Raw genomic sequence first — 57,671 nt, forward strand, 5'->3', positions numbered from 1 at the left:
ATGCGCCCCAGCTGGGACAACCTCCCGGCACCTGCCGAGCAGTCATACCGATCTAACGTCAACCTGAAGCACACCTTCGATAACTTCGTAGAAGGTAAGTCGAACCAGCTGGCACGCGCGGCGGCACGCCAGGTGGCAGACAACCCGGGTGGCGCATACAACCCTCTCTTCCTTTATGGCGGCACGGGTCTGGGTAAAACGCACCTGCTGCATGCGGTGGGTAACGGCATTATTGCCCGTAAGCCGAACGCCAAAGTGGTGTACATGCACTCTGAACGTTTCGTTCAGGACATGGTGAAAGCCCTGCAGAACAACGCCATTGAAGAGTTCAAACGCTATTACCGTTCGGTCGACGCGCTGCTCATCGATGACATTCAGTTTTTTGCCAATAAAGAGCGCTCACAGGAAGAATTCTTCCATACCTTTAATGCCCTGCTTGAAGGTAACCAACAGATCATTCTTACCTCGGATCGTTATCCAAAAGAGATCAACGGTGTTGAGGATCGTCTGAAATCCCGCTTCGGCTGGGGGCTGACCGTTGCGATCGAACCGCCTGAGTTAGAAACTCGTGTGGCGATCCTGATGAAAAAAGCCGATGAGAATGACATTCGCCTGCCGGGCGAAGTGGCCTTCTTTATTGCCAAGCGCCTTCGCTCTAACGTACGTGAGCTGGAAGGGGCACTGAACCGCGTCATTGCCAACGCCAACTTTACCGGGCGCGCCATTACTATCGATTTCGTGCGTGAAGCGCTGCGCGATCTGCTGGCGCTGCAGGAAAAACTCGTCACCATCGACAATATCCAGAAGACGGTGGCCGAGTATTACAAGATTAAGGTTGCTGACCTGCTGTCCAAGCGTCGTTCTCGCTCCGTTGCCCGCCCGCGTCAAATGGCGATGGCACTGGCGAAAGAACTGACCAACCATAGCCTGCCGGAAATCGGCGATGCCTTTGGTGGCCGCGACCATACCACCGTGCTGCACGCCTGCCGTAAAATCGAGCAGCTGCGTGAAGAAAGCCACGACATCAAAGAAGACTTCTCCAACCTAATCAGAACATTATCTTCGTGACGCTATGAAATTTACCGTTGAACGTGAAACTTTATTAAAACCGCTGCAACAGGTGAGTGGCCCATTAGGCGGCCGTCCGACGTTACCGATTCTCGGCAACCTGCTGTTGCAAGTCGCGGAAGGTGCGCTCTCTTTAACCGGGACCGATCTGGAAATGGAGATGGTTGCGCGCGTCGCCCTGGTGCAGCCGCATGAGCCGGGTGCCACTACTGTGCCCGCCCGCAAATTCTTCGATATCTGTCGTGGCCTGCCTGAAGGCGCTGAAATTGCCGTTCAGCTGGAGGGCGACCGCATGCTGGTTCGCTCCGGCCGCAGCCGTTTCTCGCTCTCTACGTTACCGGCGGCAGACTTCCCGAACCTGGACGACTGGCAGAGCGAAGTTGAATTTACCCTGCCGCAGGCGACCATGAAACGTCTGATCGAAGCCACGCAGTTCTCTATGGCTCATCAGGACGTGCGCTACTACCTCAACGGCATGCTGTTTGAAACCGAAGGGGAAGAGCTGCGCACCGTTGCCACCGACGGGCACCGTCTGGCCGTCTGTTCCATGCCGATTGGTCAGGAACTGCCGAACCATTCGGTGATCGTGCCGCGAAAAGGCGTGATTGAGCTAATGCGTATGCTCGACGGCGGCGACACCCCGCTGCGCGTACAGATCGGCAGCAATAATATTCGCGCCCACGTCGGCGACTTTATCTTCACTTCGAAGCTGGTTGACGGTCGTTTCCCGGATTATCGCCGCGTATTGCCGAAGAACCCGGATAAACACCTTGATGCAGGCTGCGATCTGCTCAAGCAGGCTTTTGCCCGTGCGGCCATTCTGTCCAACGAGAAATTCCGCGGCGTGCGCCTGTACGTCAGCCAGAATCAAATCAAAATCACCGCCAACAACCCGGAGCAGGAAGAAGCAGAAGAAATTCTGGATGTCTCCTACGACGGCGCTGATTTGGAAATCGGCTTTAACGTCAGCTACGTGCTTGATGTGCTCAACGCGCTGAAGTGCGAAAACGTGCGCATCCTGCTGACCGACTCCGTTTCCAGCGTGCAGATTGAAGATGCGGCTTCGCAAGCGGCTGCCTATGTTGTGATGCCAATGAGACTGTAGATGTCGCTCACCCGACTGTTAATCAAAGATTTTCGCAATATAGAAAACGCGGATCTGGCTCTCTCTCCTGGCTTTAACTTCCTGGTCGGTGCCAACGGTAGCGGTAAAACCAGCGTGCTTGAGGCGATTTATACCCTCGGGCACGGCCGTGCTTTTCGCAGCCTGAAAATCGAGCGCGTGATCCGTCACGAACAGGAATCTTTTGTGTTGCACGGGCGGTTAAAGGACGGCGAAAGGGAAACCTCCGTCGGCCTGACCAAAGACCGCTCGGGCGACAGTAAAGTGCGCATCGACGGCAGCGACGGCCACAAAGTGGCGGAACTCGCGCTGCTCATGCCGATGCAGCTGATTACCCCCGAGGGGTTTACATTGCTCAACGGCGGCCCCAAATACCGTAGAGCCTTCCTCGATTGGGGATGTTTCCATAACGAACCCGGTTTTTTTGTTGCCTGGAGCAACCTCAAGCGCCTGCTTAAGCAACGAAACGCCGCGTTGCGGCAGGTCACACACTACGCGCAGCTGCGTCCATGGGATAAGGAACTCATCCCGCTGGCCGAGCAAATAAGCCGCTGGCGCGCTGAATACAGTGCAGCTATTGCGGATGATATGGCTGATACCTGCGCACAATTTTTGCCCGAGTTCTCACTGAGTTTCTCTTTCCAGCGCGGCTGGGAAAAGGAGAGTGATTACGCTGAGGTACTGGAACGCAGCTTCGAACGCGATCGCATGCTGACCTATACCGCTCACGGCCCTCACAAAGCTGATTTTCGAATTCGTGCCGATGGCGCGCCCGTCGAGGACACCCTGTCTCGCGGACAGCTTAAATTACTGATGTGCGCCCTAAGACTGGCGCAGGGTGAGTTTCTCACCCGACAGAACGGGCGGCGTTGCCTGTATCTGATAGATGATTTTGCCTCTGAACTAGACGACGCTCGGCGTGGTCTATTAGCCAGCCGGTTAAAGGCAACGGAATCACAGGTTTTTGTTAGCGCGATAAGCGCGGACCATGTGATGGATATGGCGGACAAAAATTCAAAGATGTTCGCCGTAGATCAGGGTAAAATAGCGGATTAACCCAAGAATAAATGAGCGAGAAACGTTGATGTCGAATTCTTATGACTCCTCCAGTATCAAAGTCCTTAAGGGGCTGGATGCGGTACGTAAGCGCCCGGGCATGTATATCGGCGATACGGACGACGGCACCGGTCTGCACCACATGGTATTTGAGGTCGTGGATAACGCTATCGACGAAGCACTCGCTGGCCACTGTAAAGATATCGTTGTCACCATCCACGCCGATAACTCCGTTTCCGTAACGGATGATGGCCGTGGTATTCCGACCGGTATTCACCCGGAAGAAGGCGTGTCCGCAGCCGAAGTCATCATGACCGTGCTGCACGCGGGCGGTAAATTCGATGACAACTCTTATAAAGTTTCCGGTGGTCTGCACGGTGTAGGTGTATCGGTAGTCAACGCCCTGTCCCAGAAGCTGGAACTGCTGATTCGCCGCGAAGGCAAAATCCATCAGCAGACCTACGTCCACGGCGTGCCGCAGGCCCCGCTGGCGGTCACTGGCGATACCGATGTTACCGGTACGCAGGTGCGCTTCTGGCCGAGCCACGAAACCTTCACCAACGTGATTGAGTTCGAATACGATATCCTGGCAAAACGCCTGCGCGAGCTGTCGTTCCTGAACTCCGGCGTGTCTATCCGCCTGATCGACAAACGCGATGGCCGTCAGGACCACTTCCATTATGAAGGCGGTATCCGCGCATTCGTTGAGTACCTCAACAAGAACAAAACCCCTATCCACCCAACCGTGTTCTATTTCAGCACTGAAAAAGACGGTATCGGCGTGGAAGTGGCGCTGCAGTGGAACGACGGTTTCCAGGAAAATATTTACTGCTTCACCAACAACATTCCGCAGCGCGACGGCGGCACGCACCTCGCTGGTTTCCGTGCGGCGATGACGCGTACCCTTAACGCGTACATGGACAAAGAAGGCTATAGCAAAAAAGCGAAAGTCAGCGCCACCGGCGACGACGCCCGCGAAGGCCTGATTGCCGTGGTTTCCGTGAAGGTGCCGGATCCGAAATTCTCCTCGCAGACCAAAGACAAGCTGGTTTCCTCCGAGGTGAAATCCGCGGTTGAGCAGCAGATGAACGAACTGCTGGCCGAATACCTGTTGGAAAACCCGAGCGACGCGAAAATCGTCGTCGGCAAAATTATCGATGCCGCTCGTGCTCGTGAAGCAGCGCGTCGCGCGCGTGAAATGACCCGCCGTAAAGGCGCGCTGGACCTGGCAGGCCTGCCGGGTAAACTGGCGGACTGTCAGGAACGCGACCCGGCCCACTCCGAACTGTACCTCGTGGAAGGGGACTCTGCGGGCGGCTCTGCAAAACAGGGGCGTAACCGTAAGAACCAGGCGATCCTGCCGCTGAAGGGTAAAATCCTTAACGTTGAGAAAGCGCGCTTCGACAAGATGCTCGCCTCTCAGGAAGTGGCAACGCTTATCACCGCGCTGGGCTGCGGCATCGGCCGTGACGAATACAACCCGGACAAGCTGCGCTACCACAGCATCATCATCATGACGGATGCGGACGTCGATGGTTCTCACATCCGTACCCTGCTGCTGACCTTCTTCTACCGCCAGATGCCGGAAATCGTTGAGCGTGGCCACGTATACATCGCCCAGCCGCCGCTCTACAAGGTGAAGAAAGGCAAGCAGGAGCAGTACATCAAAGACGATGAGGCGATGGACCAGTACCAGATCTCCATCGCGCTGGATGGCGCTACGCTGCACGCCAATGCCCACGCTCCTGCTCTGGCAGGCGAAGCGCTGGAAAAACTGGTTTCTGAGTACAACGCCTCCCAGAAAATGATTGGTCGCATGGAGCGACGCTACCCGCGCAACCTGCTGAACAACCTCGTTTATCACCCAACGCTTACCGAAGCCGATCTGGCTGACGAAGGCAAAGTGGGCGAGTGGGTGACCGCGCTGGTGACCCAGCTGAACGAAAAAGAGCAGCACGGCAGCACCTGGAACTCCATCGTGCGTGAAAACCGCGAGCTGAACATCTTCGAGCCGGTCATCCGCGTGCGTACCCACGGCGTCGATACCGACTACCCGCTGGAGCACGAGTTTGTCGTCGGTGGCGAATACCGCCGTCTGTGCTCGCTCGGCGAGAAGCTGCGCGGCCTTATCGAAGAAGACGCGTTTATCGAACGTGGCGAACGCCGTCAGCCAATTGCCAGTTTCGAACAGGCGCTGGAGTGGCTGGTGAAAGAGTCCCGTCGTGGCCTGTCTATTCAGCGCTACAAAGGTCTGGGCGAAATGAACCCAGAGCAGCTGTGGGAAACCACCATGGACCCAGAAAGCCGCCGTATGCTGCGCGTAACCGTAAAAGATGCGATTGCCGCCGATCAGCTGTTCACCACCCTGATGGGCGATGCGGTTGAACCACGTCGTGCCTTTATCGAAGAAAACGCCCTGAAAGCGGCGAACATCGATATCTAAGTCTGTCCCTGCTGGTGGGCGTCTTGCCCGCCAGCATCTTCTGCAGCAAAATCCCTTTATTTCCGCGCTAAATCCCCGCTGTGACATACACTTCTAAAGCACACGTCGTAATCGCAAGAGGACACAACTATGGGTCTATTCGATCAGGTTACCGGCATGCTCGGGGGTGGCGATGCGGCAAAATTCAAAGTCATCCTCGAGTGGATAAATCAACAGGGCGGGATTCAGGCCATTCTTGAGAAGTTCCGCGAGAAAGGATTTGGCGAAACCGTTAACTCCTGGCTGAGCGGCGCGCACAACCAAAGCGTTAATCCTGAACAAATTCAGGAAGTTTTTGGTATTCCGGCGCTGAGCGGGCTTGCTCAAAAGCTGGGCATTGACGTCGGCGGCGCGTCGATTCTGCTGTCCGAGCAGTTCCCTAAAATCGTCGATGCGCTTTCACCCGCGGGCGAAGTCAAACACGACGACGAAGACCTGCTAACCAAAGGGTTCCATATCCTGCGTGATAAGTTCTTTAGCTAACCGATAAACGCCACCGCGAGTTCTGTACTCGGGTGGCGTTTTTTTATCGAAAACGGACCTTTTTCACATAAATCCAGGTACTATTTTTGCAGGCGCAATCGCGTTAGCATGGAATAAATTCATTACCTCAGAAAATACTATGCCTATAAAATTGATTGCGATTGATATGGACGGCACCCTATTGCTGCCAGACCACACGATTTCCCCTGCCGTTAAAGCCGCCATTGCCAGCGCCCGCCAGCGCGGCGTGAACGTTGTGCTTTGCACCGGCCGCCCTTATGCAGGCGTTGAGAACTACCTGCGCGAGCTGCATATGGACCAGCCAAACGACTACTGCATCACCTATAACGGCGCGCTGGTGCAGAAAGCAAACGACGGCAGCACCGTCGCGCAGACCGCGCTCAGCTATGACGACTACCGTTATCTGGAGCAGCTTTCCCGCGAAGTCGGCTCTCATTTCCATGCGCTGGATCGCCACACGCTCTACACCGCCAACCGCGATATCAGCTACTACACCGTCCACGAATCCTTTATCGCCAATATCCCGCTGGTCTTCTGCGAGGCGGAAAATATGGCGAAAGACGGCCAGTTCCTGAAGGTGATGATGATCGATGATCCGGTAATCCTCGATAAAGCCATCGCAAAAATCCCCGCAGAGGTTTACGACCGCTACACCCTGCTTAAAAGCTCCCCGTATTTCCTGGAAATCCTTGATAAGCGCGTGAATAAAGGCACGGGCGTGAAAGCGCTGGCTGAATCGCTGGGCATCAAGCAGGAAGAGGTGATGACGCTGGGCGATCAGGAAAACGACATCGCGATGCTGGAGTACGCGGGCATCGGCGTGGCGATGGAAAACGCCATCGATAAAGTTAAAGAGGTCAGCAACTTTGTCACCAAATCCAACCTGGAAGACGGCGTGGCTTACGCCATCGAAAAGTTCGTGCTGAACTGATTTTTCCGTGGGTTTATCGGGTAGCGCATACGTCTACCCGATAACGCTAAACGCCGTCGCGGCTAATCCTCATAAGCGAGCGGCACGTCGGCGATCCTGCTTTTCATCACCAGCCTGCGCGACCACGCGGAGGTTAAAATCCGCGCTTTAATCACCTTTGTGAAAAGCTTCCTTCTCAGCTTGCCTGTTCCTTTCCAATAGGCGACGTTCGGCGTCACATGCCGTTCGTTAAAGATATTTGCCAGAATTTCCGCGCTGTCCAGCGCGTAGCTAATCCCTTCCAGCGAGCTGGCGCTGATAAAGCCTGCTGCTTCGCCAATGAGAAAAGCGTTGTCCCTGCCGCACACAAAATCGCGCCATCTGGACGGGCAAAGCACGATGCATTTTTCCTCTTTTACCGGTTCGGTAAAAACAAACGAACGGGCCGCCATCCTCGCCTTCAACGCACCGTAGCGCTGCCTGCCCTCCTTCATCGGGAAAGCACCGCCAAAAATAAAGTAGCCATCTTTCGACATGCTCCAGGCGTAGCAGTCCGTAATGTCATTATCAAAAATGCATGAATAGAACGGGCGCGCGTGTTTTTCGGTAAACCACTGCTGGATCGCCTGATATTTGCGGATGCTGTGCTGTGGATAAACCGTGCGGCGAACCAGCGAGTTTGCACCGTCCGCGCCGACAAGATAGCGCGCGCTCACCTCATGCGTTTTTCCCCCATCGACAAACTGAATCCGATAAGTATCACCGTTCTTTTCTATACGCTTGCACAGGGCGTCGTGGCGAACATCCACCGAATTTGGGATCAGCGTTTTAAGCCATAAATCAAAGGTATGGCGATTAATATTGATGTACGTTCGCTGGTAGTTGCATACCACGTCCGACTGCAAATCGAAGGTTTTTACGCTGAATATCTGCGGGTTGGCCAGCACGTGCACGGGTAAATTTATTCCCGATCTTATAAATGAGCGCTGGGCATCCGGTGCCAGTAAACCGCCGCAGGGTTTCTGAAAACCCTCTTCGCCTTCCCGCTGCTTTTTATCAAGAGCCAGCACCCGCCAGTGCGGGGCCAGGGTGCGCGCAAGGGTCGCGCCCGCCGGGCCAAGGCCGATAATTGCAATATCGTAATGTTCCACTGAGATTTCCCGTTGCAGACGTTAATAAACGGAAAATAGTGGGCTTTTGTGAAGTGGGTATGAAGTGTACTCTGAGGCGACTAATGCTTCAGGGTAATCATTTTCGTGACTAAACAACTCACCTTTGCACCGCGAAATCACCAGCTCACCAATATCAACGCCTGGACGCCGGACGGCGAGTGGCTCGCCTTTGACGTTCGTCCTTCCGGCGCGTCGTTTACCGGCCAAACCATCGAACGGGTGAATATCCATTCCGGCGAAGTCGAGGTGGTTTATCAGGCTCCGGCTGGCGCACACGTTGGCGTGGTAACGGTGAACCCGCAGACGCCAAACCGCTACGTGTTTATCCACGGCCCGGAAAACCCGGATGCGGACTGGCATTACGACTTTCACCATCGTCGCGGCGTAGTGGTGGAAAAAGGCGCAGTAAGCAACCTGGATGCGATGGATATCACCGCACCCTTTACGCCGGGCGCGCTGCGCGGCGGCAGCCACGTTCACGTCTGGAGCCCGGACGGTTCGCGTCTGAGCTTCACCTATAACGACCACGTTATGCACGAGCTTGACCCGGCGCTGGACCTGCGCAACGTCGGCGTCGCGCTGCCGTTCGGCCCGGTTAATCCCGTCAAACAACATCCGCGTGAATACGACGGCAGCCATTTCTGCGTGCTGGTCAGCCGCACCACGGCGTTACCACGGCCCGGCAGCGATGAGATTAACCGCGCCTATGAAGAGGGCTGGGTTGGCGCAAACGGCTATCGCAAGCCGGACGGCAGCACGCAGCGCTGGGCGCTGGCGTTTATCGGCGACACGCTTTCCGCCCAGGGCGAGAAAGTGCCCGAACTGTTTATTGTCGATCTGCCGGAAGATGAAACGTTATGGCGCACGCCGTGCGGCGCGCCGCTGGAAGGCACCGAAACCACGCTTCCCGCGCCGCCCGCAGGCGTGGCGCAGCGCCGCCTGACGTTCACCCATCAGCGCCGCTTTCCGGGCCTCGTCAGCCAGCCACGGCACTGGGTGCGCGGCAATCCGCAGGGCAATAGGCTGGCGTTTTTGATGAAGGATGAAGACGGCGTGGTGCAGGCGTGGCTGATATCGCCAGGCGGCGGCGAGCCGCAGCAGCTCACGCGCGGGGAAACGGATATCCAGTCCGCGTTCAACTGGCATCCTTCCGGGAAGGCTTTGGGATTCGTGCTGGATAATCGAATTGTGCTGTGCGACGCGCAAAGCGGAGAAATCACGCCGCTAACGCAGCAGGGCAGCGCGGTGCCGTCTGCCGATGCGGTCGTCTTCTCACCGGATGGCAGGCACATCGCCTGGATGCAGGACGTTGACGGATACCGTCAGATTTTTATCACCGAAACCGGGCTATAGCAGCGCCGGACTGAATTACTGGGCGGGCGGGATGACGGAGTTGGTCGCCAGATTCTTGCTTTCGCTGGCCTCAACCTGTGACTTGAGCGATTTGTCGTTGCGGAACATATCCCAGGGCAGCAGCACGGTATCCATTACCGCCGTGAACGGCATATCCAGCGCGACAAAGGGTTTGTATCCCCAGCTTGTTTCGCTGTCCGCCAGCATATCGTAGCTGGCGCGCGTACCGGGATAGTAGCCCTCTTGCCCGCCGGTATGGGTCATCACGCTTGAACAACCGCTCAAAACGAGCAATCCGCTGCTCAGAATAATTTTTGGGAAATAGCTTTTCATCATCGCTGTTATGTTCATTTTAAAGGACCATTTTCCGGCCAGGCTACAGGGCGGTTATAGCACCCGCGTAGAGAAAAAATAGGCTGAAATCACCGCTCTGTGGCGGCTGTCGCAGATAATTCTGGTTTACATCTTGTTTCAGTCTATGTGTTGACCGCGAAACCCGCAAAAAATTTCCATTAAGTCGTCTTGAAAAGTATGACTTAGGAACCATTTTAGGAATGTGACCGTAAGAGAGTACGCCGGAAGGGTGCTCTGGTTTCCCGGCCTGTCCACGACGGAAGGCCAATTTAAACCTCGCTGATTTCAGGAGCTTTTAACTATGCGTAATTTCGACCTATCCCCGCTTTATCGTTCTGCCATTGGTTTCGACCGCCTGTTCAACCTGCTTGAAAACAACCAAAGCCAAAGCAACGGTGGCTATCCTCCGTACAACGTTGAATTAGTCGACGAAAACCACTATCGCATTGCGATTGCCGTCGCAGGCTTTGCGGAAAGCGAGCTGGAAATTACCGCCCAGGACAATTTGCTGGTGGTCAAAGGCGCGCACGCCGGCGAGCAGCCAGAACGCACCTATCTCTACCAGGGCATCGCCGAGCGGAACTTCGAACGCAAATTCCAGCTGGCGGAAAACATCCACATCCGTGGTGCCAACCTGGTGAACGGCCTGCTGTATATCGATCTCGAGCGCGTTATCCCTGAGTCGATGAAGCCTCGTCGCATCGAAATTAACTAATTTATCCGGGCCGCCCGGTGCGGCCTTAAACATCCGGCTCGCCGATTGGGAGCTAATGGCAATCCGCATATTGCCAGGTATCAACTCGCTTCAAAGAAGGAGAAAACATATGCGTAACTACGATTTATCACCTCTGCTGCGTCAATGGATCGGCTTCGACAAACTGGCCAACGCCCTGCAAACCGCCAACGAAAGCCAGGGGTTCCCGCCTTATAACATCGAAAAAGGCGACGACAACCATTACCGCATCACCCTTGCGCTGGCAGGGTTCCGCCAGGAAGACCTGGATATCGAACTCGAAGGCACGCGCCTGGTCGTGAAGGGCACGCCGGTTAAGCCTGAAAAAGAGCCAACCTGGCTGCATCAGGGATTGGTTATCCAGCCGTTCAGCCTGAGCTTCACGCTTGCCGAGCATATGCATGTCTCCCGCGCGAGCTTCACCAACGGCCTGCTGCACATTGACCTGGTGCGCGAAATCCCGCAGGAAATTGCGCCGCAGCGCATCGCGATTAATACCGAGCGCCCGGCCATCGAAGGTTAATACCGGTGGATTGCGCTGGCGCTTATCTACTCTACAAACCGCATTCGTAGGTCGTACAAGCGTTAGCGCCCTCCGACAGCAAACCTCGTTAAGCCCCCATTTTTGGGGGCTTTTTTGTGCTCCAGACCCCATTAAGACGCCTGCCGCTCTGCCAGAATCCTTAGTAACAATAATGTTATTCACAAGGAACCGGGTATGAGTGGAATAGCGTTAACCGTCAGCATGCTCGCGCTGGTGGCAGTCGTTGGCCTGTGGATTGGCAATATCAAAATCCGCGGCGTTGGCTTTGGCATCGGGGGCGTGCTGTTCGGCGGCATTATTGTCGGCCATTTTGTGGATCAGGCCGGGATCAGCCTGAACGGCGACATGCTGCACTTCATTCAGGAATTCGGCCTTATCCTCTTCGTCTATACCATCGGCATTCAGGTCGGGCCGGGCTTCTTCTCTTCTCTTCGCGTCTCCGGCCTGCGGCTCAACCTTTTTGCCATCCTGATTGTGGTCATCGGCGCGCTGGTCACCGCGATTATCTACAAGCTCTTCGACGTGCCGCTGCCGGTGGTGCTGGGGATTTTCTCCGGCGCGGTCACCAACACGCCCGCGCTGGGGGCGGGGCAGCAAATCCTGACCGATTTAGGCACGCCCGCGAATCTCGTCGACCAAATGGGCATGAGTTACGCTATGGCCTACCCGTTTGGCATTTGCGGGATTCTGCTCAGCATGTGGCTGGTGCGCATGGCGTTTCGTATCAACGTCGACCGTGAAGCGCAGCAGTTCGATATCAGCAACGGGCACAGCCATGCCCAGCTGCACACCATGAATATCTGCGTGGTAAATCCCAACCTGAACGGGCTGGCGATTCAGGATGTGCCGATTCTCAATAGCGACGACATTATCTGCTCGCGCTTAAAACGCGGCGAGGAACTGATGGTGCCCGCGCCGGGCACGGTCATCCAGACCGGCGACCTGCTGCACCTTGTCGGCATGGAAAAAGATCTGCACAAGGCGCTGCTGGTGATCGGTCAGGAGGTGGATACCTCGCTCTCCACGCGCGGCACGAACCTGCGCGTCGAACGCGTGGTGGTGACCAACGAAAAGGTGCTTGGCAAAAAAATCCGCGACCTCCACCTGAAGCAGAAATACGACGTGGTGATCTCCCGCCTGAATCGCGCAGGCGTCGAGCTGGTGGCCAGCAGCAACGCCAGCCTGCAGTTTGGCGATATCTTAAATCTGGTCGGCCGCCCGGAATCCATCGAGGCCGTGGCGAATGAGGTAGGCAACGCCCAGCAGAAACTCCAGCAGGTGCAGATGCTGCCGGTGTTTATCGGTATCGGGCTGGGCGTGCTGCTCGGGTCGATTCCGGTGTTTATTCCAGGCTTCCCGGTGGCGCTGCGTCTGGGGCTGGCGGGCGGGCCGCTGATTATGGCGATTGTCCTCGGGCGAATCGGCAGCATCGGCAAGCTGTACTGGTTTATGCCGCCGAGCGCTAACCTGGCGCTGCGCGAGCTGGGGATCGTGCTGTTCCTGGCGGTGGTCGGCCTGAAGTCGGGCGGGGATTTCATCGAAACGCTGGTGCACGGCGACGGCGTGAGCTGGATTGGCTACGGCATTCTGATCACCGCCATTCCGTTGATTACCGTGGGCCTGCTGGCGAGAATCTTCGCCAAAATGAACTACCTGACGCTGTGCGGCATGCTCGCCGGGTCGATGACCGATCCTCCTGCGCTGGCCTTTGCCAACGGTCTTCACGCCACAAGCGGTGCGGCCGCGCTCTCCTACGCCACGGTTTATCCGCTGGTAATGTTCCTGCGTATTATCACGCCGCAGCTGCTGGCGGTGATTTTCTGGGGCGTGCTTTAATCCTCCGGCGGGTGGCGTTTCGCTTACCCGCCCCGCTTTACAGACCTTGCGGCACTTCCTTCACGTGCTCCCGCCGCAGATGGTAATCCACCTGGTATTCGCTGGCGTTTCTGAACATCACGGAATAATTCACGTAATCGCCGCTGTCGCTGTACGACAGGGACGTGATGCGCAGGATGGGCGTCAGCTCGTCGATATTCATCAGCTTCGCCATTTTCCTGTCCGCCAGCACCGGCGTCAGGCTTTCGTAGTTGCCGCGCACGACGATGTGGCACTCGTCTTCTATATAGCTGAACTTCGAGCCTTCAAGATGCGCCACCGACAGGTTGCGGAATAATTTCACCGGCATATAGCTGTCCTCAACCATCAGCGGCTTTCCGTCGACGGAGCGAACGCGGCGCGAGAAGTAGATCCGTTCATCAATATTAATCCGCAGCTGGCTGGCGATGGCGGGCGGCGCGGGCATCACGTTGAACTCCAGCACCTCGCTCACCACCTCTTTTCCCTGATTGCGCATCACCTCAATAAAGCCGGTCAGGTTGGTGGTTTCGTGGTGTACGTCTTTTTTTGCCACGTAGGTGCCGCTGCCGTGGCGGCGAATCACCAGCCCCCAGCCCACCAGCAGATCCACCGCTTTGCGCACTGTCATCCGCGATACGCCGAACTCTTCGGCCAGGCGCTTTTCGGCGGGAAGCGGGCTGCCGATGCTAAAATCGGCGGAATTGAGCCGAATACGTAACCGATCGGCGATAGATTTGTAGATCACCAGTAGACCTCTTAGCGGCTTCGCGCTGCGCTTAATGAACCTTCATTTCAACATTCAAACAATTGATTGTTATGATTTTTATTGTTCATTCATCCAGCCAATATTAAGCGGGAAATCACCCTGTCTAAATTTAACCTAAAAAGTAGACAACTAAGGGTAAATAAAAACCATGAAAGCGATCACGAATCGCTACGTCGGCCAAAGATAAGTCCCCCGCGCCTCCCTACTCTCAGTCTCAGACCAGCTTAAAAAAATAAGGTCACTTACCCTACAGGTTGTTACGTGAGGATTTAAAAATGCTCAGTCAAATACAACGTTTTGGTGGCGCGATGTTCACCCCCGTCCTGCTGTTCCCGTTCGCCGGGATTGTTGTCGGCATCGCCATTATGCTGCGCAACCCGATGTTCGTCGGCGAAGCGCTAACCGCACCCGATAACTTATTCGCCCAAATCGTCCACATCATTGAAGAAGGCGGCTGGACGGTGTTTCGCAACATGCCGCTGATCTTCGCCGTCGGCCTGCCGATTGGCCTCGCAAAGCAGGCTCAGGGCCGCGCCTGCCTCGCCGTGCTGGTCAGCTTTATGACCTGGAACTACTTCATTAACGCGATGGGCATGACCTGGGGCCACTACTTCGGCGTGGATTTCAACGTCGATCCGGTTGCGGGCAGCGGGCTGACGATGATTGCCGGGATCAAAACGCTCGATACCAGCATTATCGGCGCGATTGTGATTTCCGGGTTCGTCACCGCCATCCACAACCGCTATTTCGATAAGCCGCTGCCGGTGTTCCTCGGCATCTTCCAGGGCAGCTCCTTCGTGGTGATTGTCGCCTTCTTCGCGATGATCCCCTGCGCCTGGATCACGCTGTTCGGCTGGCCAAAAGTGCAGATGGGCATTGAATCCCTTCAGGAATTTCTGCGCAACGCCGGGTCGCTTGGCGTGTGGGTTTACACCTTCCTTGAACGCATCCTGATCCCAACCGGCCTGCACCACTTCATCTATGGCCCGTTCATCTTTGGCCCGGCGGTAGTGGAAGGCGGTATTCAGGTTTACTGGGCGCAGCATTTGCAGGAATTCAGCCAGAGCACGCTGCCGCTGAAAACCCTGTTCCCGGAAGGCGGATTTGCGCTTCACGGCAACTCGAAAATCTTTGGCTGCCTGGGGATTGCGCTGGCGCTTTACGCCACGGCGGCACCGGAAAACCGCGTCAAGGTTGCAGGTCTGCTGATCCCGGCCACGCTCACCGCCATGCTGGTCGGCATTACCGAGCCGCTGGAGTTCACCTTCCTGTTTATTTCCCCGGTGCTGTTTGCGGTGCACGCCTTCCTGGCCGCCACCATGGCGACGGTGATGTACATGTGCGGCGTGGTCGGCAACATGGGCGGCGGGCTGCTCGACCAGTTCCTGCCGCAGAACTGGATCCCGATGTTCCATAACCACGCGTCGATGATGTTCACCCAGATTGGCATCGGCCTCATCTTCACCGGCATCTACTTCGTCGTGTTCCGCACGCTGATCCTGCGCTTCAACCTAAAAACGCCGGGCCGCGAAGACAGCGAAATCAAGCTCTACAGCAAGGCGGATTACAAAGCCTCGCGCGGGCTGACCACCGCCGCCGCGAGCAAAGAAACCAAGCTTGGCCAGGCCGCAGGCTTCCTCGAAGCGCTCGGCGGCAGCGGCAACATCGTCAGCGTGAATAACTGCGCCACCCGCTTACGCATCACCCTTGCGGATATGGCGATGACCCAAAGCGACGAAATCTTTAAAGCCCTCGGTGCCCACGGCGTGGTGCGACGCGGCAACGGTATTCAGGTGATTGTCGGGCTGCACGTCCCGCAGGTCCGCGACCAGCTAGAAACCCTGATGAAAGACACTTCTTCGACCGAACTTAAATCCATGACGGAGGCAGTATCATGAAAAAATTCTCTGTAGTTGTAGCCGGCGGCGGCAGCACGTTCACCCCTGGTATCGTTTTGATGCTGCTGGCGAACCAGCACCGCTTCCCGCTGCGCGCCCTGAAGTTCTATGACAACGACGGCGCGCGCCAGGAAACCATCGCCGAAGCCTGCAAAGTTATCCTTAAAGAACAGGCTCCGGATATCGAATTTAGCTACACCACCGATCCGCAAGAAGCCTTTACCGACGTGGACTTCGTGATGGCGCACATCCGCGTCGGCAAATATCCGATGCGTGAAAAAGACGAGAAAATCCCTCTGCGCCACGGCGTGCTGGGCCAGGAAACCTGCGGGCCGGGCGGGATTGCCTACGGTATGCGCTCCATCGGCGGGGTATTAGAGCTGGTTGATTTTATGGAGAAATATTCGCCGAACGCGTGGATGCTTAACTACTCCAACCCGGCGGCCATCGTGGCGGAAGCGACCCGCCGCCTGCGTCCTCGGGCCAAAATCCTCAATATCTGCGATATGCCGATCGGCATCGAAAGCCGCATGGCGCAAATCGTCGGCCTGAAGGACCGCAAAGAGATGCGCGTGCGCTACTACGGTCTGAACCACTTCGGCTGGTGGACGTCCATTGAAGATCGCGACGGCAACGATCTGATGCCGAAAATCCGCGAACACGTGTCCAAGTTTGGCTATGTTCCGCCAACGGACGAACACGGCACGGAAGCGAGCTGGAACGACACCTTTGCCAAAGCGAAGGACGTTTGGGCGCTGGACCCGGATACCTTCCCAAACACTTACCTGAAATACTATCTGTTCCCGGACTACGTGGTAGAGCACTCCAACCCCGAACGCACCCGCGCCAACGAGGTAATGGATCACCGCGAGAAACACGTGTTTGGCTCCTGTAACGCCATCATTCAGGCGGGTAAATCCTCTGCGGGCGAGCTGGAAATCGACGAACACGCGTCGTACATCGTCGATCTGGCGGCGGCCATCGCCTTTAACACCCAGGAACGCATGCTGCTGATTGTGCCGAACAACGGCGCTATCAATAACTTCGACCCGGAAGCGATGGTCGAAATCCCGTGCCTGGTCGGCAAAAACGGCCCGGAACCGCTGGTGGTCGGCACTATTCCGCAGTTCCAGAAAGGCCTGATGAGCCAGCAGGTGGCGGTAGAAAAACTGGTGGTGGACGCCTGGGAACACCGCTCGTACCAGAAGCTGTGGCAGGCGATTACGCTGTCGAAAACCGTGCCGAGCGCGTCAGTCGCTAAGGCGATTCTTGACGATTTGATCGAGGCCAACAGAGAGTACTGGCCTGAGCTGAAGTAAGTTGTTGAGAGGCTGAAGCCAGAACGGGGCGAGGACGAAAGGTTCCCGCCCCGTTTGCTTTGCTGGGCTATTTCGCTTTCGCGAGGTACTGCGCCATCTCTTCTTCCGGCACCATGCCGCCGCCCGTTGCCCAAACGATATGGGTGGCGTTTTGCATTTGCTCCTCGGTGAAGCCGTGCATCCGACGATAGGCTTCGCCTGCGCTAACGTGCAGCGGGCCAGGCATTCCCGCCAGCGCAGAAGGCTCGAGGCGGATATTCTCTTCGTGTGCCAGCCAGCCGAGCAGGCTGTACATCGTCTGGTCTTCCAGCGTGTAGAACCCGTCGAGCAGCCGCTGCATGGCCCGGCCAACAAAGCCGGATGCGCGCCCCACGGCCAGGCCGTCGGCGGCGGTCAGGTTATCGATCCCTAAATCCTGCACGGAAATCGTATCGTGCAGCCCGGTATAAACGCCCAGCAGCATGCACGGCGAGTGGGTCGGCTCGGCGAAGAAACAGTGAACGTTATCGCCGAACGCCATCTTCAGGCCAAAAGCGACCCCGCCAGGCCCGCCGCCCACGCCGCACGGCAGATAAACGAACAGCGGGTGCTGCGCGTCAACCACGCGCCCCTGGCTGGCAAACTGGTCCTTCAGGCGCTGGCCGGCAACCGAATAGCCGAGGAACAGCGTGCGCGAGTTCTCGTCGTCGATAAAAAAGCACTTCGGATCGGCTTCGGCTGCCTTGCGCCCCTGCTCGACGGCAACGCCGTAATCCTCAGCGTATTCAACGACCTTCACGCCGTGGCTGCGCAGTTTGGCCTTTTTCCATTCGCGGGCATCGGCTGACATATGGACGGTAACGTTGAAGCCGATGCACGCGCTCATGATGCCGATGGATAAGCCCAGGTTGCCGGTAGAGCCGACGGCAATGCTGTACTGGCTAAAGAAGGCTTTGAACTCCGGGGAAAGCAGCCTGCTGTAATCATCTTCCAGGCTCAGCAGCCCGGCCTCCAGCGCGAGCTTTTCCGCGTGCGTCAGCACTTCATAGATACCGCCACGCGCCTTGATGGAGCCGGAAATCGGCAGGTGGCTGTCTTTCTTCAGCAGCAGCTGGCCGCTGATTTTTTGCCGGAACCCCTCTTCCAGGCGCTTTTGCATGGCCGGAATAGCGACCAGCTCGGATTCGATGATGCCCCCGGTGGCCGCCGTTTCCGGGAACGCCTTCTCGATGTAGGGCGCAAAGCGCGTCAGGCGCGCGTGGGCGTCCTCGACGTCTTTTTCATTCAGGCCGACATACGGCAGCCCTTCGGCAAAGGTGGTCGTTTGCGGGTTAAACCAGCAGGTTTCTCGCAGGGCGATCAGGTCACCCACCAGCGGAAAATCTTTAACTAATGTGTTTATTTCAGCGTTTTTCATAGGAACATCTCTTTGCGCTTAGATGATAAAAGAAAGCAGGAACGTCGCGCCCAGCGCCAGCAGGGAGGCGATAAAGGTCGCCGTTGTATAGTATTTGAACGTCTCGCTAAGCGTGGCGCCGCAGTACTGCTTCACCAGCCAGAACAGGGAATCCGTCACGATGGTGCAGCCGATAGCTCCGGAGCCAATGGCGATGGCGATAATCTCCGGGCTAACGTTCGGATACAGCGGCAGCATGGGAGCCACAATCGCCGTCGCGCCCATCATGGCAACGGTGGCGGAGCCTACGGCGGCGTGCAGGATCAGCGCCACCAGCCAGGCCAGCAGAATCGGGTGCATATGCAGATCCGAAAGCAGCACCGCCAGCGTATCGGCGAGGCCGCTGGTTTTCAGGATGGCGTTAAACGCGCCCCCGGCACCGATGATCAACAGTATATTGGCGATTGAGCCGAAGCCATTTTCAGTATGCGTGAGCAGCGCGCCCATGCCGATGTGCTGGCGGATGCCCAGAATGTAGTAGGCCACAAACACGGCGATAAACATCGCGGTTATCGGGTTGCCGATAAACTCCAGCAGACCATACAGCGTGCCGCCCTTCGCCATATTCAGCTCGGCGACCGTTTTTACCAGCATCAGGCCGATGGGCAGCAGAACGGTGAATAGCGTCGCGGCCAACGAAGGCAGCGTTTTCTCATCGCGCACCTTCAGGTCAGAGAATTCAGCGGGTACGGCCTTAAACGGCAGGCGATCGCCGATGAGCTTCAGGAACAGCGGCCCGCCGACCAGCGATGCCAGCAGCCCCACCAGCAAACCATAAACGATCACGGTGCCCACATCCGCGCCCAGCTTGTTGGTGACAAACAGCGCCGCCGGATGAGGGGGAACCACGCAGTGCACCGCCATTAGCGCGGTACACAGCGGAATAGCCAGCTTAAGCAGCGAGGTCTGGGTCTTTTTGGCGATTGAAAATGCCAGCGGGATCAGCAGCACAACGCCGACCTCCACAAACAGCGTGATGCCGCAGATTAGCCCCACCAGCACCATGATGACGTCGGCGGAGAGCCAGCGGCAGCGCTGTAGCGTCAGGCCGATTCGCTCGGCCGCGCCGGACACCTCCATCATTTTGCCCAAAATGGTGCCAAGCCCGATGACGGCGGCGAGGAACCCCAGCGTGCTGCCGATGCCGCTTTCAATGGCGTTGACCATCTCAAGCGGGCTCATGCCCATCATCACGCCGACGTAAAAGCTGGCTAGCAGCAGCGCGAGGAAAGGGTGGAACTTCATTTTGACGATGGTTAACACGATTAAAATGATGCTACTCAGCAGCGTACCCACGACCCACAGTTCAGTTGCCATACCCCACCTCTCCCGAGAATTTGTCTGTGGCTATTGGATAAAAATCACCGTGGGCTGACAAACGATATAAATGGCACTTCACATGTTTTAAATTGAATCAAAAAGGTGATTTAGCTTATAAAAAGGCCGTGAAAGTAGACTTTGATTCAACTTTTATCATCTTAAGGCTGAGTTTTCGGGCAAGTCTTTTACACTATTGCGACGATTTATCTTCCAGGAATACGCTATGGATCCGCTTCGCGACGTCAGAAACCGCCTGCTTAACGGCTGGCAGCTTTCCAAACTGTATACTTTTGAAGTGGCCGCCCGGCACCAGTCCTTTGCCATGGCGGCGGAGGAGCTTTCCCTGAGCGCCAGCGCGGTCAGCCACCGCATTAACCAGCTTGAGCAGGAGCTGGGCATCCAGCTCTTTGTGCGCTCGCATCGTAAGGTCGAGCTGACCCATGAGGGAAAACGGGTTTTCTGGGCGCTGAAATCCTCGCTGGATACGCTCAACCAGGAGATCCTGGATATCAAAAATCAGGAGCTGTCTGGCCTGCTGACCGTTTATTCGCGGCCATCTATCGCCCAGTGCTGGCTGGTGCCCGCGCTTGGGGACTTCACGCGGCGCTACCCTTCGATTTCCCTCACCGTTCTTACCGGCAACGACAACGTCAACCTGCAGCGTGCGGGAGTCGATCTCGCGCTCTACTTCGACGATGCCCCGTCATCGCAGCTCAGCCACCATTTCCTGATGGATGAATCTATCCTGCCCGTGTGCAGCCCGGAGTATGCGCAACGCTTTGAACTTGAAAGCAAGACGTCACACCTGCGGCACTGTACCCTGCTGCACGATCGCCAGGCGTGGAGCAACGATTCCGGGAGCGACGAATGGCACAGCTGGCTGCAGCACTTTGCCATCGAGCTGCCATCGGCCGCAGGGATTGGCTTCGACCGTTCGGACCTGGCGGTGATCGCCGCCGTTAACCATCTTGGCGTGGCGATGGGTCGCAAAAGGCTGGTTCAGAAACGCCTGGATCGCGGCGAGCTGATCGCGCCCTTCGGTGAAATGACGCTGAAATGCCACCAGCATTACTACGCTTCCACTTTGCCGGGGCGGCAGTGGCCAAAAATCGAGGCGTTTATCCAGTGGCTGCAGTCGCAGGCAGCAGGCTGAGCATCGCGCCGCGCCTCACAATTGGGCGACGCGGTTACGTTTTATTTCACTCCGCATTCCCCGCATTTATGTAAACCGTGCTAAATATTAGTTTTTCCGCCACCGTCATAAAGTTAAAGCCGATGCTTAAGCCCATTCTCGTTGTGACAGCCCTCTGTTTTAGCACCGGCGTGCTGGCTGCATCGCCGCCTGCCAACGCCGCGCAGACCTATACCAGCCAGCTTGGCGTGGGGATGATTGTCGACTGGGCAATTACCGAGCGCGGCATCCGCGAGTTCGATCCGCTGGCGGTGAGGGATTTTAAGCAGCGCGGCATCGGGCACGTGCGCATTCGCGTGGCGGGCGAGCCAACGCACCAGCGGCTGGTGCATCTGAAAAAAATCGTCGAAGCCTGCCAGCAGTATAACGTTGTGCCGATAATCAGCTATCAGGCGGCGAACGGCGCAGAAAGTGATGGGAAAATTGTGGCATGGTGGACAACCGTGGCGCGATTCTTTGCCCAGAGCGATCCGCAGCTGGGCTTCGATATCCTCTATGAACCTTCGGACAAGCTCACCCGCGCCCAGCTCAATGGCCTTTACGACCGGACCGCGAAGGCTATCCATAAAATCACCCCGCAGCGCATGATATTCATCGCGCCGCAGAACCATACCCAGCCGGACAGCCTGAAGTGGCCCGCGCAGAACCCGGCCCAGGTGCTCGCAAACTGGCATCTGTTCCCCTATGGCCCGGTGGCGAACGGCGGCAAGCGCGGCTGGACGACCGGCACCCCGGCGGAAAAAGCCGCCATCCGCGCCAGAATCAACAACGTGCTGCGCTGGCAGCAGAAAACCGGGCATCTTAGCTGGGTTGGCGCGTGGTCCGTGGGGGACGTGGTGAAGAACGCGCCGGGCAAGCAGCAGATCGCCTTCGCCACCTTCGTTGCCTGCGAGCTGCAAAAAGATCACCTTCCCTACGCCGTGAGCAACGACAGCAAATATTACGACGGCGAAGAGGGCGCGTGGCGACCTGAAACGCAGCCGCTGCTGGACGCAATTCTCAAACCCCAGTGTGGAAACTGAGCCGACACGCGAATTTGTGGTTGCCGCGCTCCGTCAAATTATGTATTTTTATGCAAATAAACTGCATAAATACATAATATATCGGAGCGCCCTATGATCAGGAAGTTAGCCAGGACAGTCGTTTTTGCCGGATGCATGGCGTCCGCCGCTCTCACCTCAGCTTTCGCCGCACAGCAGACCTACGTGGTCGGCTCCGGCGGCACCTATCGCCCGTTCGAGTTTGAAAACAGCCAGAAACAGCTGGAAGGTTTTGATATCGACATCATCAAAGCTATCGCCAAAGCAGAAGGCTTTGATATCAAACTGGTTAACACGCCGTGGGAAGGGATTTTCGCCACGCTGAACTCCGGCGACCGCGACATTATTATTTCCGGCATCACCATCACCGACAAGCGTAAGGCAATGGTGGCGTTCTCCACGCCTTATTTCCCGGCCGAACAGTCCATCGTGGTGCCCGACGATTCGAAAGTGGGGTCGGTTGCCGCGCTGAAAGGCAAGAAGGTGGGCGTGGTGAACTCCAGCGCGGGCGACATTGTGGTTTCCGATACGCTGGGCAAAAACAGCACCGATATCAAACGCTTTGATAACACGCCGCTGATGCTTCAGGAGCTTGCGGAAGACGGCATCGACGCCGCCGTTGGCGACGTGGGCGTTATCAAGTACTACATCAAATCCCACCCTGAAAAAGCCCTGAAAACCGTTTCTGACGACAAGTTTGAACGCCAGTATTTCGGCATCGCCGTGGCGAAAGACAACCAGGAGCTGCTGGGCAAAATTAACGCCGGCCTGAAAAAGATCGTTGCCGACGGCACCTACGCGAAGATCTACGCCACATGGTTTGACAGCAACGTTCCCACCCTTCCCGCTGAATAAATTTGCATCATAAGGGGCCGTTTTGGCCCCAAAAGGACAGGTATGACCGGATTTCGCTGGGAGATAATCTCAGAATACGCGCCGCTCTTTATGCAGGGCGCGATCATGACCATCAAATGCACCATCATCTGCGTGATTTTAGGCACCACCTGGGGTTTGCTGCTTGGGCTTGGCCGTATGGCGCATGCCGAGGACGGCCCGTGGAAACACGTTCTGCGTTACGCCGTGCAGTGGCCGGTGCGCGTTTACGTCAGCGCGTTTCGCGGCACGCCGCTGTTTGTGCAGATCATGGTGGTTCACTTTGCGCTGGTGCCGCTGTTTATCAACCCGCGCGACGGGATTATGGTCACCAGCGGCCTGATGTCGGTAGATTTCGCCCGCGAGCTGCGTTCTGAATACGGCGCGTTCCTCTCGTGCGTGGTGGCGATAACGCTCAACGCCGGGGCGTACGTTTCTGAGATCTTCCGTGCGGGCATTCAGTCAATCGATAAGGGCCAGATGGAAGCCTCACGGGCGCTGGGCATGGGCTGGGGCAAAACGATGCGCAAGGTGATTTTGCCGCAGGCGTTCCGCCGCATCCTGCCGCCGCTGGGCAACAACGCCATCGCGATAGTCAAAGACTCGTCGCTCGCATCGGCCATTGGCCTGGCGGATTTGGCCTACGCCGCGCGTACCGTTTCCGGCGCGTATGCGACCTACTGGGAACCGTACCTGACGATTTCGCTGGTTTACTGGGTGCTGACGTTCCTGCTCTCGCTGCTGGTGCAACACATGGAAAAGAGGTTTGGCAAAAGTGATTCACGTTAAGGACTTACAGAAACAGTTTGGCAAAACCCATGTGCTGCGCGGTATTTCATGCGACGTCGCGCCGCAGGAAGTGGTGTGCGTTATCGGGCCGTCAGGCTCCGGCAAAAGCACCTTTCTGCGCTGCCTGAATGCGCTCGAAAAGCCGGACGGCGGCGAAGTTATGGTGAACGGGTTTGCGGTTCACGACCCGAAAACCAACCTCAACTCGCTGCGCGAAGGCGTGGGCATGGTGTTCCAGCGCTTCAACCTGTTCCCGCATATGACGGTGCTGGAAAACCTGATCATGGCACCGATGTCCCTGAAAGGACTATCGAAAGCCGAAGCGGTATCGCGCGCGGAGAAGCTGCTGCAAAAAGTGGGGCTGATCGACAAAATCGACGCCTGGCCTTCAAGCCTGTCGGGCGGGCAGCAGCAGCGCGTGGCGATTGCCCGTGCGCTGGCCATGGAGCCGTCGATCATCCTGTTCGACGAACCGACCTCCGCGCTTGACCCGGAGCTGGTGGGCGAAGTGTTGGCGGTAATGAAACAGCTGGCGCTGGAAGGCATGACGATGGTGATTGTGACCCACGAAATGGGCTTCGCCAGAGAAGTGGCCGACCGCGTGGTGTTTATCGATCAGGGCGTGATTCAGGAGCAGGGCCCGCCGTCGCAGCTTTTTACCGCGCCGACGAACCCGCGTACCAGGGAGTTTTTGAGCAAGGTGCTTTAGGCGAGATTGTGTCGGGTGGCGGCTTGCGCCTTACCCGACCTACAAATAACCGTAGGGTGGATAAGCGATAGCGCCATCCACCGCTTTACACCGCCTCGCCGTGCTGCTGAAACTTATGCGACAGCGGCAGCCAGCAGAACAAAATCATCACGCCCATCGCCGTCATCAGCATGCCGAGGCTGAACTGCCCGGTCTGCGGCAGCAGGGCGGAAAACCACGCCATCGCCCCGGAGCCGATATTTTGCAGGCCGCCAACCAGCGCGCCGGCGGTGCCCGCAAGGAACGGGAACGGCTCCATCGCGCCGCTGGTTGCCAGCGGGAACAGCATGCCCGCGCCGAAGAAGAACAGCGCGGCGGGCACGATGAGCGTCCAGATATTCATAAAGCCGAACCAGCCCGGCAGCCACATTAAAATTCCGGCGAACAGACAGCTCAGCACCGCCTGCCACATCAGCGACGAAAAGCGCGCGTTCTGGCGGCCCGCGTACCACGATCCGAAAAACGCCGCCGGAATCGGCAGAATAAACAGAATGCTCACCACCACGCCGTTTAGCCCGAGCACGCCGCCCATCAGCACGCCGGAACAGGCTTCAAACACCGCCACGCCCGCCAGGCCGCCGACCAGCATCAGCAGATAGCAGCTAAACGCACCGCTGCTGAACAGCGTTTTATAGCTGGCGAGCAGCCGCTGCGGCTGTGCCTGCACCGGGCGAGTTTCCGGCAGCCAGCGCAGCATGCAGAATGCCACAATGGCGCACAGCACCAGCAGGAAGCCGTAACAGGCGCGCCAGCCCCATACCGAATCAAGCATCCCACCGATGACCGGTGCCAGCAGCGGGCTAACCAGAATCCCCATGTTCAACAGGCTGTTGGCCTGGCGAAGCGACGAGCCTTCGTACAGGTCGCGCGGCATGGTTCGCGCCATCACGCCCGCGACGCCGGTCCCCATCCCCTGTAGCGCGCTGGCGATCGTCAGTGCCGGCAGGCTAGAGGCGAACAGCGCCCAAACGGTGGCGGCGATGAAAATCCCCATGCCCGCCAGAATCACCGGGCGGCGGCCAATGCGGTCTGAAATGGGGCCATAGAAGAGCTGCGACACGCCGTAGGTCAGCAAATAGGCCGCCATCACGCGCTGAATTGCGCCGTCGCGCACGCCGAGATCGTGGGCCATGTCCGGGATAGTGGGGATATAGATGGTTTGCGTCATCTGCCCGACAGCGACCAGCAGAATGAGCATCATCAGCAGGTGGATATTGGCTAGCTTCTTCATCTTCTCAGGTTGTTTGTGTGGGTAATTGGCTTGGGTGTCAGATGATGTTGCTGACACGGTCTTAAATTCGAGTGGAATCTACCACAATGGGCGCGGGAAGCCAGACGGCGAGGGGCTTTAGTGAACATGAAAAATCGTGCAGTTCGTAAAGAAAAAGTGGCAATTTTTATTGCCAGTGACAATGCTCATTCGCAGGATGATGGAAAGTGAGAAGGGATGATTATCGTTTTGAAACCAGGGGCATTTATAACGGAGCCTCTATTTTAAGGAGTGCCCTATGAAACGTTTTTTACCCTTACTCGCCCCGCTGGGAGGAATATTCTGTTTTATGCCGTCAGCACACGCAGCCGACGGCCAGACTAACGTAGTCTGCGGCTACCATCATACCCTTGGCGACGACGCCATTATGATGTACGGCAAACCAAACGAAGCCATGCTGCATGACTTCTTCGGCAACACGGCGACGGACGCGTTTTCTACCTACGACAGCCTGCGTACCCATATCAGCACAACCTGCGATAATAAGGCGGACTCTTCCGCTTACTGGGCACCGAGCATGCGCCTGCCGGACGGGCAGATCCTCAAGCCGTCTTACCAGAAGACCTATTACCAGGCTAATCAGGTCGAAAAATACCCGTTGAACCCGTTCCCAAAAGGGCTTGAGCTGCTGGCGGGTGACCATCACGGTACCGGCCCAAATCCGCATATCAGCTTCCTGTGCGCTAACGGCAAGGGCTACACGGGTAAGGCTGACCAGGTTTGCGGCCTGCGCGGTGCCGGTGACGCAGTGCAGTTCAATATCGGTATCGCCTTCCCGAACTGCTGGGACGGCGTAAACCTGAAGCCCATGCACGGCAAAATGAACGCGGCCTACTCCGTGAGCGACGCCTGCCCGGCAGCTTTCCCGGTGAAGATCCCGACCGTGAATATGAACGTTGCCTACGTGCTGCCGCAGCTCACCTCGTTGGACGTCAGCAAAATTCAGCTTTCGCTCGATCCGGTGATGGACGGCGATAAGCGCATTGAACAATGGGGCAGCATTTATACGGCGCACGCTGATTTTATGAATGGCTGGACGGAACAGGGCGCTGAATTCATGACTAAATACTGCATGAACGAAAGCCGTGCCTGCGGCAAAACCGTGCCGTATAGCTACAACATCGCCAGGGAAGATACCTACGTGTCCAGCGAGGATGCGGACAAAAACTTTGGCGACGAGAACGGGCTGAGAGTGAAGGACGACTGGCGCAAAGGGCAGCGAAACGTGAACCCGCAGTTGCTGGCGATGCTGAAATTCAAAATCCCGCCGATGCCCACGAATCTGACGCCGGAAGAGCTTAAGGCCTTCCAGTATCGCCTGCGCATTTACGGGCAGAACACCACGGATAACGCGACGATAGTTTCTTATGCCTACGCGCTGGATAACGACTGGAGCGAGCAAACCGCCACCTGGAAAAACCATGCGGCGGCCAGCGCCAGCGCCGTGGCTTCACTCCAGATGGACGGCGGCCGCTACTGGCGCGACTACAACGTCGATAGCTACGTGCGCAAAGCCATTGCCGAAGGTAAAGACGAGGTTTCTATTTACCTTGGCGGCGAGCGAAGCGACCGCCTCATCACCTTTGACGGCAAGGACAGCGCGCACCCGCCGATGCTGGCCATAACCGCCTACCAGGTGACGCCTGAGCCGTAATCCATGGATGCATTTATTAAAGGGAGGCAGAAATCTGCCTCCCTTTGGTGCGACTTGAACATGAGTTACTTGACGTATTTCATGATTATTTCAAGCAGTTGCAGCAGGGCAACCATGAGTTTCAGAAACGCGAGTGCGATTTCCATCCAGCTCATACGCTTTCTCCTGGGGTCAGGAGCACTTTCAGCCGACGTACCTTTCCGCTGCCTGTAACCGGCCGAGGTTGTTGAGATTGTACGATGTGCACCCTTGGGGTTAAGGCACTGACGGCACCACCCGTTTCAGCCAGGACTTGTATTCCGCGGCGGATCGCGGCCCCGGCGCACATCATCAGCAACGCAATGAGTATATCAATACTACTGTATATATACACAGTTAAATATCGTAAATGCGAACGAACTCGCAGAGGAAAAATATATCTTTTGCTCAAATTAGCGCCAATGATTTGCGCCACTGCGGGTTTCGTCGTATATTTCGGGTGTTGAGATTGTGCGATGTGCGAAGCAGTCAGTCGCCACAACGTAGCAAACACAAAAAACCTCGCCTCACCAGCGGGGTTTTTTGCTATCTGACTTTCCGCCTTTAACGGCGATGCCTGGATACAGGAGTTCCATCATGAACGGACCCGATCCTCAAAATAAACACCCGATGGCGGGCTTCCCGCAGGTGTGTTTTATCAACAACACCCTCACCAACCCGAACATTATCGTCGGGGATTACACCTACTACGACGACCCGCTGGATTCAGAGAATTTCGAGCGCAACGTGCTCTATCACTACCCGTTTATCGGCGACAGGCTGATCATCGGTAAATTCTGCGCAATCGCCAAAGGCGTGCAGTTCATCATGAACGGCGCGAACCACAAGCTTTCCGGTATCTCGACCTATCCGTTTCAGATCTTCGGCAACGGCTGGGAAAAGGTCATGCCCGGCGAAGGGGATCTGCCCTACAAAGGCGACACGGTAATTGGCAACGACGTGTGGATTGGCTATGACGCGCTGATCATGCCGGGCGTGAAAATTGGCAACGGGGCGATAATCTCCTCGCGCTCGGTCGTTACGTCAGACGTGCCCGCCTACACGGTAGTTGGTGGCAACCCTGCGAAGCCGATCAAAACCCGCTTTGCGCCGGACGTGGTGGCCGAGCTTGAGGCGCTGGCGTGGTGGGACTGGCCGGTGGAAACCATCACGCGCCATCTGGAGGTGATAGTTTCGGGCGATATCCGCAGGCTTGCGGAGATCAAATCGGCCTAGTTAAAGTAGCCGTTCGGCAAGGGCTGGCCAAAGCCGTCGCCGCTGTCGGTGCTGTTATCCCGGCGGCCTCGGGCTTCAAGCCTGTTCGCGCGCAACTGCTCGCTAATCGCCCGCCGCTGGTCCTTGCTCATATTTTCTTTGTTGTAGTACGGTTCGGGATAGTGCGGGCGGGTAAACGTGTCGTCCGCCTGTGCAGGGCCGTGGGTGCGGTGCCCGTCGTAGCCGGAGCTATCGTGCGAAGCGCAGCCGGAAATCATCAGCGGGATAAGTAACGCCAGAGCGTATTTGTAAGCCATATTTCTTCCTGAAACAGCATTATAGGCGAGCCGGATGAGCGTTATTATCGCTCATTAAAATATTGATGAGCTTTATGATTACCCGATATTGGGCCGCGTATCACGAATAATTTCCCCCTTCTCCCCGAAATGTTTGAACACACTCTTTCCGCATCGCGTCGCATTTGCCGATTACGCTTAATAAGCTCGCTAATGATTCGATCATCGCCTTTAAACGCCGGAGAGAAACATGAACAAACCCCGATTTTCCGCCCTGCTGCTGGGCGCGCTATTGCTGAGCTTTGGTGCGGCTGCGGCCCCAACGGATAACGTTATCAAGCCCGTGCGCGGCACTATCGACGCGGTGAACGGCAGCACGCTACGGCTCACCACGCGGCAGGGTGAAAAGCTCGCGGTTGGCCTGACGGATCAAACCAAAGTGAACAGCGTGAGCCAGGCAAAAATCAGCGACATCAAGCCCGACAGCTTCATCGGCACCGCCGCCGTGCAGCAGGCAGACGGCACGTTAAAAGCGCTGGAAGTTCACGTCTTTGCGCCAAGCCTGCGCGGCTCCGGTGAAGGCTTCAACCCGTTTGAATCGCCTGACGGCCAGGTAAACACCATGACCAACGGCACCGTCGGCAAGCTGGTCACCAGCCACGGCCGCACGATGACGGTGAAGTATAAAGACAAAGAAAAAACGGTCATCGTCCCGGACGACGTGCCGGTCGTGCTCATTGCCCCCGGTGATAAATCGCTGCTGAAACCCGGTGTCCACGTCGTGCTGCACGCGACAAAAGACGATAAAGGCGAATGGGTCGCGCGCGGCGTGTCGGTAGGGAAAGAGGGTTTGACGCCGCCGATGTAGAAGGGGGAGTTATCCTGGAATCTTTTGTAGTGTGAATAAGCGCAAGCGCCATCCACCGCTAAGATAATGGACATGGCGGATGGTGCGGGCTTATCCGCCCTATAAAATCTTCCGTTGCCGCGACCATCTTCACTGGAGCGACAGGCTCTATATGCGAAGATGTTTATAAAAGACATAAGCATCTTTCTGGGTATGATTTAGAACCCTGCTTTTGAAAGCGCCTTTGTGTTCATCTTTCGAGTGGGGCTTTCTTTTCCAAGCGTATCATCTAATTTTTTGAGGCATGACATGTATTCCTTCTTGATTTCGCCAGGAATGTATCTAAATCCACCTTTAATGTAATCGGTGATAATGTTTTTCTTAACTTCAGTATCAATGTTTTCTAATTGATCATGCTTAAATACAAGACCGAAATCCACGGGCTCTACGCTGCCTTTCAAGGTTTTTAGAAAGTTAGATGGTTTTGCATCGCCCATCATAAAACCTTCTTTAAAAAGGTGATTAATGCCATGTAAAGTATCTTGAAAATCTGGGGTCTTACCGCTGATAAAGGGCATTTGGATGCAGTTATCCACTATGGTAGCTGCATTTTGAAGACTCCCTTTTTTTAGATTATATTCATTGCACATATTTGCTTCATGGGAGATTTCATGTGGTGTTAAATTTTTCGTTTTCTTTAATACGAACTCGCCATTTTTATATACAGCCCCTCTTGAACCTTTACCGAGCAATGGCTCTCTTTCTTTAGACTCATTGTTTTTCTCTAACAGTTTATTTGCGTTGGCTTCCCATGAGGTAAGTGTAGAATCAATAAATGAGCCACTATTTATAGACCTGATGCTTTTAATGTCTTTAATTAAGTTGGATACGTTTTCGGTATTTGCATGGTTTGTAAACGGCCGATCGCAGAAAATTGATTTCGCCTCTCCATTTTTAAATTCATACTGAGAGTTTGCTATTTTAGTCAGTTTTTCCAGTGATTTGCTGGACAGTGATGTGTTGTCTAATTTTTTGACAATGGCACTCTGCAAGTTATCAGAGTGAATATCTATTTTTTCTTTAAAAAAACTAATCATGTTAAAAACACCTAATTGTATGCTCAGTGAATAGGAAGAATATTCTCTCCCTTCATGATAAGTTTTTTGCCCGTTTTCCTCTTTCAAAAAAGGATTATAGGAAGCGTGGGCATAACCAAAGCCCAGGCGGAGGTTGGATAAGCGCTGGCGCCATCCACCGCTAAGCCGAGGAAAAATGGCGGATGGCGCAGGCTTATCCGCCCTACCAATCACGGTAAATTTTCGGGGTTACCTTAACGATAGGTAGTTACGCTTCCCGCTGTTTAATAACTAATTTCGCGCCCTGATTTAGTAGCTGGTTAATGCTTTCGCCGCTGGCTAGCGCAATGCGCTCAAGGGCTGCATGGTCTTCTGGAGATATGCGGGCAGAAATTTTCCCGCTGTAAGATTTATAGGGCTCAATACCTTTTGCGCGACATGTGTCGAGGAAAAATTTAAGAGAATCGGCACCTTCTGTCTTAAGCTCCTGCACGCTATAGGCGTAAAAATCAGCACCGCCATTTAAGCCGACGAACTCGCCACGAAACATCTCAATATCGGGATCGAAGCTGACGATGGCGGTATGGCCGTTAATTTTAATGATGTTATTCATGGTTTGATCCCCAGGCTTTCTAACCAAATGCGCGTTGCGTTTACTAGTAGCCGTAGGGTGGATAAGCGCAAGCGCCATCCACCGTTAAGCCGAGTGAAATGGCGGATGGTGCAGGCTTATCCGCCCTATAAAACCTAGTGAATTTCCGGCTTCGCGTTACCGCTAATCATCACCAACCCCGCATCGGTACGGATAAATCGCGGGGCCTTTAAATCCTCGACCAGAACGCCTATCAGTTCGTACAAAAGCCCGGTTATCTGCTCTTCCTGTTCCGCCGACTGCAGGCGCTGTAACAGCAACATAGTTAATGCCGCGCAGTATTCCCGCAGGGTTTCCGAGTCGGTTGAAAGCGGGCAGCGATAGTTATCATCCGTTGCTACATCCACCGTCAGGCGCTCAATTAAATGTTCCGGCAACGGTGCTTTAAGCAAAATCCTCATCATCTCCAGCCCTGCATTTAAACGGCCGCACAGCGCCATGCGTTCGGTGTTGTCGTCGTTTTCGATCAGCGCTTCGACGTGCTGCTGGCAGCTATCGAGCACCTGGAATAAATCCATCGTCGTTCCAAGCTGCGTTTTTAAAAGCCGCGTGATAGCCGACTCGATAACTGGTTGAGTGCACAGGATTTCAGGCTGGGGGATTGTGGTAGTATGGGTGTTAGCCATGGCGTTAACTCCTTTAACGTTTTGGTTAGCCCTCGTCTGGTACTCGCAATACCATTCGGGGGCGTTTTTTTTCAGGTAACCCTGTGATAGGGTGTGTACCTTCATGACCACAATAAGCTCAAGGGTACATACATGTCAACGGTCAAATATGATGCTAAACAGTCCTCTTCCGGTAAAAATCCTGCATTTCAGATCCGGATCTCACCGGAACTGAAAGCTCAGTTTGAAGTTGCAGCGAAGGACGCTGGTATGAGTCTGGGGAATTGGTTGAAGACGCTTGGGAGAAAGGAATTGGAGCGTTTGGATTTGCAAAGTAAAATGCAGCAATAACGTTATTATCACCCATCTACTCCATAAATTATAGCTTAGTTGGAAAGCCCATCTTTAATGTCAACATATGTCCAAGGAGAAATCTTAATTATATTCGCTAATTCCTTATATTTTGATTTAAATAAACTATGATCTTCATGAGATACATAGATGAATTTAATGTCTTCTTTTTTGAATCTAAGGGGGAACTCTATGAGCTTTTGATTGTATTTTTGTTTGTTTTTATCAAAAGCTGACGCAGATATCGATATAAGAGCTTTGTTAATTTGTTTTTTTGTAGGTACGTAACGCCATTCATTTTCACTTTTAAATTTAAAATTATTTTTTTTGGCATGGCTATTATAACCGATTGAATTTTTGGTGAAGCATTTTATTTTTATGATTGCGAGTCTAACATCAGGACTGAATTTATTTTCAGCGTCTCGTCTTGCTTGAAGTAAGGTTTCTAAAGCAGAAGAAACATATGAGTTGTTATTCATATAAATAACCGGATTAATACTATTTCTTTCAACCCAACTTTTTTTAAATGCAATCCCATATTCCCCATAAGTGATTTTTTTATTTGGGAGGCTCTTGAGCATGTAATTACTAAAAGAAACCATGGGATGTGCAGCTCTGGACGATATTTTCTCGGGCTTGTTAAAAAACTCTTCTTTACAATAGCTCAGTAACAATTCACCAGTATCAATTATTGAAATAAGTTTCTTTGAGTCATTAGTGAAATGTATAATCATGTTCAATAATCTAAATTAAGAAAAGAAAAATTGGCGGAAGATCACAGGAGTCGAACCTGCCCGGCACCGCTGGCGGCACCAACTGGAGTTGAAGTCCAGCCGCCTCACCGGAGACGACGATCTTCCCAGCCTTCATTGCTACATGGAGGCGGTGCGCATTATACCGGGTTTCTCAAATCCACCAAACAATGGTTTGCTTTCCCCGTCATACTTCGAGCCGCAGGGGCGTTGGCTGCAGCCCCTCACCCCAGTCACTTACCTCAGTAAGCTCCTGGGCCTCGCTCCCTTGCCGCCTGACTGCAACTCGAATTATTTAGGGGAAATTCCCCAATCATTCCCGCGTAACCATTAGCAGGGTCAATTAAACCGTACATAAACTACCCACCCCCGCAAAGCGCAGCCCGCGAATTGAGCGACCCCGCTCACAGTTATCAAGAAACGTAATTTAATAACCAGAAAACACAATACAAGCCTCCCCCCTGATGCATTACAACGGCATACATCAAATTAAAATGCCGCAAGGTCGAGGGTTGTAGAGATGACAAGTCAGGTTCTTTCCGCAAAGGAAAAGTTTGGCTATGGACTGGGGGACGCCGCCAGCCATATCGTTTTTGATAACGTCATGATGTACATGATGTTCTTTTACACCGACATCTTCGGTATTCCCGCCGGTTTCGTCGGCACCATGTTCCTGCTGGCCCGCGCGCTGGACGCCATTTCCGACCCGTGCATGGGCCTGATTGCCGACCGCACCCGCAGCCGCTGGGGGAAATTCCGCCCGTGGATCCTGTTCGGGGCGATTCCTTTCGGTATCGTCTGCGTATTCGCCTACAGCACGCCTGACCTTAGCGTAAACGGCAAAATGATTTACGCGGCGGTGACCTACACCCTGCTGACGCTGATGTACACCGTGGTGAACATCCCTTACTGCGCGCTGGGCGGTGTGATCACCAACGACCCAACGCAGCGCATCTCGCTCCAGTCCTGGCGCTTCGTGCTGGCGACGGCGGGCGGCATGCTCTCCACCGTGCTGATGATGCCGCTGGTAAAACTGATTGGCGGCGAAGATAAGGCCTTCGGTTTCCAGGGCGGGATCGCGGTGCTATCCGTAGTCGCGTTTATCATGCTGGCGACCTGCTTCTTCACCACCAAAGAGCGCGTGGAAGCGCCGCCGGTCACCACTTCGGCCCGTGAAGACCTGCGTGATATCTGGCAGAACGACCAGTGGCGCATCGTCGGGCTGCTGACCATCCTGAATATTATGGCGGTGTGTATCCGCGGCGGCGCGATGATGTATTACGTCACATGGATTCTCGGTTCCCCGCTGATGTTCACCGCGTTCCTTACTACCTACTGCGTCGGCAACCTGATCGGCAGCGCCGCCGCCAAGCCGCTTACCGACTGGAAATGCAAGGTCAGCGTCTTCTGGTGGACGAACGCCGCCCTTGCGGTGCTGAGCTTCGCGATGTTCTTCGTGCCGATGAGCTCCGTCGTCACCATGTTCGTGTTCATCTTCGTGATTGGCGTGCTGCACCAGCTCGTCACGCCGATCCAGTGGGTCATGATGTCCGACACCGTGGATTACGGCGAGTGGACCAACGGCAAGCGCCTTACCGGCATCAGCTTCGCGGGCACGCTGTTCGTGCTGAAGCTGGGCCTCGCCATCGGCGGCGCGATGATCGGCTGGATGCTGGCGGGCGGCGGCTACGATGCCAGCGCCGCTTCGCAGAACAGCGCCACCATCAGCATTATCATCGCGCTGTTCACCATTTTGCCGGGCATTTGCTACCTGATTAGCGCCGTGGTGGCCAAACGCTTCTACACCCTGAAAACCCCGTTCCTGAAGAAGATTCTCGGCGAACTGGCGGAAGGCGTGCGCCGTAACCAAAAAGATTTTGAAAACGCTCCTGTTTCCAAAGAATTTCAGCAGTAAGAGGATTAGTGATGAAAATTAGTGACGGTAACTGGCTTATCCAGCCTGGGCTTGCGTTGATTCACCCGATTCAGGTGTTCGACGTGGAGCAAAACGGTAACGAAATGGTGGTGTACGCGGGCACGAAGGATGTCAGCGAGCGCGGCAACCAGCTTGATACCCCGCTGTTTACGCTGCGATTCTTCTCTCCGCAGGAAGGCATTGTTGGCGTGCGTATCGAGCACTTCCAGGGCGCGGTAAATAACGGCCCGTACTATCCGCTGAACGTTTTAAACGATGTGAAAGTGTCGATGCAAAACACCGCCGAGTTCGCCGAGCTGAAAAGCGGCAACCTGAGCGTGCGCGTCACGAAGGGCAACGAATGGGCGCTGGATTTCCTGCGCGGCGGCGAACGCATTACCGGCAGCGCGTTTAAAAACAACGGCTACGTGCAGGATGCGAATACGGGCCGCACCCACGTGTTCGAACGCCTGGATTTAGGCGTGGGCGAAGCGGTTTACGGCCTCGGCGAACGTTTTACCGCGCTGGTGAAAAACGGCCAGACGGTGGAAACCTGGAACCGCGACGGCGGCACCAGCACCGAGCAATCCTACAAAAACATCCCGTTCTACCTCACCAACCGCGGCTACGGCGTGCTGGTAAACCACCCGGAATGCGTTTCTTTTGAGGTGGGTTCAGAAAAAGTTTCCAAGGTGCAGTTCAGCGTAGAAGGTGAATACCTAGAATACTTCGTGATTGACGGCCCGACGCCAAAAGCGGTGCTTGACCGTTACACCCGCTTCACCGGCCGCCCGGCGCTGCCGCCGGCCTGGTCTTTCGGCCTGTGGCTCACCACCTCGTTCACGACCAACTACGACGAGGCGACGGTAAACAGCTTTATCGACGGCATGGCGGAACGCAATCTGCCGCTGCACGTTTTCCACTTCGACTGCTTCTGGATGAAGGCCTTCCAGTGGTGCGACTTCGAGTGGGACCCGGTGACCTTCCCGGACCCGGAAGGGATGCTCAAGCGTCTGAAGGCGAAGGACCTGAAGATCTGCGTGTGGATAAACCCGTATATCGGCCAGAAATCCCCGCTGTTCCGCGAAGGCATGGAGAAAGGCTACCTGCTTAAGCGCCCGAACGGCGCGGTGTGGCAGTGGGATAAATGGCAGCCGGGGCAGGCGATTGTTGATTTCACCAACCCTGCGGCCTGCGAATGGTACGCCGGGCACCTGAAGCGCCTGGTGCGTATGGGCGTGGACTGCTTCAAAACCGACTTTGGCGAGCGCATCCCGACCGACGTGGTGTGGCATGACGGTAGCGATCCGCAGAAAATGCACAACCATTATGCGTTCATCTATAACGAACTGGTGTGGAACGTGCTCAAACAGGAGCTGGGCGAAGAAGAGGCGGTGCTGTTTGCCCGTTCTGCTTCCGTGGGCGCGCAGCAGTTCCCGGTTCACTGGGGTGGCGACTGCTACGCCAACTACGAGTCGATGGCGGAAAGTCTGCGCGGCGGTCTGTCGCTCGGCATGTCCGGCTTCGGGTTCTGGAGCCACGATATCGGCGGGTTTGAGAACACCGCGCCCGCGCACGTTTACAAACGCTGGTGCGCGTTCGGGCTGCTTTCCAGCCACAGCCGCCTGCACGGCAGCAAATCCTACCGTGTGCCGTGGGCGTACGACGACGAGGCCTGCGACGTGGTGCGCCACTTCACGCAGTGGAAGTCCCGCATGATGCCGTACCTGTATCGCCAGGCGGCCTACGCGGCGGAGTTCGGCACGCCGATGATGCGTTCCATGATGCTGGAGTTCCCGGACGATCCGGGCTGCGATTACCTCGACCGCCAGTACATGCTGGGCGAATCCGTAATGGTCGCGCCGGTGTTCAGCGAGGCGGGCGACGTGCAGTTCTACCTGCCGGAAGGCCGCTGGACGCACCTGTTCAGCAACGTGGAGGCAGGCGGCAGCCGCTGGCATAAAGAGAAGCACGATTTCCAGAGCCTGCCGGTCTACGTGCGTGACAACACGCTGTTAGCGCTCGGTAACAACGACCAGAAGCCGGACTACGCGTGGCACGAAGGCACACAGTTCCAGCTGTTTAACCTGGACGACGGACGCGAGGCGGTGTGCGAAGTCCCGGCGGCAGACGGCTCGGTTATCTTCACGCTGAAGGTGAAGCGCGAAGGCAACACGCTAACGGTGCAGGGCGCAGGCCAGGCGAAAGACTGGACGCTGTGCCTGCGCAATATCAGCGGCGTGAAGGGCGTGCAGCAGGGCAAGCACGCGGCGGGCGAGCAGGGCGTTGTGGTGACGCCGGAATCCGCTGAGTCACGTTTGGTCATCGAGCTTTAATTTTCCCCCTCACCCTCACCCTCTCACCCAGGAAAGAGAACCGTATGGTTTTCTCCCTCTCCTGGGGGAGAGGGCCGGGGTGAGGGCATTCCCGCCTTACTCAAAATCTTCCTTACCCCTCGCAATACACATTAACAATCTGTTGTGCTTCCACGGGCTACAATCGCCCTCACTTTTAAAAGGGGATTTGCCACCATGAAAAAATTATTCGCCGTTATGCTGCTGGGCACCGTTGCGCTGTCCGTTACCGCCTGTTCAAGCGACTACGTGATGTCCACCAAGAATGGCGACATGATCGTCACGCACGGCAAACCGGAAATCGACAAAGACACCGGCCTGACGCGCTACACCGACCAGCAGGGCAACGACCGCCAGATTAACAGCAACGAAATCGTGCAGATGATTAAGAAGGACTGATAGCTTTTGGGGGGATAAAACGTATTGCGCTGCGATGCGTAGTGTCGACCTGAAGTTATAGGGTGGATAGGCAGCCGCGCTATCCACCGTTTTTCTATTCCATTCCCAGCTCTTTGAGCTTGCGTGTCAGGGTATTTCGCCCCCAGCCCAGCAGGCGTGCGGCTTCCTGCTTGTGCCCCTGCGTGTGGCGCAGAGCGGTCGTCAGCAAGGTACGCTCCATTTCCGGCTGCGCTTCAGAGAGCAGGTTTTGATGACCGGAACGCAGCGCGCGGTCGGCCCACTGCGCCAGCAGCGTTGCCCAGTGGTCCGGCAGCGTTTGCGTCGTCCCGCTTTCAGGCACGGTCGTTTCAAACAGCTCGCTCGGCAGATCCTGAATCAGCACTTCCTGACCTGCGGCCATAACGGTCAGCCAGCGGCAGGTGTTTTCGAGCTGGCGAACGTTGCCCGGCCACGCCAGACGAGTCAGCGCGTTCTCCGTTTCCGGGTGCAGAAGCTTGGCTTCTACGCCCAGCTCGCGGGCCGCAACCTGTAAGAAGTGGCGAGCCAGACGCGGTATGTCCTCGCGGCGTTCGCGCAGCGGCGGCAGATGCACGCGGATGACGTTCAGGCGGTGGAACAAATCCTCGCGGAATTTCCCTTCCTGCACGCGCAGCTCGAGGTTCTGGTGGGTCGCCGCAATAATACGCACGTCGACTTTCACCGGCGCATAGCCGCCAACGCGATAAAACTGGCCGTCGGCCAGCACGCGCAGCAGGCGGGTTTGCACGTCCAGCGGCATATCGCCGATTTCATCGAGGAACAGCGTGCCGCCGTCGGCCTGTTCAAAGCGCCCCTGGCGAATCTGGTTCGCGCCGGTAAACGCGCCTTTCTCATGGCCAAACAGCTCGGATTCAATCAAATCCTTAGGAATTGCCGCCATGTTCAGTGCAATAAAGGGTGATTTCGCGCGCGGGCTGTGACGATGCAGCGCATGGGCGACCAGCTCTTTACCCGTGCCGGATTCACCGTTGATCAACACGCTGATGGACGAGCGCGACAGCCTGCCGATGATGCGGAAGACATCCTGCATGGCGGGCGCTTCGCCGATGATATCGGTGGTTGGCCCATTCACCTGCACGTTGCGCGGCTGCTGCTGTTCCTGATAGTGGCTGATGGCGCGCTCAACGAGGGCGACGGCCTCGTCGATATCAAACGGCTTGGGCAGGTAGTCGAACGCGCCCTGCTGATAGGCGCTGACCGCCGCGTCCAAATCCGAATGCGCGGTCATTATGATGACCGGAAGCATCGGGTGGCGCTGTTTGATCTGTTTTAGCAGCGCCAGCCCGTCCATGCCCGGCATACGTATGTCGGACAGCAGAACGTCCGGCGTTTTGGTGGCAAGCGCGTCTAAGACCTCCGCGCCGCTCTCAAAGGCGGTACAGATTAAACCTGCTCCGGTCAGCGCGCGTTCCAGCACCCAACGGATGGAGCTATCGTCATCAACGATCCAAACTATCCCTCGTTGCATACAAACCTCTACTTACGAATAGGCAGGTAAACGGAAAACTCGGTATGACCTGGCCAACTGTTGAATTCGATTTTCCCCGAATGCTGATCGATCAGGCTGCGTGCGATGGACAGGCCGAGGCCGGTTCCTCCTTCGCGCCCGCTCACCATCGGGTAGAACAGCGTGTCCTGAAGCGCGGCCGGGATGCCGGGGCCGTTATCTTCAACGTCTATGCGTGCAGTAAGGCGGTAGCGCATACCGTGCAGCGTTAGCTGGAAGGCGGTGCGGGTGCGCAGGACGATTTCGCCCCCGTCGCTGCCCAGCGCCTGCAGCGCATTGCGCACGATATTCAGCAAAACCTGCTCGATTTGGTCCGGATCGTGAGCAAACTCCGGCAGGCTTGGGTCGTAGTCCCGTACCAGCGTGACGTTCCCCGGCAGCTCCATAGAAACCAGCTGCATAACGCGCTCGGTGACTTTATGAATGCTTTCCGTTACGTGCATCCCCGGCTGCTGCGGGCCTAGCAACCTGTCGACCAGATTACGCAGGCGGTCTGCCTGCTCGATAATCACTTTGGTGTATTCCGTCAGCGACGGGTCTGGCAGGGCTTTAGCCAGCAGCTGCGCCGCGCCGCGCAATCCGCCGAGCGGGTTTTTAATCTCGTGTGCAAGCCCGCGAACCAGGTCGCGCGCGGCGATCTGCTGGGCATGCTGAAGCTGTTCCTGGCTTAGGCGACGCTGGTTGTCCATCGGCGCCATTTCCATCAGGATTAACCCATCCGGCAGCCGCTGCGCCGTCAGCGAGAGAATATGGGAACGGCCGTCAATCACCAGCGTGACTTCGTTATCGGTAAATCCCTGGCCTGCAATCAGGCTTTCCTGCATTAAGGCGATGTTCAGCGAGAAATAGCTCAACAGGTCCGGCAGGGGCGTGCCGTAGAGCTTGCGGGAACTTTGGGCCAGCAGCTGCTGCGCCGCCGGGTTCGCGTAATGAACCGCCAGCTCGTCATCCACGAGCAGGATGCTGTTGATTAAGGAATTCAGGATCTGCCCAGCATCGGGCAGCGTGCCAGTTGCCATACAGCAGTCTCCGGGTTATGCACTATGTTGGTGCATTATAGTGGTTGGCGCGTAAAAAGCCTTGCTATTGCTGGTTGTTAGCGGTGAAAAAAGCCCATCCGAAGATGGGCTGAAAGTTTCCACGGCAACAAAATCTTCCACGTCTTTCTTACCGCAGCCGTGTTGGCTGCCTTTGCTCACCCCAGTCACAGAGTTATCTATGCTCCTGGGGATTCGCTCAGTTGCCGCCTTGCTGCGGCAAGAAATCCGCTGAGTATTATTTTTCTTAAACGCTGTAGTACAGCTCAAACTCTACCGGGTGCGGCGTCATGCGCACGCGGTCATTTTCTTCGATACGCAGAGCGATGTAGGCATCGATCGCATCGTCAGTGAATACGCCACCGGCGGTCAGGAATTCGCGGTCCTGGTCCAGCGCGTTGAGTGCTTCTTCCAGAGAGCCTGCAACCTGTGGGATCTCTTTCGCTTCTTCCGGCGGCAGGTCATACAGGTTTTTGTCCATCGCTTCGCCCGGATGGATTTTGTTCTTAATGCCGTCGAGGCCTGCCATCAGCAGCGCCGCGAAGCACAGGTATGGGTTAGCAGCCGGGTCCGGGAAGCGCACTTCAATACGGCGAGCTTTCGGAGAAGCAACCACTGGAATACGGATAGAAGCAGAACGGTTACGGGCAGAGTAAGCCAGCATAACAGGCGCTTCGTAACCCGGGACCAGACGCTTGTAGGAGTTGGTCGTTGGGTTAGACAGGGCGTTGATCGCCTTAGCGTGTTTGATGACGCCGCCGATGTAGTACAGCGCCTGCTCGGACAGACCCGCGTATTTATCACCTGCGAACAGGTTCACGCCGTTCTTGGACAGGGACATGTGGCAGTGCATACCGGAACCGTTATCGCCAAACATTGGTTTTGGCATGAAGGTCGCAGTTTTGCCGTAAGCGTGGGCAACGTTGTGCACGACGTATTTGTAGATCTGAATTTCGTCCGCTTTTTTGGTCATGGTGTTGAAGCGGGTAGCCACTTCGTTCTGACCAGCCGTCGCCACTTCGTGGTGGTGAGCTTCAACAACCAGGCCCATCTGCTCCATGGTCAGACACATCGCAGAACGCAGGTCCTGAGCGGAGTCAACCGGTGGCACCGGGAAGTAGCCGCCTTTTACTGCTGGACGGTGGCCTTTGTTGCCGCCTTCGTATTTGGTGCCGGTGTTCCATGCGCCTTCGATATCATCGATAGCAACGTGGGAGCCGGAGATAGAGCTGCCGAAACGGATATCGTCGAACAGGAAGAACTCTGGTTCTGGCCCGAACAGCACGGTATCAGCAAGACCGGTAGAGCGCAGGTAGTCTTCAGCACGTTTAGCGATGGAGCGCGGGTCGCGGTCATAGCCTTGTAAAGTGCCTGGCTCAAGAATGTCACAACGAATAATCAGGGTAGAGTCAGCGAAGAACGGGTCGATGACGGCGGTAGACGCGTCTGGCATCAGAACCATGTCGGATTCGTTGATGCCTTTCCAGCCGCCAATTGAGGAGCCGTCAAACATTTTGCCTTCTTCGAAGAATTCGGCATTTACCTGATGAGCAGGGATTGTGACGTGCTGTTCTTTACCTTTGGTGTCAGTGAAGCGCAAATCAACAAATTTCACTTCATGCTCATTCAGCATCGTCAAAACGTGTTCAGCGGACATACTTAACTCTCCCGGATTAATCATTGTGTCGTGGCAACGAGGTGTTCTAACTTTCTTAATTTGGCTTTTCGCCCTGATTTCTATAAAGCGAAATCTGTGCCAACTTTTAAATCACCCCAAAAAGGCGTTATCATGCGCGGTATAGTGCAAAAGGGCTGCACCACGATGGATAACTTGCACCAATATAGTGCTTCGGTGTGAAATCTGGGCACCATATTGGTGCAATTTACGTTATGAATCCCTTTTTAGCTCCGTGAAAGCGATCACAAACCCTTACTTTCAGTATTGTTTGTAAAGGTTCTTTGTGATCCTGTTCTGTCCTTCGATTAATACGTGTACAATAACGCGCTATTTCTAATGCCTGAGGCAAAGTTGTGATCGAAAATCTGCGTAACATCGCCATCATCGCGCACGTTGACCATGGTAAAACTACCCTGGTTGATAAGCTGCTGCAGCAATCTGGTACTTTCAGTAACGAACGTGCTGAAGCTACCGAACGCGTGATGGACTCCAACGATTTGGAGAAAGAGCGTGGGATTACCATCCTCGCTAAAAACACCGCTATCAAATGGAATGACTACCGTATCAACATCGTTGATACCCCTGGGCACGCCGACTTCGGTGGTGAAGTTGAACGTGTAATGTCCATGGTAGACTCCGTGCTGCTGGTCGTTGACGCAATGGATGGCCCAATGCCGCAGACGCGCTTCGTAACCAAAAAGGCATTTGCCCATGGTTTGAAGCCAATCGTGGTTATCAACAAAGTCGACCGCCCTGGCGCGCGTCCTGACTGGGTTGTTGATCAGGTCTTCGACCTGTTCGTAAACCTGGAAGCGAGCGACGAGCAGCTCGATTTCCCAATCATCTATGCATCCGCATTGATGGGTATCGCGGGTGACGATCACAATGATATGGCGGAAGACATGACCCCGCTGTACCAGGCGATTGTTGACCACGTTAAAGCACCAAACGTTGACCTCGATGGTCCGTTCCAGATGCAAATCTCCCAGCTTGATTACAACAACTACGTTGGTGTTATCGGCATCGGTCGCATCAAGCGCGGTAAAGTGAAGCCTAACCAGCAGATCACTATCATCGATAGCGAAGGCAAAACCCGTAACGGTAAAGTCGGTAAAGTGCTGACTCACCTCGGTCTGGAGCGTATTGAATCCACCGAAGCCGAAGCTGGCGACATCATCGCGATCACCGGTCTGGGCGAGCTGAACATCTCCGATACGCTTTGCGATACGCAAAACGTAGAAGCGCTGCCAGCGCTGTCCGTTGATGAGCCAACCGTTTCCATGTTCTTCAACGTCAACACCTCTCCGTTCTGTGGTAAAGAAGGTAAATTCGTTACCTCTCGTCAGATCCTTGAGCGTCTGAACAAAGAGCTGGTGCACAACGTTGCGCTGCGCGTTGAAGAAACCGAAGATGCGGACGCGTTCCGTGTATCCGGTCGTGGTGAGCTTCACCTGTCCGTGCTTATCGAAAACATGCGTCGTGAAGGCTTCGAGCTGGCGGTTTCCCGTCCGAAAGTTATCTTCCGTGAAATCGACGGCCGTAAGCAGGAACCTTTCGAAAACGTAACGCTCGATATCGAAGAGCAGCACCAGGGCGCAGTAATGCAGGCTCTTGGTGAGCGTAAAGGCGACCTGAAAAACATGAATCCAGACGGCAAAGGCCGCGTACGTCTTGACTACGTGATCCCAAGCCGTGGCCTGATCGGCTTCCGTAACGAATTCATGACCATGACTTCCGGTACTGGCCTGCTGTACTCCACCTTCAGCCACTATGACGATATCCGTCAGGGCGAAGTTGGCCAGCGTCAGAACGGCGTGCTGATCTCCAACGGCCAGGGTAAAGCGGTTGCGTTTGCTCTGTACGGTCTGCAGGATCGCGGCAAGCTGTTCCTGGGTCACGGTGCTGAAGTTTACGAAGGCCAGATCATCGGTATTCACAGTCGTTCTAACGACCTGACCGTAAACTGCCTGACCGGTAAGAAACTGACGAACATGCGTGCGTCCGGTACCGACGAAGCGACTACCCTGGTTCCCGCTCAGAAAATGACTCTGGAGCAGGCGCTGGAGTTCATCGATGATGACGAACTGGTAGAAGTTACCCCGCTGTCCGTACGTATCCGTAAACGTCACCTGACTGAAAACGACCGCAAACGCGCGGGTCGTGGTAGCAAAGAAGCGTAAGTTTCTTTCCTAAAGTCATACGAAGCCCTGTCTGCAAAGACGGGGCTTTTTTTTGCCTTCTCATCAACAGAACCTCACGAGAGTCGATCCCCGCGATAGTCAAAGCCATCCTTTACCGCTACAGTTATTTGTCCATGGCGCAAAGGAGAGGCAAATGCTGTATATCTTTGATTTGGGTAATGTCATCGTCGATATCGACTTTAAAAGGGTGATGGGGGTCTGGAGCGATTACAGCCGCATCCCGCTTGCCAATCTGCAAAAAAGCTTTGTGATGGGGGAAGCCTTCCAACAACACGAACGCGGGCAAATCTCTGACGAAGATTTTGCCGCCGCCGTCTGCAAAGAGATGGACATGCCGCTCAGCTTCGAGCAGTTTGCCGCCGGCTGGCAGGCCGTATTCGTCGCTCTGCGCCCGGAAGTCATCGCCCTGATGAAACAGCTGCGCGAACAGGGGCATCGCGTCGTGGTGCTTTCAAACACCAACCGGCTGCACACGACGTTCTGGCCCGGCGAGTACCCGCAAATCGCCGAAGCGGCGGATAAAATCTACCTGTCGCAGGAGATGGGGATGCGCAAACCGGACGTGGAGATTTACCAAAAGCTGTTAGAAACCGAAGGTTTTTCTGCCGAGCAGGCCATCTTTTTTGACGATAACGCCGATAATATTAAAGGGGCGCAACGGCTGGGCATCACCAGCATTCTGGTGACCGGAAAACAAACGGTGCCGGACTACTTCGCAAACAATCCATGCTAAAAGACGTTAACCGCTCGACCCGCAAACACCTCAGGCCGTGGGTCGCCTGGGGTAAGCTGCTCTGGCAGCGTATCGACCAGGACAACATGACGACGCTTGCGGGCAACCTCGCCTACGTGTCGCTGCTGTCGCTGGTGCCTTTCATCGCCGTGGTATTTGCGTTATTCGCCGCCTTCCCGATGTTTTCTGACGTCAGCGTTCAGCTGCGCCACTTTATCTTCTCGAATTTTATTCCCGCTACGGGCGATATTATCCAGCGCTATATCGAACAGTTCGTCGCGAACTCCAGCAAGATGACGGCGGTGGGTGCCTGCGGGCTTATCGTCACCGCGCTGCTGCTGATGTACGCCGTGGATAGCGCGTTGAATACCATCTGGCGCAGCACGCGCATTCGGCCAAAAATCTACTCGTTTGCGGTTTACTGGATGATTTTGACGCTCGGGCCGCTGCTGGCCGGGGCAAGCCTCGCCATTAGCTCCTATTTGCTCTCCCTGCGCTGGGCCACGGGCTTTAACAGCGTGATCGATGAGGTACTGCGGATATTCCCGCTGCTGCTCTCCTGGCTATCGTTCTGGCTGCTGTACAGCATCGTTCCGACCACGCGCGTCCCGGTGCGCGATGCCCTGATCGGCTCGCTGGTTGCCGCGCTGCTCTTTGAGTTGGGCAAGAAAGGCTTCGCGCTCTACATCACCATGTTCCCTTCCTACCAGCTCATTTACGGCGTGCTGGCGGTGATCCCGATATTATTTGTCTGGGTCTATTGGACCTGGTGTATCGTGTTGCTCGGAGCGGAAATTACCGTCACCATCGGAGAGTATCGTCGGCTGCGCATCCAGGCACAGCAGGAAGAATTGGAAGAACCATGATTGCATTGATTCAGCGCGTTACCCAGGCTCGCGTCACCGTGGAGGGTGAGGTGACGGGCGAAATCGGCCCAGGACTTTTAGTGTTATTGGGTGTCGAAAAAGAAGACAACGAGCAAAAGGCCAACCGCCTGTGCGAGCGCGTTCTGGGCTATCGCATCTTTAGCGATGAGAACGACAAAATGAACCTTAACGTGCAGCAGGCAGGCGGCAGCGTGCTGGTCGTGTCCCAGTTTACGCTGGCGGCCGATACCGAACGCGGTATGCGTCCGAGCTTCTCGGGCGGCGCGGCTCCCGACAAGGCCGAGGAGCTGTACGAATACTTCGTCGAGCGCTGCAAACAGCAGGGGATCGAAACCCAGACCGGACGTTTCGCCGCCGACATGCAGGTATCACTTACCAACGACGGGCCGGTGACGTTCTGGCTACAGGTGTAGACCATCGGCCCCGCGTAACGAGAGAGTTAACTATGTATCACCTTCGCGTACCGCAAACCGAAGAAGAGCTAGAAAGTTACTACCAGTTCCGCTGGGAGATGCTGCGCAAGCCTTTGCATCAGCCTAAAGGCTCAGAACGCGACGCCTGGGACGCTATGGCGCATCACCAGATGGTGGTGGATGAAGAGGGCAACCCGGTCGCCATTGGCCGTCTGTATATCAATGCCGATAACGAAGCGGCGATCCGCTTTATGGCGGTTCACCCTTCCGTGCAGGACAAAGGCCTGGGCACGCTGGTGGCGATGACGCTGGAATCCGTCGCCCGTCAGGAAGGCGTGAAGCGCGTGGTGTGTAGCGCCCGTGAAGATGCGGTGGAGTTCTTCGCCAAGCTTGGGTTTGTGAACCAGGGCGAAATCACCACCCCGCAAACCACGCCGGTGCGGCACTTCCTGATGATCAAGCCCGTCGCGTCGTTGGACGACATTCTGCACCGTGCGGACTGGTGCGGTCAGCTCCAGCAGGCCTGGTACGAACATATTCCGCTGAGCGAGAAAATGGGCGTCAGGATTTTGCAGTACACCGGGCAAAAATTCATTACCACCATGCCGGAGGCGGGCAATCAAAATCCGCACCAGACGCTGTTTGCGGGAAGCCTGTTTTCGCTCGCCACCCTGACGGGCTGGGGGCTGATCTGGCTGATGCTGCGCGAACGCCACCTCGGCGGCACGATTATTCTCGCCGATGCCCACATTCGCTACAGCAGCCCAATTACCGGACGGCCTGGCGCAATTGCCGATTTAGGTTCGCTGAGCGGCGATCTCGATCGCCTGGCGCGGGGCCGTAAAGCCCGCGTGGCGCTGCAGGTCGAGCTTTACGGCGATGATACGATGGGCGCGGTGTTCGAAGGGGTGTATCTCGTTCTGCCAGCCAAACCCTTTGGGCCGTTGGAAGAGGGCGGTAACGAAGAAGAGTAACCGCCCTGCTTATCATGCGCCGGGCACTTCACCTTTTTGCATGGTTTGCTGGAGCTGTTTTCCGTCCGCGCCGGTGGCCTGTAGCGTCCCGTTCACCGTTGGCCTGAGCGGGCCTTGCGCCGAAAGGCTGCCGGTGGCAGACAGCTGTAAATTGCCGTCCCCTTCAAGTGGCAGCACCGGCCATCCCCACGGCTGTAGCGTGTTGACCGGAACCGAACGGCCACGCAGATTGATCGCCACGTTACGCTGCGGCGTCTGTGAAACCGCTCCGGTTGCCTCAAGCATGCCTTTGCCGGTAAAGGCGCTTAGCTCGGTGATTGAAATCTGATTCGCATTGGCCGTCAGCGCAATCGACGGGCGACGAACGTCCACGCGGTTAAACGTCGCGGCGGCGGCATTCAGCGTAAGATTACCGTCCCACATTCCCCACTGGCGGCTGCGCACCACTTCCAGATTGTTGCCCACGCCGTCCAGCGAAGTGAGCTGGAAGGGGAAGTTCGGGTCGATGTCGATAATCAGGTTACGGTTTGCCGACAGCTTCTTCACCGTCACCGAATTGAGCCATTCCGGAACCGGCTCCAGCCACAGTTTCTTCCAGTCTGCGGGCAGCGTGTATTCCAGCCCGGCGAACACCACCTCATCGAGCACCAGCTGGCTGTTGTTACGCTCCCATTGGCCGGAAGCGCGAACCATGCCTCTTTCCCAGCGCGAGGTGAACTGGCGCAGCACGGCGGCCTGGTTGGTAAAGTCGATGTTCACGATGGGATCGTTAAGCTGCAGCGAACCGTTGATGAAATCGCTGGCGTTGAGCGACAGCTTTCCGTCTACGCTCTGCCAGCCGCCGTTGGCGAGCGTCAGGTTGCGCAGGCTGAGATCTAAATCTGTTACCGCCCAGCCTTTGCCCTCAAGGCGCGCGTCGGTGACTTCCAGACTATCGATTTTCAGCGACGGGACCAGGCCTAATGGCGCCAGGAAATCGCTGATGGATTTATCGGTTTGCAGGCGGATATCGTTCAGGCGCAGGCTGCCAATCTCCCACGAGCCGTCCGCCCCGCGGCTTGCCGTGCCGGTGAGCGAACCGCGCGCCATATCCGCGCCGATAGTAGACAGCGTGACCTGGTTGTCATGAATCGCGCCCTGCAGCAGCACGTTGCTTGCCGGAACGCCGTTTAACGTCATCGACCCGGCGCTAAACTGAATGTCAGCCGTGCTGCCCAGCACTTTGCCCTGCTGCGGCTGCCACGGCGTTACGCCACCGCTTACCCGCTGCGCGCGCAGATCCCATTCGGTATTGGGGCTGTTCAGCGCCATATCGTTGAGCTGCAGCATATCGGCCTGGAAGGGGAGCGGAGCGGCGTCCGGGCTAAGGTTCAGCGTGCCGCTTTTGAGCAAAATGGTGTCCGCGTGCATCGGCTCCGAGAACTGACGCGAGCTAAGGCCGATATCCACGCTTTGCGCAACGAGGGTCGCGGGCTGTCCCTTGCGCCCAAAGGTAACGTTATTGAAGGTGACGTGCATGGGCGAAGCCCAGCGGTGATCCATCTCGTTAAACGAAAAGGCGTAGTCGGTGTTCTCATTCACCCATTTGCCGAGCTGGCCTGCCCCCCAGCGGGTTTGAAGCAGGAAATAAGCGGCAACCAGCACGACCAAAACGATCGCCACCAGTAGCGCAATAAGCTTTCCTAGAAATTTCATTGTCTTCCATCCCATGAAGTTTCGGTAAGGGAGTTATGCCCCATTTACCGTTATAGCTCAAGGATGAGTTTGTCAGGGAGGGTTTCACGCGCCGGGGGCAACAAATCGCCGGCGCGTGAGGCACATCAATCTTTCTCAGGCGGGAAAATCAGGTTCAGCACAATCGCGGTAATGCCACCGGCGGCAATGCCGGAGGAAAGCAGGGTTTTCAGCCACTCGGGCGCGAACTGCAGAATCAGCGGCTGCTGCGACACGCCCATACCCACCGCCAGAGACAGCGCGATAATCATAATCGCACGGCGGTTTAACGGCTCGCGTGAAACGATGCGCACGCCGGAGGCGGCGATAGTCCCGAACATCACAATCGTTGCGCCGCCGAGCACCGGCTCAGGAATATGCTGCACAAAGCCGCTTACCGCCGGGAACAGGCCCAGCACGATCAGCATCAGCGCCACCACAAAACCGACGTAGCGGCTGGCCACGCCGGTAAGCTGGATCACGCCGTTGTTTTGGCCGAAGCAGGAGTTCGGGAAGGTGTTGAAGACGGCGGAAACGCAGGAGTTTAGGCCGTTCGCCAGCACGCCGCCCTTCAGGCGCTTCATATACAGCGGGCCGGACACGGGCTGCTCTGAAACGTCAGAGGTGGCGGTAATATCGCCGATGGTTTCCAACGACGTCACCATAAACACCAGCATCAGCGGGATCAGCAGATTCCAGTCGATGCCCAGGCCGTAATAGAGCGGCGTCGGCACCATAATCAAATCGGTGTTCGTCGGCGCGACGGTCTGCGGCAGCATGTCCATCGCCCAGGCGAGGGCGTAACCCACGGCCATCGCGATAACCAGCGACGCGACGCGCAGATACGGGTTGCGCTGGCGGTTCAGCAGGATAATTACCAGCAGCACGGCACCGGCCAGCAGCAGGTTTTTCGGCGCGCCAAAGGTGTGATCGTTCATCGCCGCATAGCCGCCACCGATGGAGTTCAGGCCAACCTGAATCAGCGACAGGCCGATAATCATCACCACCACGCCGGAAACCAGCGGGGTAATAATGCGGCGCGCGAGGTGCAGCACGCGGGAAAGCGCCATTTCCGTGCAGCTAGCCAGCATCAGCGTACCGAAGAGCGCGGCCATCATCGTTGGCACGTCCGCGCCGCCGTTTTTCAGCGCCATCCCGCCCATGATCAGCGGCGAAACGAAGTTAAAGCTGGTTCCCTGAATCGACAGCAGCCCCGAGCCAACCGGGCCCCAGGCTTTAATTTGAATAATGGAGGCCACGCCCGATGCGAACAGCGACATGCTGATAATGTGCTGCGTATCTGATGCCGGTAGGCCCAAAGCCTGGCAAATCAGCAGTGCCGGAGTGATAACCGCGACAAACATAGCCAGAAGGTGCTGGCAGGCCGCGAAAAGCGTTTGCGGGAGGGGAGGTCTGTCTTCGAGGCGGTAGATCAGTTCACTATTTTGAGTCTTGGCAATCGATTGCGCTTTTTCTGACTCAACGGCATTTACGGACATCAGATAAATTCCCGTGGTGGAAAAGCGGAGATTTTAACGGACTGCATGGTAAAAGCAAACGTTTGCATGGGGGCATTCCTAATATTTAAAACTCATATAACGACGTTTTTATATAACGATTGGCCGTTTTTTGGTTAAAATCCAACTGCTGATTTTTCTACCCCCAGAAATATCAGCGAAGGAATGTAGAGCGCCGGCACCACTCATGCGCAAAAAGGAGCACTTCTATGATTCATCTCGACACCCTTTCAACCCTTGTCGCAGCAACCCTCGTGTTGTTACTGGGCAGGAAAATGGTCCACTCCGTACCGCTGCTTAAGAAATACACCATCCCCGAGCCGGTAGCAGGTGGATTATTAGTCGCCCTCGCCCTGTTGGTTCTGAAAAAGAGCATGGGCTGGGAAATTGATTTTGATATGAGCCTCAAAGACCCGCTGATGCTCGCCTTCTTCGCCACCATCGGACTCAACGCCAACATCGCCAGCCTGCGTAACGGCGGCAAAGTCGTGGGTATTTTCCTGTTTGTAGTGGTGGGCCTGCTCATCATGCAGAACGCCATCGGTATTGGCATGGCGACCTTGCTGGGCATGGACCCGCTGATGGGCCTGCTGGCGGGATCGATCACGCTTTCTGGCGGCCACGGAACGGGAGCGGCCTGGAGCAAGCTGTTCACCGAGCGCTATGGCTTCCAGAACGCGACGGAAGTCGCGATGGCGTGCGCAACCTTCGGCCTGGTGCTTGGCGGCCTGATCGGCGGCCCGGTTGCACGCTATCTGGTTAAGCACTCTTCCAACCCGGAAGGTACGCCGGACGATAGCGAAATTCCGAGCGCTTTCGAAAAGCCTGATGTCGGGCGCGTTATCACCTCTTTGGTGCTCATCGAAACTATCGCCATGATTGCCATCTGCCTGACCGTCGGCAAGCTTATGGCGCAGCTGATCCAGGGGACGGCCTTTGAGCTGCCGACCTTTGTCTGCGTGCTGTTTGTCGGGGTGATCCTCAGCAACACCATGGCTATGCTGGGCTTTTATCGCGTTTTCGAGCGTGCCGTGTCGGTGCTGGGCAACGTCTGCCTTTCATTGTTCCTCGCCATGGCGCTGATGAGCCTCAAGCTGTGGGAGCTGGCGTCGCTCGCGCTGCCGATGCTGGCGATTCTGACCGTGCAAACCATCTTTATGGCACTGTATGCGATCTTCGTGACCTACCGCCTGATGGGCAAAAACTACGACGCAGCGGTGCTGGCCGCCGGGCACTGTGGCTTCGGGCTTGGCGCAACGCCGACGGCTATTGCGAACATGCAGGCGATTACCGAACGTTTCGGCCCGTCGCACATGGCGTTTCTGGTGGTGCCGATGGTGGGCGCGTTCTTTATCGATATCGTGAACGCGATTGTGATTAAGCTTTACCTGATGCTGCCGCTGTTTGCGTAAGGCTTTTGCCGGATGACGGCTTGCGCCTTATCCGACCTACTGAATGCGGCGTGGTGCGGTTTGTAGGATGGCGGCTTGCCCTTATCCGACCTACTAAAATGCGGGATTGTGCGGTTTGTCGGGTGGCGGCTTGCGCCTTATCCGACCTACTAAAATGCGGGATTGAGCGGTTTGTCGGGTGGCGGCTTGCCCTTATCCGACCTACTAAAATGCGGGATTGTGCGGTTTGTCGGGTGGCGGCTTGCGCCTTATCCGACCTACTGAATGCGGCGTTGTGCGGTTTGTAGGATGGCGGCTTGCGCCTTATCCGACCTACTGAACGCGGTGTTGTGCGGTTTGTAGGGTGACGGCTTGCGCCTTATCCGACCTACTAAATGCGAAATTGTGCGGTTTGTAGGGTGGATAAGCGTTTAGCGCCATCCACCGAGTCCGCCAAAAAAATTACGCGTTCGAATAGCGTTCCGTTTCGGGCATCCAGCGCTCAATCAGCGCGGTTGCCTGTTCCGGGTAGCGTTCATGGATATGACGGGCAAGCCTTTGAACTTCTGGGATCATCGCCTGATCGCGCAGTAAATCCGCCACTTTGAACTCGGCGCTCCCCGTCTGGCGAGTGCCGAGCAGCTCGCCCGGCCCGCGAATCTCCAAATCTTTTTGCGCGATGACGAAGCCGTCGTTGCTGTCCCGCAGCACCTGCAGCCTTAGCTGAGCCGTTTTGAACAGCGGGGATTTATAGAGCAGCACGCAGTGGGAAGCCACGGCACCACGGCCAACGCGGCCGCGCAGCTGGTGGAGCTGGGCAAGCCCGAGGCGTTCGGGGTTTTCGATAATCATCAGGCTGGCGTTGGGTACGTCCACGCCCACTTCAATAACCGTGGTGGCGATCAGCAGATGAATATTGCCTTCTTTGAACGCCTGCATCACGGCCTGTTTTTCCTGCGGCTTCATGCGCCCATGCACCAGGCCAACGTTAAGGTCTGGCAGGGCAGCCTTTAACTCTTCCCATGTCACTTCCGCCGCCTGTGCTTCCAGCAATTCGGATTCTTCAATCAGCGTACAAACCCAGTAGGCCTGGCGTTTTTCCGTGGTGCAGGCGCTGCGCACGCGTTCGATAATCTCGTTACGGCGGGTGTCCGCAATGGCGACGGTTGTCACCGGCGTTCTGCCCGGCGGCAGTTCGTCAATGACCGAGGTATCCAGATCGGCATAGGCGGTCATCGCCAGGGTACGCGGGATCGGCGTTGCCGTCATAATGAGCTGGTGGGGATGGAAGCCTTGAATCTGGCCCTTTTCCCACAGCGCCAGCCGCTGATGCACGCCAAAACGGTGCTGCTCATCGATGATCACCAGCGCAAGTCCGGCAAACTGCACCTGTTCCTGGAAAATGGCGTGCGTACCTACCACCATCGACACCTGGCCGCTGGCGATGGCATCCTGCTGCGCGATACGCGCCTTGCCCTTTTGCTTTCCGGCGAGCCAGCCCACTTCGATACCCAGCGGCGCAAACCACTGGCGGAAGTTGCTGGCGTGCTGCTCGGCGAGCAGTTCGGTTGGTGCCATCAGGCCAACCTGCTTGCCATGCGCAATGGCACGAAGCGCGGCAAGGGCGGCAACCAGCGTTTTACCGGAGCCAACGTCGCCCTGCACAAGGCGCATCATCGGCACGTCCAGCGCCATGTCGTGTTCAATTTCTGCAACGACTCGCTCCTGCGCACCGGTTGGCTTAAACGGCAGGGCGGCCAGCAGGCGATTTTTCAGCTCGTCATGATTGACCAGCGGCAGCGCGTGATAGCGTTGAGCACCGGCGCGCAGCGCCAGCATGCTCAGGTTATGCGCCAGTAATTCTTCGAGGATTAAACGCTGCTGCGCCGGATGTTTACCCGTTTCGAGATCGGCCAGCTGCATGCTTGGCGGCGGGCGGTGCAGGGTACGCAGCGCTTCCGGCAGGCTCATCATCCCCTGGCTTAACTCAGGCGGCAGCAGTTCGGTAATCGCGCAGGTATCGAGCAGCTCCAGCGCCTGATCGGTTAGCTTGCGCAGCGTGGCCTGGCGAATGCCTTCGGTTGTCGGGTAGACCGGGGTCAGCGTTTCCTGGAGTTCCGGCGTGCTGAGATCGCCCTGCACGCGATATTCCGGGTGAATCATCTCCGCGCCGTGCGTACCGCGTTTGGCTTCGCCGTAAGCAAGCACGCGCTTCCCCGTTGCGAGGCTGTTTTTCATCGCCGCGTTGAAGTTGAAAAAGCGCATCGTCAGGATACCGGTGCCGTCGGTTATCTGGCAGGTCATCATGCGGCGGCGGCCAAAGCTGATATTACAGTTCAGCACTTCCCCTTCCACCGTGGCATAAATCCCCGGCAGCAGGTCGTTAATAGGGTAGAGCTGGGTGCGGTCTTCATAGCGCAGCGGGAGGTGCAGCAGCAAATCTTGAATGGTGTGCAGGCCGATTTTGGCCAGCTTGCCGCTCTGGCTGGCGCCAACTCCGGCAAGCGTGCTTAGCGGTATGGCATCCAGCAAACGGCCTTTCATGGCTTACTCCGCAGACTGCATGGTGGCCCACCATGCGGCGTCAGCTTCGATCTCACCTTGCTGATTCACATGGGGGTAGGGCAGGCCTTTACGGCGGGAAACCTTCGCCAGCACCGGATAGCCGCCTTCAAACAGCAGGCGCTGCTGTTCCGATTCCGGCAGGGTGCTGTTTTCGCGCTGGTACATGCCCGCGTTCTGCCGCTGGCGCTGGGCTTCATACAAAATGAGCGCGGAGGCGACCGAAACGTTGAGGGATTGCACCATCCCGATCATCGGAATAATGATGTCCTGGTCCGCAAGCGCTAACGCTTCTTCTGTGATGCCGGTTTTCTCCTGACCCATCAGAATGCAGGTCGGGCGCGTGTAATCAATTTCGCGAAAATCGACGGCTTTATCAGATAGATGAGTGGCAAGGATTTGCATGCCGCTGCTTTTTAGCTGCGATACGGCTTCGCCAATCGAGCGGTGGGTTTTTACTTCAACCCAAGAATTGCTGCCCGCGGCAGAAGAGGCCATGGTGCGCATGCGGTTGCCCGGCCACACGGCGTGGACTTCATGCACGCCCACCGCGTCTGCGGTGCGAATAATCGCCGAGACGTTATGGGGCTTGTGAACCTGCTCCATGCAGACGGTCAGATCGGGCTGGCGCCTGGCGAGCATTTCGCAGATACGCGCATAACGTTGTGGATTCATAACACTAGTTTCTGTTGCGGGTGACTTTAATCACGTCCGGCATCACGCGGATTTTACGCATGATATTCGCCAGATGGATACGGTCGCGGGCGGTCAGACGAATGAACGCACTGTAGACACGGCCATCTTTTTCTTCGGTATTCAGACTTTGAATGTTCGAACCCGCGTTATTCAGCGCTGCCGTGAGGTTAGCCAGAGCTCCCTGGTGGTTGAACATGTCCACCTTGATCTCGGTGATGAACTCTTGTTCCGCCTCTTTGTCCCACTCCACCGCCATGAACTTCTCTGGCTCTTTCTGGTAGCCGCGGATATTTCGACATGACTCGTGGTGGATAACCAGCCCTTTACCGGGGCTGACATGGGCGACGATCGGGTCGCCGGGAATTGGACGACAGCACTTCGCGAAGGTAATCAGAACGCCATCCGCGCCTTTGATAGGCAGGTGGCTGTGCGGCAATGTGTTTGCCTGAAGCGCGACCTGGGATTCGCCCTGCAGGTTCTTCGCCACGACGACGCTCATCGCGTTGCCCAAACCGATTTCCGCCAGTAAATCATCAAGCGAGGCGAGCTTCATGCGCTCAAGCTCACGCTGAATATTTTCGGGAGGCACTTCGGCCAACTTGCGGCTGCCGCCTAAGGCATGGTTCAGCAATCGACGGCCCAGGCTTACGGAGTCATCTCGTTTGAGGTTCTTCAGCATCTGGCGAATTTTGGCGCGCGCTTTGGAGCTGACGACAAAGTTCAGCCACGCGGCGTTCGGGCGAGCGCCCGGTGCGGTAATAATTTCAATGGTCTGGCCGCTGCTAAGCGACTGAGACAGCGGATAGGGCTGCCTGTCGACGCGGGCACCCACGCAGGCGTGGCCGATATCGGTGTGCACCGCGTAGGCGAAGTCCACCGGCGTGGCACCTGCCGGAAGCTCGACAATGCGCCCTTCCGGGGTGAAAACGTAAATCTCATCTGGGAACAGATCGGATTTTACGCTCTCGATGAATTCAAATGAGCTACCCGCGCTCTGCTGCAGTTCCAGCAGGCTTTGCATCCAGCGCTGGGCGCGGATTTGCGCGGTGGTGCTGCTCTCACCCTGCTCTTTGTAAGCCCAGTGAGCGGCAACCCCCATCTCGGCCATCTGGTCCATATCTTCGGTACGGATTTGCACTTCAACGGGCACGCCGTGCGGGCCAATCATTGAGGTGTGCAGGGACTGATATCCGTTCGCCTTTGGAATGGCTATATAGTCCTTAACCCGCCCAGGACGCGGCTTGTAGAGGCTATGCATCTGCCCAAGTACGCGATAACAGGTATCCATGTCATGCACGATTACGCGGAATGCGTAGATGTCCATGATCGAATGGAAACGCTGCTCTTTGAGCGTCATTTTGCAGTAGATGGAGTAAAGGTGTTTTTCGCGACCGCTGACGCGGCATGGGATGCCCGCTTCCTGCAAACGCCCGTCGATTTCAGAGAGGATTTTTTGAATCATCTCTTTGCGGTTACCACGTGCCGCTTTCACCACTTCTTTAATGACGCGGTAACGGTTCGGGTAAAGCGCTTCAAAGCCCAACTCTTCCAGCTCGGTTTTCAGGTGATGAATACCCAGACGGTGAGCCAGTGGACTATAGATTTCGAGGGTTTCGCGGGCGATACGGCGACGTTTGTCCGGACGCAGCGACCCGAGAGTACGCATGTTGTGCGTACGGTCGGCAAGTTTGATCAGAATGACGCGGATATCCTGCACCATCGCCATGATCATTTTGCGGAAGTTTTCGGCCTGCGCCTCTTTCTTATCGCGGAACTTCAGTTTGTCTAGCTTAGAAACCCCCTCCACCAGCTCGGCAACGCTTTTGCCAAATAGCTGTTCCATATCCTGGTATGTGGCAGGGGTGTCTTCGATCACGTCATGCAGTAACGCCGCCATCAGCGTTTCATAGTCGAGTTTCATCTCGGCCAGAATGCAGGCAACCGCTACGGGATGGGTGATGTAGGGTTCACCGCTTGAACGTGCTTGTCCCTCGTGAGCATCACGTGCGACAAGGTATGCTTGCCGGAGGCGCTTAATCTGCTCCTCGGGCAAGTATTGTTGAATCAGCTGATTCAGGCTTTCAAACAGATACAAGGGCTACCCGCAGGCTAAATTAACGACGACCTTCAGCAATAGCGGTAACGGCCTGCAGTTCTGCGGCTTCCTGCTCTTGCTGCTCCTGGCGATCACGAACATCGAGAATCTGGTTGGTGATCAACCCTTCTTCGATTTCGCGCAGTGCGATAACGGTCGTTTTATCGTTTTCTTCTGGTACCAGCGGATCTTTACCACCAGTTTGCATCTGACGAGCGCGACGAGCGGCTACCAGCACCAGGTCAAAACGGTTACCAATTTTCTCTACAGCGTCCTGAACGGTTACGC

Annotated in this window: 50 protein-coding genes, 1 tRNA gene and 1 other annotated feature (1 of these 52 running past the window's edge); of the genes, 30 read left to right on the top strand and 21 right to left on the bottom strand. The window is 56.1% G+C overall.

From position 1 onward, the window contains the following. The 6 genes from dnaA to yidA all read left to right on the top strand — a co-directional run. The coding region (gene dnaA, locus ACSPHG_RS00005) for a chromosomal replication initiator protein DnaA (RefSeq protein ID WP_435951445.1) at positions 1 to 1,068 on the top strand (1,068 nt) is incomplete at its 5' end. A gap of 4 nt (positions 1,069 to 1,072) precedes the next feature. After that, positions 1,073 to 2,173, top strand: coding sequence for a DNA polymerase III subunit beta (gene dnaN, locus ACSPHG_RS00010; protein WP_435951446.1), 1,101 nt, complete (start codon positions 1,073 to 1,075; stop codon positions 2,171 to 2,173). Further along, positions 2,174 to 3,247 carry a DNA replication/repair protein RecF gene (gene recF / locus ACSPHG_RS00015; RefSeq protein ID WP_435951447.1) on the top strand — a complete coding sequence of 358 codons (1,074 nt, stop codon included), beginning with the start codon at positions 2,174 to 2,176 and terminating at the stop codon, positions 3,245 to 3,247. 28 nt (positions 3,248 to 3,275) lie between these two features. Continuing rightward, complete coding sequence (gene gyrB, locus ACSPHG_RS00020) at positions 3,276 to 5,690, top strand: DNA topoisomerase (ATP-hydrolyzing) subunit B (RefSeq protein WP_435951448.1); 2,415 nt, start codon at positions 3,276 to 3,278, stop codon at positions 5,688 to 5,690. A 129-nt stretch (positions 5,691 to 5,819) separates the two neighbouring features. Then, positions 5,820 to 6,212, top strand: a complete 393-nt coding sequence (locus ACSPHG_RS00025) for a YidB family protein (RefSeq protein ID WP_435951449.1) — start codon at positions 5,820 to 5,822, stop codon at positions 6,210 to 6,212. Between the two features lie 139 nt (positions 6,213 to 6,351). After that, positions 6,352 to 7,164 (top strand): sugar-phosphatase, encoded by an 813-nt coding sequence (gene yidA, locus ACSPHG_RS00030; RefSeq protein WP_435951450.1) that lies wholly within the window; start codon positions 6,352 to 6,354, stop codon positions 7,162 to 7,164. Between the two features lie 62 nt (positions 7,165 to 7,226). On the opposite strand, the gene ACSPHG_RS00035 is transcribed toward yidA, so the two are convergent. Then, positions 7,227 to 8,294 carry an FAD-binding protein gene (locus ACSPHG_RS00035; protein WP_435951451.1) on the bottom strand — a complete coding sequence of 356 codons (1,068 nt, stop codon included), beginning with the start codon at positions 8,292 to 8,294 and terminating at the stop codon, positions 7,227 to 7,229. 105 nt (positions 8,295 to 8,399) lie between these two features. Here ACSPHG_RS00035 and ACSPHG_RS00040 point away from each other — a divergent pair, with 105 nt between their 5' ends. Beyond that, a complete protein-coding gene (locus ACSPHG_RS00040) occupies positions 8,400 to 9,668 on the top strand; it encodes a YidR family protein (protein WP_435951452.1) in 1,269 nt (422 codons plus the stop codon). Positions 9,669 to 9,683: 15 nt separating this feature from the next. On the opposite strand, the gene ACSPHG_RS00045 is transcribed toward ACSPHG_RS00040, so the two are convergent. Continuing rightward, positions 9,684 to 10,004, bottom strand: coding sequence for a YceK/YidQ family lipoprotein (locus tag ACSPHG_RS00045; RefSeq protein ID WP_435955910.1), 321 nt, complete (start codon positions 10,002 to 10,004; stop codon positions 9,684 to 9,686). A 251-nt stretch (positions 10,005 to 10,255) separates the two neighbouring features. After that, positions 10,256 to 10,330 (top strand) — a sequence feature (ROSE (Repression Of Heat Shock gene Expression) occurs in the 5'-region of heat shock genes and acts as an RNA thermometer to modulate expression.). Between ACSPHG_RS00045 and ibpA the strand changes: the two genes are divergently transcribed. From ibpA to ACSPHG_RS00060, 3 genes are all read left to right on the top strand, one after another. Continuing rightward, the gene (gene ibpA, locus ACSPHG_RS00050; RefSeq protein ID WP_435951453.1) at positions 10,324 to 10,737 is read left to right on the top strand and encodes a small heat shock chaperone IbpA; all 414 of its coding nucleotides are present in this window, start codon (positions 10,324 to 10,326) and stop codon (positions 10,735 to 10,737) included. (Overlaps the previous feature by 7 nt.) Positions 10,738 to 10,846: 109 nt before the next feature. Further along, positions 10,847 to 11,278, top strand: coding sequence for a small heat shock chaperone IbpB (gene ibpB, locus ACSPHG_RS00055; RefSeq protein ID WP_435951454.1), 432 nt, complete (start codon positions 10,847 to 10,849; stop codon positions 11,276 to 11,278). Between the two features lie 195 nt (positions 11,279 to 11,473). Further along, complete coding sequence (locus ACSPHG_RS00060; protein ID WP_435951455.1) at positions 11,474 to 13,135, top strand: putative transporter; 1,662 nt, start codon at positions 11,474 to 11,476, stop codon at positions 13,133 to 13,135. A gap of 37 nt (positions 13,136 to 13,172) precedes the next feature. On the opposite strand, the gene ACSPHG_RS00065 is transcribed toward ACSPHG_RS00060, so the two are convergent. Next, on the bottom strand, positions 13,173 to 13,901 hold the full coding sequence (locus ACSPHG_RS00065) for a GntR family transcriptional regulator (RefSeq protein ID WP_435951456.1): 729 nt from the start codon (positions 13,899 to 13,901) through the stop codon (positions 13,173 to 13,175). 296 nt (positions 13,902 to 14,197) lie between these two features. Between ACSPHG_RS00065 and ACSPHG_RS00070 the strand changes: the two genes are divergently transcribed. Together ACSPHG_RS00070 and ACSPHG_RS00075 are read left to right on the top strand one after the other, a co-directional pair. After that, the gene (locus ACSPHG_RS00070; protein ID WP_435951457.1) at positions 14,198 to 15,820 is read left to right on the top strand and encodes an alpha-glucoside-specific PTS transporter subunit IIBC; all 1,623 of its coding nucleotides are present in this window, start codon (positions 14,198 to 14,200) and stop codon (positions 15,818 to 15,820) included. Then, on the top strand, positions 15,817 to 17,139 hold the full coding sequence (locus ACSPHG_RS00075) for a 6-phospho-alpha-glucosidase (protein WP_435951458.1): 1,323 nt from the start codon (positions 15,817 to 15,819) through the stop codon (positions 17,137 to 17,139). Before ACSPHG_RS00070 ends, ACSPHG_RS00075 begins: the two co-directional genes overlap by 4 nt. A gap of 67 nt (positions 17,140 to 17,206) precedes the next feature. On the opposite strand, the gene dsdA is transcribed toward ACSPHG_RS00075, so the two are convergent. Both dsdA and dsdX read right to left on the bottom strand, forming a co-directional pair. After that, the gene (gene dsdA, locus ACSPHG_RS00080) at positions 17,207 to 18,535 is read right to left on the bottom strand and encodes a D-serine ammonia-lyase (protein ID WP_435951459.1); all 1,329 of its coding nucleotides are present in this window, start codon (positions 18,533 to 18,535) and stop codon (positions 17,207 to 17,209) included. Between the two features lie 18 nt (positions 18,536 to 18,553). Then, the gene (gene dsdX, locus ACSPHG_RS00085) at positions 18,554 to 19,891 is read right to left on the bottom strand and encodes a D-serine transporter DsdX (RefSeq protein WP_435951460.1); all 1,338 of its coding nucleotides are present in this window, start codon (positions 19,889 to 19,891) and stop codon (positions 18,554 to 18,556) included. Positions 19,892 to 20,117: 226 nt separating this feature from the next. On the opposite strand from dsdX, the gene dsdC reads away from it, so the two are divergent. The 5 genes from dsdC (at position 20,118) to ACSPHG_RS00110 (ending at position 24,497) form a co-directional block, all read left to right on the top strand. Continuing rightward, entirely contained in the window at positions 20,118 to 21,047 is a 930-nt protein-coding gene (gene dsdC, locus ACSPHG_RS00090) for a DNA-binding transcriptional regulator DsdC (RefSeq protein WP_435951461.1), read from the top strand. 122 nt (positions 21,048 to 21,169) lie between these two features. Next, complete coding sequence (locus ACSPHG_RS00095) at positions 21,170 to 22,108, top strand: cellulase family glycosylhydrolase (protein ID WP_435951462.1); 939 nt, start codon at positions 21,170 to 21,172, stop codon at positions 22,106 to 22,108. A gap of 135 nt (positions 22,109 to 22,243) precedes the next feature. Further along, positions 22,244 to 22,981 (top strand): basic amino acid ABC transporter substrate-binding protein, encoded by a 738-nt coding sequence (locus ACSPHG_RS00100; protein WP_435955911.1) that lies wholly within the window; start codon positions 22,244 to 22,246, stop codon positions 22,979 to 22,981. 42 nt (positions 22,982 to 23,023) lie between these two features. Then, positions 23,024 to 23,788 carry an amino acid ABC transporter permease gene (locus ACSPHG_RS00105; protein WP_435951463.1) on the top strand — a complete coding sequence of 255 codons (765 nt, stop codon included), beginning with the start codon at positions 23,024 to 23,026 and terminating at the stop codon, positions 23,786 to 23,788. Continuing rightward, entirely contained in the window at positions 23,775 to 24,497 is a 723-nt protein-coding gene (locus ACSPHG_RS00110) for an amino acid ABC transporter ATP-binding protein (protein ID WP_435955912.1), read from the top strand. Before ACSPHG_RS00105 ends, ACSPHG_RS00110 begins: the two co-directional genes overlap by 14 nt. A gap of 85 nt (positions 24,498 to 24,582) precedes the next feature. On the opposite strand, the gene emrD is transcribed toward ACSPHG_RS00110, so the two are convergent. Further along, positions 24,583 to 25,767 (bottom strand): multidrug efflux MFS transporter EmrD, encoded by a 1,185-nt coding sequence (gene emrD / locus ACSPHG_RS00115; RefSeq protein WP_435951464.1) that lies wholly within the window; start codon positions 25,765 to 25,767, stop codon positions 24,583 to 24,585. 277 nt (positions 25,768 to 26,044) lie between these two features. On the opposite strand from emrD, the gene ACSPHG_RS00120 reads away from it, so the two are divergent. Together ACSPHG_RS00120 and ACSPHG_RS00125 are read left to right on the top strand one after the other, a co-directional pair. Next, entirely contained in the window at positions 26,045 to 27,460 is a 1,416-nt protein-coding gene (locus ACSPHG_RS00120; RefSeq protein ID WP_435951465.1) for a DUF1996 domain-containing protein, read from the top strand. Positions 27,461 to 28,075: 615 nt separating this feature from the next. Next, positions 28,076 to 28,714: a Vat family streptogramin A O-acetyltransferase gene (locus tag ACSPHG_RS00125; RefSeq protein ID WP_435951466.1), complete on the top strand. Its 639-nt coding sequence runs from the start codon at positions 28,076 to 28,078 to the stop codon at positions 28,712 to 28,714. Here ACSPHG_RS00125 and ACSPHG_RS00130 read toward each other — a convergent pair. Continuing rightward, positions 28,711 to 29,010 carry a hypothetical protein gene (locus ACSPHG_RS00130; RefSeq protein WP_435951467.1) on the bottom strand — a complete coding sequence of 100 codons (300 nt, stop codon included), beginning with the start codon at positions 29,008 to 29,010 and terminating at the stop codon, positions 28,711 to 28,713. The two genes, ACSPHG_RS00125 and ACSPHG_RS00130, sit on opposite strands and share 4 nt — an antisense overlap. Positions 29,011 to 29,239: 229 nt before the next feature. On the opposite strand from ACSPHG_RS00130, the gene ACSPHG_RS00135 reads away from it, so the two are divergent. Then, positions 29,240 to 29,857, top strand: coding sequence for a hypothetical protein (locus ACSPHG_RS00135; RefSeq protein WP_435951468.1), 618 nt, complete (start codon positions 29,240 to 29,242; stop codon positions 29,855 to 29,857). A 197-nt stretch (positions 29,858 to 30,054) separates the two neighbouring features. Here the strand turns inward: ACSPHG_RS00135 and ACSPHG_RS00140 are convergent, their stop codons facing one another. From ACSPHG_RS00140 to ACSPHG_RS00150, 3 genes are all read right to left on the bottom strand, one after another. Beyond that, positions 30,055 to 31,146, bottom strand: coding sequence for a protein kinase family protein (locus tag ACSPHG_RS00140; RefSeq protein WP_435951469.1), 1,092 nt, complete (start codon positions 31,144 to 31,146; stop codon positions 30,055 to 30,057). Positions 31,147 to 31,180: 34 nt separating this feature from the next. After that, complete coding sequence (locus ACSPHG_RS00145; protein ID WP_435951470.1) at positions 31,181 to 31,525, bottom strand: type II toxin-antitoxin system HicB family antitoxin; 345 nt, start codon at positions 31,523 to 31,525, stop codon at positions 31,181 to 31,183. A 134-nt stretch (positions 31,526 to 31,659) separates the two neighbouring features. Continuing rightward, the gene (locus ACSPHG_RS00150) at positions 31,660 to 32,190 is read right to left on the bottom strand and encodes a hypothetical protein (RefSeq protein WP_435951471.1); all 531 of its coding nucleotides are present in this window, start codon (positions 32,188 to 32,190) and stop codon (positions 31,660 to 31,662) included. Between the two features lie 132 nt (positions 32,191 to 32,322). Here ACSPHG_RS00150 and ACSPHG_RS00155 point away from each other — a divergent pair, with 132 nt between their 5' ends. Further along, on the top strand, positions 32,323 to 32,520 hold the full coding sequence (locus ACSPHG_RS00155; protein WP_435951472.1) for a toxin-antitoxin system HicB family antitoxin: 198 nt from the start codon (positions 32,323 to 32,325) through the stop codon (positions 32,518 to 32,520). 35 nt (positions 32,521 to 32,555) lie between these two features. Here the strand turns inward: ACSPHG_RS00155 and ACSPHG_RS00160 are convergent, their stop codons facing one another. Next, positions 32,556 to 33,254, bottom strand: a complete 699-nt coding sequence (locus ACSPHG_RS00160) for an abortive infection system antitoxin AbiGi family protein (protein WP_435951473.1) — start codon at positions 33,252 to 33,254, stop codon at positions 32,556 to 32,558. Between the two features lie 31 nt (positions 33,255 to 33,285). Continuing rightward, positions 33,286 to 33,380, bottom strand: a tRNA-Sec gene (locus ACSPHG_RS00165). 412 nt (positions 33,381 to 33,792) lie between these two features. On the opposite strand from ACSPHG_RS00165, the gene ACSPHG_RS00170 reads away from it, so the two are divergent. The 3 genes from ACSPHG_RS00170 to ACSPHG_RS00180 all read left to right on the top strand — a co-directional run bounded on the left by ACSPHG_RS00170 (position 33,793) and on the right by ACSPHG_RS00180 (position 37,940). Then, positions 33,793 to 35,187 (top strand): glycoside-pentoside-hexuronide family transporter, encoded by a 1,395-nt coding sequence (locus ACSPHG_RS00170; protein ID WP_435951474.1) that lies wholly within the window; start codon positions 33,793 to 33,795, stop codon positions 35,185 to 35,187. 11 nt (positions 35,188 to 35,198) lie between these two features. Then, a complete protein-coding gene (yicI, locus tag ACSPHG_RS00175; RefSeq protein ID WP_435951475.1) occupies positions 35,199 to 37,523 on the top strand; it encodes an alpha-xylosidase in 2,325 nt (774 codons plus the stop codon). 195 nt (positions 37,524 to 37,718) lie between these two features. Then, a complete protein-coding gene (locus tag ACSPHG_RS00180; RefSeq protein ID WP_435951476.1) occupies positions 37,719 to 37,940 on the top strand; it encodes a YgdI/YgdR family lipoprotein in 222 nt (73 codons plus the stop codon). Positions 37,941 to 38,034: 94 nt separating this feature from the next. On the opposite strand, the gene glnG is transcribed toward ACSPHG_RS00180, so the two are convergent. The 3 genes from glnG to glnA form a co-directional block, all read right to left on the bottom strand. Beyond that, entirely contained in the window at positions 38,035 to 39,447 is a 1,413-nt protein-coding gene (gene glnG / locus ACSPHG_RS00185; RefSeq protein WP_435951477.1) for a nitrogen regulation protein NR(I), read from the bottom strand. 8 nt (positions 39,448 to 39,455) lie between these two features. Then, the gene (gene glnL / locus ACSPHG_RS00190) at positions 39,456 to 40,505 is read right to left on the bottom strand and encodes a nitrogen regulation protein NR(II) (RefSeq protein WP_435951478.1); all 1,050 of its coding nucleotides are present in this window, start codon (positions 40,503 to 40,505) and stop codon (positions 39,456 to 39,458) included. A 265-nt stretch (positions 40,506 to 40,770) separates the two neighbouring features. After that, entirely contained in the window at positions 40,771 to 42,180 is a 1,410-nt protein-coding gene (gene glnA / locus ACSPHG_RS00195; protein ID WP_435951479.1) for a glutamate--ammonia ligase, read from the bottom strand. A gap of 374 nt (positions 42,181 to 42,554) precedes the next feature. Between glnA and typA the strand changes: the two genes are divergently transcribed. The 5 genes from typA to fabY all read left to right on the top strand — a co-directional run bounded on the left by typA (position 42,555) and on the right by fabY (position 47,409). Beyond that, complete coding sequence (gene typA / locus ACSPHG_RS00200; RefSeq protein ID WP_435951480.1) at positions 42,555 to 44,381, top strand: ribosome-dependent GTPase TypA; 1,827 nt, start codon at positions 42,555 to 42,557, stop codon at positions 44,379 to 44,381. A 154-nt stretch (positions 44,382 to 44,535) separates the two neighbouring features. Continuing rightward, complete coding sequence (gene yihX / locus ACSPHG_RS00205) at positions 44,536 to 45,135, top strand: glucose-1-phosphatase (protein WP_435951481.1); 600 nt, start codon at positions 44,536 to 44,538, stop codon at positions 45,133 to 45,135. Next, positions 45,129 to 46,001, top strand: coding sequence for a virulence factor BrkB family protein (locus tag ACSPHG_RS00210; protein ID WP_435951482.1), 873 nt, complete (start codon positions 45,129 to 45,131; stop codon positions 45,999 to 46,001). The genes yihX and ACSPHG_RS00210 overlap by 7 nt, the downstream gene beginning before the upstream one ends. Continuing rightward, entirely contained in the window at positions 45,998 to 46,435 is a 438-nt protein-coding gene (gene dtd / locus ACSPHG_RS00215) for a D-aminoacyl-tRNA deacylase (protein WP_435951483.1), read from the top strand. Before ACSPHG_RS00210 ends, dtd begins: the two co-directional genes overlap by 4 nt. Positions 46,436 to 46,467: 32 nt before the next feature. Then, positions 46,468 to 47,409 (top strand): fatty acid biosynthesis protein FabY, encoded by a 942-nt coding sequence (gene fabY / locus ACSPHG_RS00220; RefSeq protein WP_435951484.1) that lies wholly within the window; start codon positions 46,468 to 46,470, stop codon positions 47,407 to 47,409. A gap of 12 nt (positions 47,410 to 47,421) precedes the next feature. Here fabY and ACSPHG_RS00225 read toward each other — a convergent pair whose 3' ends face one another. Together ACSPHG_RS00225 and ACSPHG_RS00230 are read right to left on the bottom strand one after the other, a co-directional pair. Further along, positions 47,422 to 49,104, bottom strand: a complete 1,683-nt coding sequence (locus tag ACSPHG_RS00225; RefSeq protein WP_435951485.1) for an AsmA family protein — start codon at positions 49,102 to 49,104, stop codon at positions 47,422 to 47,424. Between the two features lie 125 nt (positions 49,105 to 49,229). Next, complete coding sequence (locus tag ACSPHG_RS00230) at positions 49,230 to 50,621, bottom strand: nucleobase:cation symporter-2 family protein (RefSeq protein ID WP_435951486.1); 1,392 nt, start codon at positions 50,619 to 50,621, stop codon at positions 49,230 to 49,232. A gap of 227 nt (positions 50,622 to 50,848) precedes the next feature. On the opposite strand from ACSPHG_RS00230, the gene gltS reads away from it, so the two are divergent. Beyond that, positions 50,849 to 52,051 (top strand): sodium/glutamate symporter, encoded by a 1,203-nt coding sequence (gene gltS / locus ACSPHG_RS00235; protein WP_435951487.1) that lies wholly within the window; start codon positions 50,849 to 50,851, stop codon positions 52,049 to 52,051. 441 nt (positions 52,052 to 52,492) lie between these two features. On the opposite strand, the gene recG is transcribed toward gltS, so the two are convergent. The 4 genes in view from recG to rpoZ are tightly spaced (at most 19 nt apart) and all read right to left on the bottom strand, a layout consistent with a single transcriptional unit that may run on beyond the window. Then, entirely contained in the window at positions 52,493 to 54,574 is a 2,082-nt protein-coding gene (recG, locus tag ACSPHG_RS00240) for an ATP-dependent DNA helicase RecG (RefSeq protein WP_435951488.1), read from the bottom strand. A 3-nt stretch (positions 54,575 to 54,577) separates the two neighbouring features. Then, positions 54,578 to 55,267, bottom strand: a complete 690-nt coding sequence (trmH, locus tag ACSPHG_RS00245; protein ID WP_435951489.1) for a tRNA (guanosine(18)-2'-O)-methyltransferase TrmH — start codon at positions 55,265 to 55,267, stop codon at positions 54,578 to 54,580. 4 nt (positions 55,268 to 55,271) lie between these two features. Next, on the bottom strand, positions 55,272 to 57,383 hold the full coding sequence (gene spoT / locus ACSPHG_RS00250; RefSeq protein WP_435951490.1) for a bifunctional GTP diphosphokinase/guanosine-3',5'-bis pyrophosphate 3'-pyrophosphohydrolase: 2,112 nt from the start codon (positions 57,381 to 57,383) through the stop codon (positions 55,272 to 55,274). A 19-nt stretch (positions 57,384 to 57,402) separates the two neighbouring features. Further along, positions 57,403 to 57,671: the 3' portion of a DNA-directed RNA polymerase subunit omega gene (gene rpoZ, locus ACSPHG_RS00255; protein ID WP_034461476.1), read on the bottom strand. Its footprint extends 7 nt past the window's final position; the window shows 269 of its 276 coding nt (coding positions 8–276); the start codon falls outside the window, past its right edge — the gene reads right to left on this strand; it ends in the stop codon at positions 57,403 to 57,405.

Source organism: Dryocola baronae (assembly GCF_051297175.1).
GTDB lineage: Bacteria > Pseudomonadota > Gammaproteobacteria > Enterobacterales > Enterobacteriaceae > Dryocola.

Excerpts from the sequence above, each read along its gene's own strand:
- ACSPHG_RS00045 (WP_435955910.1), bottom strand. The coding sequence starts at position 10,004 with ATGATGAAAAGCTATTTCCCAAAAATTATTCTGAGCAGCGGATTGCTC.
- gyrB (WP_435951448.1), top strand. The coding sequence starts at position 3,276 with ATGTCGAATTCTTATGACTCCTCCAGTATCAAAGTCCTTAAGGGGCTG.
- ibpA (WP_435951453.1), top strand. The coding sequence starts at position 10,324 with ATGCGTAATTTCGACCTATCCCCGCTTTATCGTTCTGCCATTGGTTTC.
- dnaN (WP_435951446.1), top strand. The coding sequence starts at position 1,073 with ATGAAATTTACCGTTGAACGTGAAACTTTATTAAAACCGCTGCAACAG.
- ACSPHG_RS00105 (WP_435951463.1), top strand. The coding sequence starts at position 23,024 with ATGACCGGATTTCGCTGGGAGATAATCTCAGAATACGCGCCGCTCTTT.
- ACSPHG_RS00155 (WP_435951472.1), top strand. The coding sequence starts at position 32,323 with ATGTCAACGGTCAAATATGATGCTAAACAGTCCTCTTCCGGTAAAAAT.
- dsdA (WP_435951459.1), bottom strand. The coding sequence starts at position 18,535 with ATGAAAAACGCTGAAATAAACACATTAGTTAAAGATTTTCCGCTGGTG.
- ACSPHG_RS00060 (WP_435951455.1), top strand. The coding sequence starts at position 11,474 with ATGAGTGGAATAGCGTTAACCGTCAGCATGCTCGCGCTGGTGGCAGTC.
- yihX (WP_435951481.1), top strand. The coding sequence starts at position 44,536 with ATGCTGTATATCTTTGATTTGGGTAATGTCATCGTCGATATCGACTTT.
- ACSPHG_RS00180 (WP_435951476.1), top strand. The coding sequence starts at position 37,719 with ATGAAAAAATTATTCGCCGTTATGCTGCTGGGCACCGTTGCGCTGTCC.
- dtd (WP_435951483.1), top strand. The coding sequence starts at position 45,998 with ATGATTGCATTGATTCAGCGCGTTACCCAGGCTCGCGTCACCGTGGAG.
- ibpB (WP_435951454.1), top strand. The coding sequence starts at position 10,847 with ATGCGTAACTACGATTTATCACCTCTGCTGCGTCAATGGATCGGCTTC.
- ACSPHG_RS00075 (WP_435951458.1), top strand. The coding sequence starts at position 15,817 with ATGAAAAAATTCTCTGTAGTTGTAGCCGGCGGCGGCAGCACGTTCACC.
- ACSPHG_RS00230 (WP_435951486.1), bottom strand. The coding sequence starts at position 50,621 with ATGTCCGTAAATGCCGTTGAGTCAGAAAAAGCGCAATCGATTGCCAAG.
- ACSPHG_RS00100 (WP_435955911.1), top strand. The coding sequence starts at position 22,244 with ATGGCGTCCGCCGCTCTCACCTCAGCTTTCGCCGCACAGCAGACCTAC.
- ACSPHG_RS00135 (WP_435951468.1), top strand. The coding sequence starts at position 29,240 with ATGAACAAACCCCGATTTTCCGCCCTGCTGCTGGGCGCGCTATTGCTG.
- recF (WP_435951447.1), top strand. The coding sequence starts at position 2,174 with ATGTCGCTCACCCGACTGTTAATCAAAGATTTTCGCAATATAGAAAAC.
- recG (WP_435951488.1), bottom strand. The coding sequence starts at position 54,574 with ATGAAAGGCCGTTTGCTGGATGCCATACCGCTAAGCACGCTTGCCGGA.
- emrD (WP_435951464.1), bottom strand. The coding sequence starts at position 25,767 with ATGAAGAAGCTAGCCAATATCCACCTGCTGATGATGCTCATTCTGCTG.
- ACSPHG_RS00145 (WP_435951470.1), bottom strand. The coding sequence starts at position 31,525 with ATGAATAACATCATTAAAATTAACGGCCATACCGCCATCGTCAGCTTC.
- ACSPHG_RS00150 (WP_435951471.1), bottom strand. The coding sequence starts at position 32,190 with ATGGCTAACACCCATACTACCACAATCCCCCAGCCTGAAATCCTGTGC.
- ACSPHG_RS00025 (WP_435951449.1), top strand. The coding sequence starts at position 5,820 with ATGGGTCTATTCGATCAGGTTACCGGCATGCTCGGGGGTGGCGATGCG.
- glnG (WP_435951477.1), bottom strand. The coding sequence starts at position 39,447 with ATGCAACGAGGGATAGTTTGGATCGTTGATGACGATAGCTCCATCCGT.
- ACSPHG_RS00095 (WP_435951462.1), top strand. The coding sequence starts at position 21,170 with ATGCTTAAGCCCATTCTCGTTGTGACAGCCCTCTGTTTTAGCACCGGC.
- glnA (WP_435951479.1), bottom strand. The coding sequence starts at position 42,180 with ATGTCCGCTGAACACGTTTTGACGATGCTGAATGAGCATGAAGTGAAA.
- ACSPHG_RS00130 (WP_435951467.1), bottom strand. The coding sequence starts at position 29,010 with ATGGCTTACAAATACGCTCTGGCGTTACTTATCCCGCTGATGATTTCC.
- yicI (WP_435951475.1), top strand. The coding sequence starts at position 35,199 with ATGAAAATTAGTGACGGTAACTGGCTTATCCAGCCTGGGCTTGCGTTG.
- ACSPHG_RS00070 (WP_435951457.1), top strand. The coding sequence starts at position 14,198 with ATGCTCAGTCAAATACAACGTTTTGGTGGCGCGATGTTCACCCCCGTC.
- dsdX (WP_435951460.1), bottom strand. The coding sequence starts at position 19,891 with ATGGCAACTGAACTGTGGGTCGTGGGTACGCTGCTGAGTAGCATCATT.
- glnL (WP_435951478.1), bottom strand. The coding sequence starts at position 40,505 with ATGGCAACTGGCACGCTGCCCGATGCTGGGCAGATCCTGAATTCCTTA.
- yidA (WP_435951450.1), top strand. The coding sequence starts at position 6,352 with ATGCCTATAAAATTGATTGCGATTGATATGGACGGCACCCTATTGCTG.
- gltS (WP_435951487.1), top strand. The coding sequence starts at position 50,849 with ATGATTCATCTCGACACCCTTTCAACCCTTGTCGCAGCAACCCTCGTG.
- dsdC (WP_435951461.1), top strand. The coding sequence starts at position 20,118 with ATGGATCCGCTTCGCGACGTCAGAAACCGCCTGCTTAACGGCTGGCAG.
- ACSPHG_RS00125 (WP_435951466.1), top strand. The coding sequence starts at position 28,076 with ATGAACGGACCCGATCCTCAAAATAAACACCCGATGGCGGGCTTCCCG.
- ACSPHG_RS00170 (WP_435951474.1), top strand. The coding sequence starts at position 33,793 with ATGACAAGTCAGGTTCTTTCCGCAAAGGAAAAGTTTGGCTATGGACTG.
- ACSPHG_RS00120 (WP_435951465.1), top strand. The coding sequence starts at position 26,045 with ATGAAACGTTTTTTACCCTTACTCGCCCCGCTGGGAGGAATATTCTGT.
- ACSPHG_RS00225 (WP_435951485.1), bottom strand. The coding sequence starts at position 49,104 with ATGAAATTTCTAGGAAAGCTTATTGCGCTACTGGTGGCGATCGTTTTG.
- ACSPHG_RS00160 (WP_435951473.1), bottom strand. The coding sequence starts at position 33,254 with ATGATTATACATTTCACTAATGACTCAAAGAAACTTATTTCAATAATT.
- trmH (WP_435951489.1), bottom strand. The coding sequence starts at position 55,267 with ATGAATCCACAACGTTATGCGCGTATCTGCGAAATGCTCGCCAGGCGC.
- fabY (WP_435951484.1), top strand. The coding sequence starts at position 46,468 with ATGTATCACCTTCGCGTACCGCAAACCGAAGAAGAGCTAGAAAGTTAC.
- ACSPHG_RS00210 (WP_435951482.1), top strand. The coding sequence starts at position 45,129 with ATGCTAAAAGACGTTAACCGCTCGACCCGCAAACACCTCAGGCCGTGG.